The organism is Halomarina rubra, from assembly GCF_023699475.1.
GTDB classification, from domain to species: domain Archaea; phylum Halobacteriota; class Halobacteria; order Halobacteriales; family Haloarculaceae; genus Halomarina; species Halomarina rubra.
Genome location: NZ_JALXFV010000008.1, coordinates 753498 through 807135 on the forward strand (window position 1 = coordinate 753498; position 53638 = coordinate 807135).

A 53638-nucleotide genomic window follows, 5' to 3' on the forward strand; every position below is an offset into this window, starting at 1 on the left:
TCGACGCCGAGGACATCGTCGACGAACTCGACGAGGAGTAACCACCGACCCCCGACGTTTTCTTCGCGACCCACACCGTCGAGCAGTGACGTCACCGGCGAACGCGAGCGGAGACCGACGGTCTCGAGGGGGTGTCGACGACCGCGACGCGTCGTCACTGCCAGCCGTCGCGTGCGAGAGAGAAGAGCGGGAACCGGACGCAGACGGTTCGGCCAGACGCCCCACGACGGTGTGGCCGGTCGATTCGGTTCGGTCGTGTCTCAGGCCGACGTCCGCTCGAAGCCGACGGCGTCCTCACGAGGGTCGCTCACACGTTCGACGCGCGTCGGGACCACCGACGCCTCCGCCTCGTCGAACTCGATGAGGCCCGCCGCATCGAGCTTCGGGAGGTGGACGTGCCGCAGCGTCGCCTCGACGCTCTCGGGGTCGACCGGCCCGCCGTCGATGAGTTCACGCGCGATGACCTGACTGGCGAGGTCGTCGACGCTCACCGTCCCCGTCCGCTCTCGCAGGTACGAGAGCACGTGACGGCGACGCCGGTTCGCCATCAGTTCGAACGCCGCCCCCTCCGCGTCCGCACCCGTTGACACCTGTTGTCTCGTAACCATCTGGCTCATCAGAATCGCTGCGAGGACAAAACCCCTCCAGAGCGTTGTAACCGATTTCGGTCCGTTGCAGACCGTTTCACCACCGCGCTGTCGGGTGGTTTCCTGCAACTAGCCTGGAACGGTGACCCTCCCGTAATGGAGACTTTAGCAGCGGCGCGATACCGACCGAGCGGCGAAGGTGACAGCTCGCCGTCGAGACGGTTAGTCGTCGAGACGCGTCCAGACCCCGGAGAACGACTGAATTCCTCTCGAAAACGGTGACCGTCGGTGGACGTTGACTGTTGCACTACGTCTGACCCTACACCGTGTCAACAGCTACCTAACGGACGGCGGTTCAGGCGATGTCGCGACTGGTGTCGATGGCGACCCGTTCGGAGAGTTCGAGTTTGATGACCTCGTTGAGCGCGCGGCCGCCACGGAACTTCGGTACGGCTAGGCGGTTCTCGACGCTGTCGGCACCCACCGTCGTCGAGAGGTCGAACACCACGTCGGCCATGAACCGGGTCGTATCGCGGCCCTGTGGGACGTTCTGGCCGTCCAAGCAGTGGAGGATGGCCAGCCCGTTCGTGTTCGCCATGTGGTTCTGCATCTCGTTGAGGAAGTTGCGGTAGCGGTCGTGGCTCGCGCGTTCGAGGACGTCAACGGGGTCGACGATGAGGTTCGAAGCGTCGGGCAACGCGCTGACGAGTTTGGCGGCGTTGTCGATGGGCGCGTCGCCGGTGATGTGCCGGATGGTCGGGTCGCCCGTTCGGGCGGGGGAGGCGGCGATGCTCTCGCGAACCGCCTCTTCGGTTCTGCCGAGCGAGATGTACAGCGTCCCCCGCATCGCAGTGAGTTCGTTGAGGAACAGTTCGACCTGACTTCCGGGCTGGGCACAGAGGGCGATGGTACTACCGGCCGGGACGCCACCACCGAGTTTCCGGTCCAGTACCTCGATACCAGTCTGTAGCCGCTTCGCCATGGGAAACAACTCTTTGCGTGACGGTTAACAGTTTCGGAGGGTCGCACGTTCTGATAGGTTCCGGTACGCCGTGCGAGCGGCCGGCGAAGCGAGCGGGTCTCCGACCCGTGGAACGTCGATTACGGGTGAGGAAACGACTCTGTGCAGTTCTGTCCCGAGCGTGTCACGACCGAGGAGTGCCGTCCCCACGGGCGGGGCGGCGAGCGTCCGCGCCATCGCCGCGGCCTTCACCCCGTCGCGGAGACTGGCCGGTCGCGCGGACGTGACGAGTAACGACCGGTCGGCGGCCCGGAGCGCACCGGCGACGGTCCGCCCGGCCCCCGCCGGACAGTCGACGACCACGCGCTCTGGACGGGTGGCCAGCGCGTCGAGGAGTCGCCGCGTCCGGGTCCGGTCCCGTGGGAGCGTGAGCAGTCTGACGCCGGGCCAGTCGGGATGGTCGACACCGGGTGACACTCCCAGACCGTCGGTGACGGACCCGCTTCGTTCGACGCGGTGGCCCGTGTCGACCCCGGCGGTCCGGGCGAGGTCCGGCAGGTCCCGGTCTGCGTCGACGGCGAGCACATCGACCCCCCGCTCGCCGAGGGCACGAGCGACGCCGAGCGCCGTCGTCGTCTTCCCGACACCACCCTTGCCACCGGTCACCGCGAGCATACCGGTCGTGGTCGCTCGCTCGTACTTCAACCCTCGCGCGGACGCCGGCGGCGTAGCCGGAAGCACGGAGGCACGTGGGCGGACCGGGGTGAGCGCTTCGGGAGATTCAAGGCGGTTCCGGGTCCTCCCACGAACGATGCGGCACGACCACCTCATCACCGCCACACAGCTCTCGCGGGACGACATCGAGACCGTCCTCGACCGTGCCGCCGAGATTGCCGACGACCCGCCCGAGCGTGACGCGGTACTCGGCCTGCTGTTCTTCGAACCGAGCACGCGGACGAAGATGAGCTTCGACGCCGCGATGAAACGCCTCGGCGGGACGACCGTCGACATGGGCAGCGTCGACTCCTCCTCGGTGAAGAAAGGCGAGACGCTCGCCGACACCGTCCGCGTCGTCGAGGGGTACGCCGACGCGCTCGTCCTCCGTCACCCCAGCGAGGGCGCGGCGAAGATGGCGAGTCGCTTCGTCGACGTTCCACTGGTGAACGCGGGCGACGGTGCGGGCCAACACCCCTCCCAGACGCTGCTCGACCTCTACACCATCCGGGAGAACGCCGGTCTCGACGACCTGACGGTGGGTATCATGGGCGACCTGAAGTACGGCCGGACGGTCCACTCGCTGGCGAGTGCGCTGACGAACTTCGACGCTCGTCAGCACTTCATCAGTCCGGAGTCCCTCCAGTTACCCCGGAGCGTCCGCTTCGACCTCCACCAGGAGGGGGCACAGGTCCGGGAACACACCGACCTGGAGGCCATCCTGCCGGAACTCGACGTGCTGTACGTCACACGCATCCAGCGCGAGCGGTTCCCCGACGAGAACGAGTACCGGCAGGTGGCCGGTCAGTACCGCATCACCCCCGAGACCCTGGAGGACGCGAAGGACGACCTCGTGTTGATGCACCCGCTCCCGCGGGTCGACGAGATATCACCCGAGGTCGACGACCTGCCACAGGCGACGTACTTCGAACAGGCACACAACGGCGTCCCCGTTCGGATGGCGCTGCTCGACATGCTGCTGGAGAACGCCGGCGTCGAGACGGGGGGTGACTCGCGATGAGCGACCACCAACTGCGCGTCAGCAAGATCCGCAGCGGGACCGTCATCGACCACGTCCCCGGCGGCCAGGCGCTCCGGGTGCTCGCCATCCTCGGCATCGACGGGACCGGCGGCGAGACGGTCTCGGTCGCCATGAACGTACCCAGCGACGACATGGGGGCGAAGGACATCGTGAAGGTCGAGGACCGCGAGTTGAGTCAGGCCGAGGTGGACGTCATCTCGCTCATCGCCCCCGAGGCGACTATCAACATCGTCCGCGACTTCGACGTCGTCGAGAAGAACCGTGTCGTCCGCCCCGAACAGGTGACGGGCGTGCTCCAGTGTCCGAACGCGAACTGCATCACGACCGCCGACGAACCCGTCCGGAGCGAGTTCACCGTCCTCTCGGAGGGGGTTCGGTGTGTCTACTGCGACACCCTCCTCAGAGACGACATCGCCGCACACATCGACTAGTTTCAAGCGCCCCCGGTCCCGAGTGACGGTGTGCGCTCGCCCTCCCCCTCCGACCTGTTCGTCGTCTCTGGACTGACAGCGTTCGCCGCGGTGACCGGACACCTCCTGTTGGCGGTGGCCGCTGCGTTCGCGCTCCGAAGCGACACCCGACAGTGGGTCGAACGACGACTCCGTCGAGGAGAACAGCTATAACGTCGGACAGTAACGTATCCGGTGATGTCCCGCAAGGTACTCATGCTCGTTGCACTGGTCGCAGTCGCCGTCGCCTTCATGGCGCGCCGATAGACCGACAGCACCGACGACGACCACCGACCCACACGGGTCCGGTCCCCGTTTTTCGAACGACTTACCCCCGAGCCACTGCGAGGGCGGGTATGTACGGCGTCGTCACCCGCAACGCCCCCGAACTGGAGTGGTCGGAGTTCGACCGCGCGTTCTTCGAGGCGAAAGACGTCTCGGGTCGTGCCGCCGACCCCGAACCGAACGCCGTCAACATGGTGTCGTGTTTCGCGGACAACGCTGCCGCGCGAGGCAACCCCAGCCTCGTCCCGGTCGACGACGAGGGCAACCGCGCGACCCGCGAACAGCCGTACTTCGACTGGTCGTTCGTCTGTCCGACCCACCCCGACTACCGCGAGGGCCTGCTGGAGACCATCGCGGACTGTGCGGCCGTCTCGCCGGACGTGCGTCTCGACGACGTGGGGTTCCCGCGTCCAGAGTACTGTCGGTGTGACCGGTGTGAGCGGCTGTTCGCCGAGAGTAGCTCCGACGACCGCTTCGACTGGCGGGCGTCGGTCATCGAGTCGTTCGTCGCCGAGGCACGCGACCGGGTCCCCGGCCGCCTCTACCTCACGCTGTACCCCAACCCGTACCCCGGGCACCTGCGCGAGCGCACGGGTGTCGACCCCGAAGCGCTCGACGAGTACGTCGACGAGTACGTCGTCCCGATCTACGACATGGCGTACTCGACGACGTACTGGCTGGAGATACTCGCTCAGGGGTTCGTCGACGAACTGGTGACGCCCTTCTCCATCGAGTTGTACGCCGTCGACGTCGACCCAGACGCACTCGGGAAGGCGACGGAGGTGGCCGGCGCGTACGCCAAGGACGTGCTGTTCGGCTACGATGCCTCGAACGCCCGGGCGACACTTCGGCGATTCGAGGCGGACGCCCGTGAGGGCAAGCGGTTCGAACCCGAATAGCGGCTCACGCCGGCCCGTGGACGAACGGGAACGTCGCGCCACAGCTGTCGCAGGTCGTCTCCTCCTCGACCAGTCCCTCGCGTTCCGAAGCTCCGCGCTCGGTGCCGACGAAGCGACGGCCCTCGGGGACGCTGAGGTACGTCGAGGCCCTGCAGTTCGGACAGGTCGCGCCGACCAGCCCCATCAGTGCGCCTCCGCGTGCCAGGCGAGCAGGTCCTCGCGGTCACGAGTGTCCGCGGGGAGTTCGTCGAAGCCGAACCAGCGCGCCGCGCTTATCTCGCAGTCGGGGTCGGTCACCTCGGGGGCGAACGACTCCGCGCGGGCGGCGAACACCGGCAACACGCCCGTCGTCTCGTACTCCCCGGAGCGGATGGTGAGGCGGGTCACCATCGCCAGCCCGTCGTAGGTGGCGTCGACGCCCGCTTCTTCCCCGAGTTCGCGGCGAGCGGTCTGGCGGTAGCTCTCTTCGCGTTCGACACAGCCGCCGGGGAGCACCCACAGGTCGACGCCCTCGTGGCGAACGAGCAGGAGTTCGTCCGGGGCTCCGTCCGCCTCGCGGTGGACGACGGTGTGTGCGCCGTACGGTGCGCCACAGTCCCGGACGCGACGAGCGAGTCGCTCGAAGCGGCCTCGCGAGACACGTTCGGTCCGCTCGAACGCGATGTAGTCGTCGTACCGGTCGGTCAGGTCGTGGTACGCGCGCTGTGCGCGCTGGTCGGCCTCCCGGGAGAGGAACCAGCACTCGTCGACGGTCATGTCATCGTGGCACCTCGGGGCGGGGTCGCGCGGACGGGTCGGTCATTCTCGGGGGCTACACCGACCGGCCGGAAAGAGGCTTCGGCGAGCGCGGCCATCGACGGCACGCTCGGTGAATCACGGTCTTTTTGCCCGCCGGCGGGGTACCGACGGCTATGGCATTCGACGAAGACGACACGGTCGTCCTCAACGACAAGCACAGCGACTACGACGGCGAGACGGGCGTCGTCACCCAGAAGGTCGAGAACATGTTCGGCGAGGCCACCTACACCGTGAGCTTCGACGACGGGCAGGAACAGGGCGTCCCCGCCGACGCACTCGAGGCCGCCTCGGACGACGAGGACGCCGACGAGGACGCCGACGCGGACACCGACGCGGACACCGACGAGGAGTAATCGCCGTGTCGAGCGTCCCGTTCCACTACGTCGACGTCCAGGCGTTCTGCTACGCCACGGAGGACGAGGTGCGCGTCGAGCGGGCGCTCCGGACGATGCTCCCCGACGACTACCCCGTCGAACGCGCCGAGAACACCGGGTTCCACGGCGACCCCATCGTCGTCCTCTCGGCGCGTGTCGAGAACGCCGACGACGTGCGTCACGTCCTCTCGCGACTCGCCGACTCCGAGGACCTCGACGCCATCGTCGACGAACTCGACCGCCGCGTGACCGAGGACTGCGAACTGTACATGTACCTCGACAAGCAGGCCGCGCTCGCCGGCGACGTCGAACTCGGCGAGGGACTCTCGGTCCGCGGGAAGGTCGAGGCGTACCCCGCGAAGAAAGACGCCGCCGTCGAGAACGTGCGTGCGGCGCTGGGCGAACTGTAACCGTTCGCGAGCAGACTCCTCTCGGGGACTCTCCCCGTATGCTTCACTTACGGCCGCCGACGGCGGTGAACTGTGCTACTAACTAACTCTCCTCACCCGTACTGGCAGGTGGTCACAGTCGACGTACACACTGCGTAGACGCGCTGTGACCCCGACGGACGGCCGTCGGCGGTGACGGGGGTACGCCGGCTGGTCGCACACGGTCGCCCCCGATTCACCGTGGGTCGCACACCTGTCATGGGGGACGCGACGTCCCGCGAGGGACACACTCCTTCGACGAACCCGAACGGTCAACAGTGACGACGCCGAACCGCGAGGCGTGTACGAAGCCGTCACCCCTCGCCCGGACGGGTCGAGCACCGTTGCTCGGTTCGCGCTGACCGCCGCCGACCAGGGGTACGACGGCATCGTCGTCCGTGCGGACGCAGACACCGACTGTGACTACGACGCCGGAGCCATCGCCGACCGCTACGGCGTCGACGTGGTCGAGGGCTGTGAGGTCCGCGCCGACGACCGGACGGCCGCGGCGAGCGCCGTCGACCGCCTCCGGGAGCGCCACACCGTCGTCTGCGTCCGCGGTGGGACGCTCAACCGCTTCGCAGTCGAGGACCCGCGCGTCGACGTGGTGACCCGGCCGATGGTCGACGGCGACGTCAACCACGTGCTGGCGAAGGCGGCGGCGCGAAACGGCGTCCGCCTGGAGTTCGCGTTCGACCGTGTCCTGCGGGCCGACGGCGGCCGACGAGTGCAGGCGCTCCGTGGCCTCCGGAAACTCCGGGAGATGGTCGAACAGTACGACGCCCCTTTCGTCGTCAGCGCGGGTGCTGAGTCCCACCTCCACCTGCGCGCGCCCCGCGAACTGCTCGCGCTCGGCGACCTGCTGGGGTTCACGCACGACCAGGTCGAGACCGGTCTCCGCGAGTGGGGACGAATCACCGAGCGAAATCGCGAGGTCGTCTCCGATTCCTTCATTGAACCCGGCGTCAGACGTGGCAGGTATGAAGAAGACCATCGATGAACACGCCGCCCGGTTCGACTCCATCGCCGGGGAGTACGACGACAGCCAGAACGACACCGAGGAGTACCGCGCCTGCGTCTCGCTGGTGATCGAGCACGCAGACCCCAATCCGGACGACGTGGTCCTCGACCTCGGGTGTGGGACGGGGGCCATCGGCCTCTCGCTCGCCGACTCGGCGGAGCGAGTCCTCGGTCGCGACGTGAGCGAGGGGATGATGGAACGAGCCCGCGAGAAGGCCGCCGACGCCGGCATCGAGAACTTCGAGGTCGAGTACGGAACGTTCCGCGACCCGAACGTCGAATCGGCCGATATTGGGTCGTCGGAGACACCCCAGGCCGACGGTCGCGATGCTCGCGTCGACATCGTCGTGTCGAACTTCGCGATGCACCACCTCGCCAATGACGAGAAACGCGAGGCCATCCACGCCATCGCCGCGCTGAACCCCCGCCGGTTCGTGCTGGGCGACGTGATGTTCTTCGGCGAACCGAACCCGGAGAACCCGCTGTACAGCCCCGAAGTGGACGACCCCGCCACGGTCGGGATGCTCGCCGACGCGCTGACCGACGCCGGGTTCGCGCTCACCGCCGTCGAGATGGTCCACGAACAGTTCGGCGTGCTCGTCGCCGAGCGCTCGCCGAACGGCGGGCGCACCGTCGAGGAGTGAGGGCGGTCGACCGGAGTTCCCCATGAAACACCTCCCGAAACACGTCCGTCCGCGCTGGCGGTATCTCGGCGTCGGCATCGAGAGTTGGCCCGACGCTCGTATCGACCGGCGCGCGTTCCAGCGCGACCTCTGGTACGCCGCTCAGAACCTCCTGGGCGACGTCGGTAGCGCCGCCATCGACGGCACCGTCTACGGGTTCACCTTCGAAGCGGGGGTCGGCGACGCCGTCGTCCGTGTCCGGCGTGGTGAGGTCGAGCGCGCCCGAGCGGCGCTCGCCTGTCTCGACCGCGTCGACGGCCACCCGGTGCGCGTGACGGTCCGCGGTGTCAGCGGGACGGTCCGCGCCTGCGAAGAAAGCTATATACACCGCCCGCTGGAATCGACGGACGAGAAACGCGTCGAGTTCGAGGACTCGGACCGCACCGCACTCGCCCGTGGCGGACGGGTCGACGTGCGGGTCGGCGACGGGTTCGCGGGCGCGACGGATTACGACTGCTAAGCTCATCCATCTCCACCAATGCAAGGTCAAAATCAACAGCAGGCGTACGACCGCGGGATCACCATCTTCTCGCCGGACGGCCGCCTCTACCAGGTCGAGTACGCCCGTGAAGCCGTCAAGCGGGGCACCGCGAGCATCGGCGTTCGAACGAACGACGGCGTCGTCCTCGTCGTCGACAAGCGCATCCGCTCGCCCCTCCTCGAAGGGACGAGCGTCGAGAAACTCCACAAGGTCGACGACCACGTCGGCATCGCCAGCGCCGGCCACGTCGCCGACGCCCGACAGCTCATCGACTACGCGCGCCGACAGGCGCAGGTCGAGCAGCTCCGGTACGGCGAACCCATCGGCGTCGAACCGCTGACGAAGATGGTCGTCGACAACATCCAGCAGTACACGCAGGTCGGCGGCGCACGCCCGTTCGGCGTCGCGCTCATCATCGGCGGCGTCGAGGACGGCGAACCGCGCCTCTACGAGACCGACCCCTCGGGGACGCCCTACGAATGGAAGGCGCTCGCCGTCGGCGGCAACCGCAACGACATCGAGGACTACCTCAAGGAGAACTACACCGAGGAGATGGACCTCGACGCGGGCGTCGGCCTCGCGCTCGAAGCGCTCGACTCGGTCAACGAGGAGGGTCTGCAGGCGGAGGGCCTCGGCGTCGCCACCGTGGACGTCGAGACCGAGCAGTACCGCGAACTGCCCGTCGACGAGGTCGACGAGTACCTCACCGAACACGACCTGCTGGCCGACGACGAGCCAGAGGAGTAACGGGTCGGCCGTCACTGCTCACGATTTTCACGGCACCGGAGCGACTGCACTGGCCGGCGTACACCAGCAACGAGACGACACGCGCGGCCGTCACGGGCAGTACGCGGCGGTCGTCGAGGGAAGCGGGAAACACACTTGAACCGTGGTGCGGTACGTATCGGCATGATTTCGCTGGACGAAGCGGTGACGGCCCGACTCGAATCCCACGGGGCGCGCTTCGAGGTGCTCATCGACCCGGACGCCGCTCTCGCGATGAAACGTGGCGAGTTCGACGGCGATTTGGAGGAGGTCATCGCCGCAGAGGACGTCTTCGAGGACGCCTCGCGGGGGGACCGACCCGCCGAATCGGACCTCGAGGACGTGTTCGACACAACCGACCCGATGGCAATCATCCCCGAAGTGGTCCGTCGCGGTGAGATACAGATCACGGCCGAGCAGCGCCGCGAGATGCAAGAACAGAAACGCCGACAGCTCGTCAACACCATCGCGCGAAACGCGGTCAACCCGCAGATGGACGACGCCCCCCACCCGCCCGAGCGCATCGAACGGGCGCTGGAGGAGGCGCGGTTCAAGGTCGACCCGATGGAACCCGTCGAGAACCAGGTCGACGACGCCCTCGACGTGCTCCGACCGGTCATCCCCATCCGGTTCGACGAGATGACCGTCGCCGTCCGCCTGCCCCCCGACTACGCCGGGAGCGGGCAGGCCCGGGTCCGCCAGTTCGGCGAACTCGAACGCGAGGAGTGGCAGAACGACGGCGGCTGGGTCGGCGTCGTCACCTTCCCGGCGGGCATCCAGAACGACCTCTACGACCTGGTCAACGAGGTGTCCTCCGGCGAGGCCGAGACGCGCGTCATCAAGGACGAGGACGAACTGTCGACGCGGTAGCGGCTCTCGCGGCTTTTGCGGCGTCGGTGTCGTCGGTAGCGTCGGTGGCGCAGATTCGAAGGGCCGGTGTCCGGCGAGACGGAGCGGACGCTCCAGCGTTGGTCCGATCGAGAAAGTGAGTCGAGCGCTATCCGAGTTTGAAGCCGGCCATGAACCCTGCGGCGAAGCCGCCGGAGATGGAGACCGTCGAGAGGACGCTCATCAGGAAGTCCGGGGGCTGACTCGACGTCGCCGCACTGCCGGCGTCGAGCATGCCGCCGGAGATGCGCTCCCAGTCGACGGTGAGGATGCCCTCCGATTCGAGGAACTTGAACGCGGCCAACTGGAGGCCGACGAGGACGGCGATCACCTTCGCGATCTTCTTCGCGGCGAACCCCATGACGCCGCCGATGACCCCGCCGGTGCCGAGGTCGAGACCGAGTTGTGTCGGGTCGATTCCTGCCATGTGAGTGTCAGGGAAACCGACTGGTAAACCTCTTGCGACTAGCTGTGTAGCCCGAGGAACGTGACGCCCGAGTGGGGACTGCCCGGAAGTTAAATAGTCGCACGTCCTAACGCCGCGTGAGTGACCGCCACACACCGCGACCCCGAGACGGCCGTCATCGCCGCACGCGCCGACGCCGGGGAACCCGACACGGAGGAGATTCGTGACCTCGCTGCGGCGGCCGGCCTCACGGTCGCCGGCGAGGTGACCCAGACGCGCAAGGAGGACCCTGCGCTCTGTCTCGGGGAGGGGAAAGTCGAGGAACTCGCCGCGACCGTCGACGAGACGGGCGCGGGCGTGGTCGTCTTCGACAACCGCCTCGGCCCGTACCAGACGTACAACCTCGGGACCAAACTCCCCGAGGGCGTCGAGGTGAAAGACCGCTTCCGGCTCATCCTCGACATCTTCGGCCAGCGCGCCCAGACCCGCAAAGCCCAACTCCAGGTCGAACTCGCCGAGTTGCGCTACGAACTCCCGCGCGTCGAGGCGAAGGTGTCGCTGGCCCGACGCGACGAGCGCCCCGGTTTCATGGGGCTCGGTGAGTACGACGACTCGCGCGAACGGGACATCAAATCGCGCATCTCGCGCATCCGGGACGAACTCCAGCGTATCGAGGACGACGAGGAACACCGCCGCGAACAGCGCCGCGAGTCCGGGTTCGACCTCGTCGCGCTCGCCGGCTACACGAACGCCGGGAAGTCGACGCTCCTCCGACGCCTCGCCGCCGACCTCGACGTCGACGAGAACGAGGACCTCCACCCGGACCTCGACAAGACCGCCGAGTCCCAGGACAAACTGTTCACGACGCTCGGGACGACGACCCGACGAGTCGACACCGACCGGCGGAACGTGCTCGTCACCGACACCGTCGGGTTCGTCTCGGACCTCCCCCACTGGCTCGTCGAGTCGTTCAAGTCCACGCTCGACGCCGTCTACCGCGCGGACCTCGTCTTGCTGGTCGTCGATGTCTCCGAACCCGTCGAGGACATCCGCCAGAAGCTCGTGACGAGTCACGACACCCTCTACGAGCGCAACGAGGCACCCATCGTCACCGTGCTCAACAAGGTCGACAAGGTGTCCGCCGACGAGGTCGAGCGCAAACGCGAGGCGCTGGCCGCCCTCGCCCCCGACCCCGTCGCCGTCAGCGGGAAGGAGGGTCTCGACATCGACACGCTGCTTGGGCGCATCGACACGGACCTCCCCCCCTACGACCGCGAGCGTCTCGTCCTCCCGATGAGCGACGAGGCGATGAGCCTCGTCTCGTGGATCCACGACCACGCCCACGTCCGGGAAGTCGACTACGCCGACGAGGTGGTCGTCGACTTCGAGGCGCGGCCCTCCATCGTCGAGCGCGCCCGAGCGCGTGCGAACGACATCGCCGTCCCCGCCGAGTCGTAGTTCGCCCCCGTTCTCGACCGTCCCGAAGTCACCCCCGGCCCCGAGAGCTAACTGCTCGCGCGTCGACTCCGCGAGCGTGTCCTACGACCTGCGCCCGACCGAGGCAGAACTGAGCGAGGCACGCGCGCTCGTCGGCGTCGCCCTCGACACCTGCGAACGGAGCGACCTGCTCGGCGACCCGCTGGAGACACCGCTGCACGTCGCGCTGGGGTGGACCGACAGCGAGAGCGTCCGCGAGGAGCGACGGGGCGTCTCGGGGACGACGTTCGGGGCGGGCGAGGTCGAACTGGCGTTCAACGCCGACGTCTCGGGGTGGACCGACGCGCTCGGCCCGGTCGTCGCCCAGCAGTTCGGCCGTGCGTGGGCCGACGACCGAATCGAGGTGGCGTTCCGCTGGCAGCGCCTCCTGCGTGAGGCGCTCGCCCACGGGTTCGCGACGCGAACGCACCCGGACGCCCCGACCTCGTGGCGTGAGACCGACGAGGCAGCCCTGACCGACCGGTGGGCGGCGATTCGCGACGAACTGGGAGAGCGAGACGACCTGCCGGCCGACCGGGTCACGATGGGCGTGGCGGCCGCTGTGAGCGACCGGCTGGCGGCGGAGACCGAGGACGCGACGCTCGGGTCGTGGGTCGACCTCGACCGCGGGGCCGTCCAGCGGGCGGGTGACGCCGCGTTCGGGTGAGTCGGCCCGCCGGCGAGCAGCGCGTTACAGCGAGCGTTTCTCCTTCGAGACGACCCGGACGTTCTCGATGCGGGTGCCGGGGTACTGGCCGTCGGCGTCCTTCTCCGCGGCTTTCACCATGTCCCAGACGACGTTGAGTCCGGTCGTCACGCCCTCCAGCGCCTCCATCTCACAGCCGGTCTTCCCGGTCGTCTCGACGGCCACCTCCGCGGTGACGCGGTCGTCCTCGACGGCGAACGCCGTCTCGACGTTCGTGATGGGTATCTGGTGGCACATCGGGATGGTCTCCCAGGTGTGTTTCACCGCCTGGACCGCGCCGATGCGGGCCGTCGCCAGCACGTCGCCCTTCGAGAGCGCGTCGTCGCGGATGGCCGCGACGGTCCCCGGAGAGAGGTGAATCTCGCCGGCGGCGACCGCCCGTCGTGCGGTGTCGGGTTTCGCCCCTACGTCCACCATCTGGACCTCGCCGCGCTCGTCGGTGTGAGTCAGGTCGTCGCCGGGGCTACCGGCGTCGTTCGCGTCGGTGGCTCCTCCGGGTTCCTCGCTCTCGTCCTCGTTCATGACTCCGGTCGGTCCTCGCCCCAGATAGCTCGTGGGATACGGTCGAGGAGGTCCGAGGCGAGCAACCCGCCGCCGGGGGCGTGCTCCTCGGCGACGAGTTCGCCGGCCCGCCCGTTGACGTACGGAGCGACGCAGGCCGCCTCGAAGGGGTCGAGCGTCGCCACCATCGCCGCGGTGATGCCCGCGAGCGTGTCGCCGGTCCCGCCGACGGTCATCCCCGGGGTGCCTGCCCGACAGACCCGCGTCCGCTCGCCGTCGGAGACGACGTCCGTCTTCGCCTTCGCGAGGACGACGTGGCCTAACTCTGCCGCGAGCGACTCGACGGCGTCCTCGTCGCCTCGGAAGTCCTCGACGGCCTCGCCGCCCAACTCGACGAACTCGTGGCTGTTCGGCGTCAACACGAGGTCGGCGTCGGTGTCGACCTCGGGGACGACCGAGAGCGCGTCGGCGTCGACGACCGCTCGGCCCTCGAACGAGTCGAGGAACTCGCGGACCGCGTCGAGGGTGTCGTCGGCGCTCCCGAGACCCGGACCCAGTACGACGACGTCGTCGTGGTCGTGGGCCGTCTCGACGAGGTCCGGGACGTGCTCGGGGGTAAGCCGCTCGCCGTCGTACGGCTGGACGATGAGGTCCTCGGCGTAGCTCGCGATAGGTGTCTTCACCGACTCGGGGACGGCGACGAACGAGAGGTCCGCACCCGCTCGGAGCGCCCCCTGTGCGGCCATTGCGGGCGCACCGGTGTACGGACCGCCACCGATTACGAACACCCGGCCGTTGTCGCCCTTGGTCTCGCCGCCGCGACGGACCCGCTGGAGGTCCCCCCGCTCGACGAACCGTTCTGCGGCCGCGGGGATGCCGATGTCCGCGACGGTCACGACGCAGTCGAGGGCGTCGAGACCGGGTTTCGCGTCGTGGAACGTGACGACGTGGTCGGCGTCGACGGCGGGCGTGGCGCGGTCGCCGGTGTCGGCGTCGACCCCGGAGGGGACGTCGACGGCGACGACCGTCGCGTCGAGGGCGTCGACGGCCTCGATGGCACTGCGTTCGGGTTCGCGGGGGTCGCCGGTGACGCCGGTACCGAGCATCGCGTCGACGACCACGTCGGGGGCACCGAGGTCGAGGGTCGTCGAGTCCCGGACCTCGCGAGCGTCGAGGTCGGCGCGCTGGAGCGCCGCCCAGTTCTCGCGAGCGATGTCGGTCGAGATGGTCTCGGCGCGCCCGAGCAGGTGGACCGTCACGTCGTACTCGGACAGGAACCGGGCGGCGACGAGGCCGTCGCCGCCGTTGTTCCCGCGACCGGCGACGATGGCGACCCGTGCGCCGGGGTCGGCGACCTCCCTCACGACGCGGGCGACGGCGTTGCCACTCGACTCCATCAACTGCTTCCGTGGGACGCCGAGGGCCGCCGCGTTCTCGTCGACGACGGCCATCTCGTCGGCGGATATCATACCGACGCGGACTCGCGGCGAGGGGTTAAACGTGCGGGCGACCGGCGAGGAGCGGCCCCGACAGCGCGCCGCGAGCACTCACCGTCGAATCTCGAACCCCTCGACGCCCTCGGGAGGTTCGGTCTCGGCGGTCACGTCCTCGACGCGTGCTCGTCTCGGTCCGTCCTCGCACCACGCCAGCAGGCGTTCGACGGCGTTCTCGGGGCCTTCGAACACCGCCTCGACGCGGCCGTCGGTGCGGTTGCGGACCCAGCCGTCGACGCCGAGTTCGGTCGCGGCCTCGCGCGTCGACGCCCGGTAGGTCACCCCCTGGACGCGGCCGGTGACGAACACGTGACGGCGGACGCGCTGGTCGGTCGGAGCGCCGGACTCGTGGTCGGACATGGCTCGGGGTACACGCGTCAGGGTGATGAACGGTACGGCGAAGGACCACCACCGTTATACACCAGTGTCCGAAATCGAGAGTGGTTCGTGGGTCCCCGCTGGGATTCCGCTACTGCTCTCGCAGACCCACGACCGTCTCCGGGGGGTCTCCCCCGTCTCTACTCACGTCTCGCCGCCGGTCCTGAGGTGGAAGAACACGTACGTCTGGGCGTAGCCCGCGTAGTCGCCGCCGAAGCGCTCGCGGATGGCCCGCGAGGTCTCGGCGTAGTTCCCACCCTCGCAGTCGGGGTAGTGATCGGCGATGGCCGTCCGAATCCACGTGTCGAGGGGCACCGCTTCGAGGAAGTCCAGCGAGAACAGCGCCACGCAGTCGGCGACCTTCTCGCCGACGCCGACGAACTGTGTGAGGAACTCGCGGGCGTCCTCGTAGTCGAGGCTCCGGGCGGTGTCGGGGTGGGCCTCGCCCGTCGCGACCATCTCGGCGGTCCGGGCGACGTAGGGGGCGCGATACCCCAGACTCAGGTCCCGGAGGTCGACTTCGGTGGCCGTCGCCAACTGCTCGGGCGTGGGGAACGCGTGGTAGGTCGCGCCGTCGAACTCGACGGGCGTGCCGTACTCGCGGGCGAGGCGCTCTTGCATCCCGTGGATGCGCGAGACGCGCATCTGCGCAGAGCAGATGAACGAGACGAGACAGGGGAACGACGGGTCCCGAACGAGACGCATCCCGCGATATCGGTCGAACGCGGCGTCGAGCAGGGGGTCCTCGGGGGTGGCCGCCATGATGGCGTCGAGGTCGTCGTCCAGTCTGAGTAGTCGCACGAGGTGGTCGTGGGCGTCGACGGCGGCCTCCCACTCCAGACGACCGTCGTGCTGGCGGGCGCGGACGACCGCGGGGGCCCCGCCGGTCACGGCTTCGGGGACGACCGTCGAGTACCACGCGTCGCCACCGTGGGCGAGGGTGTCCTCGAACATCCGGTCGTCCTCGCGCGACCAGACGTAGGTCTGGCCGCTCTCGACGGTCGCCTGCAGGTCGAACCCCCCGGGAAGCGTCTCCAGCGGTATCTCGCCCGTCTCCATCGTCCGCCCTACGCGAGACTCCGTGTTGGCGGTTTCGAAGGCGGGCGAAGGTTCTTGCCAACGCGCGGACAAGGTGTGCTATGGATTGTCGTGTCGTCGTCGAGGCCGCGGTGCCGGTGTACGACGTGGGGACCGCGGAGGAGGCCGTCCGCATCGGTATCTCCAAGACGGGTGACATGCTCAACCCGGACCTCAACTACGTCGAGATCTCGATGGGCGAGCGCCACTGTCCGCACTGCCGGGAGGAACTCGAACCGGCGTTCGTCGCCGCCGACGAGGGGTTGGTCTCGCTCGAACTGGAGATGACGGTGTTCAACGTCCAGGACGAGCAACACGCCTCGCGTATCGCGCGCAAGGAGATCGGCCAGCGGATGCGCAACATCCCGCTCGACGTCCTCCACGTCGACGTGATCGAGGAGGAGGACGACGACGGCGACGACGGTAACGACGACACGGCGGTCGATTCGACGAACGAGAGCGTCACCGACGGTGGCGACATGATTCCGGACGTCGAGGAACTCATCGAGGAGTAGCGGCGACCGACACGACGCCCCACAGCGTTCGGCGAGATTCTACCGGTTCGGCGGGAGTCGAGCGGCGGCGCTCGGGTGGTGGCTCATGCGAGTCCCCTGCCGGCGCGAGCGTCGTCACTCGACGCCTGCTGTCGTGGGGGGACCGCGTCGAGAACTCAGTCGGCGGTAGCGGAGACCGGCTGCTCCTCTGCAGTCATCTCTCCGGTGATTCCGTCAGCCAGTGCGAAGACGGCACGTTTGTGCTCGGTCTTCGACTTGTGAATAGATGTCGGGCGAACGCCGAGTTCGTCGTAGCGCTCGTGGTCGACGTCCGTGGCGTTGGAGGCCTCGTAGTGGTTTCGTACCTGTGCAAGCAGGCCGTGAAGGTGGATGAGTTCCTGCTTTTTCATGCTCAGAAGCGGATAACGACTGGGAGCATATAGTATTACCCTGAGTACCGTTAGCACGTTCCGCGGATACAGGGCCTCAGAGGGCCGCAGAACACGTTTCTCGATTGAACACTCTCTCCTTCGATGATGGGGAAATTCACGTCAGAACGCCGGTCGAACGTCCTCGTCAGCCGAGCTGTTTCAGCGTCTCGAGGTCGTGTTCGGTCCGTGTGAACTCGGCCGTCCGGCGGGTGGCGTGACAGTTCGGACAGTTGAACGTCCGATTGTGCTCGGGCAGATCGCGGGGGGACGCCTCCCACTGTTTACCGCACTCGGGACAGAGCAGTCTCACGTACGTTTCCGTCGGCATACCTCTGTGTGCGTCGGCCTGTCACAAAAGCGTTGACCTCGCGGGGACGCCGGCCGGTGGCGTCACCGAGCCGTCGTGCGGTCGCGAGCGGTGAAGGAGAGGAGAGAGGGACCGCTCGTCGCGGCGTGCGCCAGTCCGTCAGTTCGTCACGGTGGTGACGTCGGCCGCTTCGAGCAGTTCCTTGTAGCGGTTGCGGATGGTGACCTCCGAGATGTTCGCCACGTCGCTGACCTGCGACTGCGTCACCTTCTCGTTGGTGAGCAGCGCGGCGGCGTAGATGGCCGCGGCGGCCAGACCGACGGGCGACTTCCCGCTGAGCAGCCCCGCATCGCGAGCGCCCCGGAGTAGGTCACGGGCGCGACGCTCGGACTCGTCGGAGAGTTCGAGGTCGCTGGCGAACCGCGGGACGTAGCTCTCGGGGTCCGCGGGCTTGATCTCCAGATTGAGCTGTCGGATGATGTAGCGGTACGTCCGGGTCAGCTCCATCTTGTCGATGCGCGAGACCATCGTCACCTCGTCGAGCGAGCGCGGGGTTCCGGCCTGTCGCGCCGACGCGTACAGGGCGGCCGTCGCGACGCCCTCGATGGAGCGTCCCGGCAGGAGGTCCTCGCTGAGTGCGCGGCGGTAGATGACGCTCGCGGTCTCCCGGACGTTCTCGGGGAGGCCGAGCGCACTCGCCATGCGGTCGATCTCGCCGAGCGCCTGCTTGAGGTTGCGCTCCTTCGAGTCGCGGGTGCGGAACCGCTCGTTCCACGTGCGCAATCGCTGCATCTTCGCACGCTGGCGCGAGGACAGCGCCCGTCCGTAGGCGTCCTTGTCCTGCCAGCCGATGTTCGTCGACAGTCCGTTGTCGTGCATCATGTTCGTCGTCGGCGCACCGACGCGGGACTTGCTGTCCTTCTCGCTGGCGTCGAACGCGCGCCACTCGGGGCCGCGGTCGACGGCGTCCTCCTCGACGACGAGACCGCAGTCCTGACAGACCGTCTCGCCGTGTTCGCTGTCGCTGACGAGGCGGCCGCTGCACTCGGGGCAGGTCCGTACCGCCTCCTGTTCTTCCTGTTCGGCCTCCGCCTCGGCCATCTCCTCGGTGTACGTTCGTATCGTTGTGTCACTCATGATAGGACTGGTGCACGCCGTCGGCCGAGTGCGGGAACCACCCCTCGGCAGCGGCGCGTCTTCACTCTTAGTTAGCCCGCAAACTATTTAAAGTTGTCGCAGCCATCGAAGGTGAAATCGGCGTATGTGACCGTCACGGCGCGGATATTGTGATACGTGCCACCACGCCGACCGACCCGGCAGAGAATATAACGTTTCCGCATCGTTCGTCACCGCGTCGAGTCGTGACCAACGTTTATCACCCTGACCGCTGTGACGACTAGTAATCAACCGTGCCCGGCCGCCGTGCGTGCCGTGTTCGACCAGGAAACCATGACAACAATCGCAGAACTCGGTCTGCCAGCGGAATCGTTCGCCCTCAGCGAGGCGTTCACGCAGTGTCCGGACCTCCGTATCGACGTGCTCCAGGGGGTCGCCCACAACACGACGGGGCTCTCGAACCTCGTCTGGGTGGAGACGGGCGACGTCGACGCCGCCGACGCGGCGTTGAAAGACGACAGCACCGTCTCGGACGTCGAGATGCTCGGCGACATCGACGGGAAGTGGCTCTACACGATGCAGTGGAAGACCCCCGTTTCGGTGGCGCTCGCCGTCCTCTTGGAGGACGCGACGATGCTCGGCGCGACCGGCGACGACGACGGCTGGTCGTTCCGGGTACTGTTCCCGAAACGCAACGCGCTGTCCATCGCGGCGAGCGTCTTCGAGCAGTACGACGTCAACCTCCGTATCGAGCGCATCTACGAACTGGGCACGGGCGGCGAACACGGCGAGTACGACCTCACCGACGAGCAACGCGAGGCGCTCGAAGCCGCGTTGGAGAAGGGCTACTTCAAGGTCCCGCGGGACACGACGCTCGGCTCTATCGCCGACGACCTCGGAATCTCCCACCAAGCGCTCTCCGAACGCCTCCGGCGGGCCAACGAGATTCTCGCCGAGGTGGCGATTCAGCCGCCACGGAGCAGCGAAGAACAGGAACTCCCACAGGACGACTGACCGTCGCCAGAGCCGAGACGGCCGAGACGGATAGAACGGCCGGGATGGCAAGGGCGGACGACGAGCGACTCAGACCGTGAACAGGTGACCTTCTTCGGGCACGGCGAACACGCCGAGCCGAGCCCCCGCGTCGAGCCACGCGTGCCCGTAGGAGAACGAGGCGAGCGCGTTCACCCAGTCGTCCTCCTCCCGGAAGTGCCGACCGTCCTCCAGGTACGACGACGCCATCTCCTCGAACTCCAGGGCCGCCTCGTGTAGCGGCGTCCCCTCCTGGGGGGCGATGCTCGCGGCGTCGAGCGCCTCGCTCAACAGGCGTTCGTAGCGGTCGGCCTTCTCGTGTAGGTCGGCGGCCATACGCCCCGCTCGACGGCCGGCGGCAAGACGACTGCGACTCGGTACGCACCGTCGGCTTCTGGGCCTCCTCAGAGCGCGGCGAGCAGCGCGTCGACCTCTTCGCGGGTGTTGTAGGCGTGGACCGACGCACGCACCGCGCCGGAGGGGAGCGCCCGGATGTAGAGGTCCTCGGCCGCCAGTCGTTCGACGAGCGCTTCGGAGTCCTCGTCGTCGGGCGAGAACGCCACCAGCCCCGTCTCCGGGTCGGCAGGGCCGAGGACGCGCTCGCCGAGACCGTCGGCGAGGCGGGCGGCGAGGTCGTGAATGCGGCGCTCGATGCGGTCGGTCCCGAGTTCGTCGTGGAGGTCCATCGCCGCGACCGCACCCGCGTACGGCCCCACGTTCGTCGTTCCGACCTCGAAGCGCGCCGCGCCGCGTTTCAACTCCGGGTCGGGACTCGACGGGTCCACGACGCTCCGGTACCCGACTTGGACGGGGTCGGTGGTCACGTCCTCGCGGACGACGAGGAATCCCGCCCCCCACGGACCGAGCAGCCACTTGTGACACGCGCCGACGACGTACTCCGCGTTCCACGCGGTGCAGTCGAGGTCGGTCTGGCCCACGGACTGCACGGCGTCGACCAGCACCTCGGCCCCGTGGTCGTGGGCCGTCTCGACGAGGTCGGCGACCGGCCACTTCGTCCCGTGGGTCCACGTGATGGAGTTGAAACAGACCAGTCGAGCGTCGGAGACCGCCCGCTCGTACGCCTGGCGGTCCACGCGGCCGGCTTCGGTCTCCAGGACGCGCACCTCGACGCCCTGCTCACGGAGGTTCCACCACGGGAGGATACCCGCCGAGTGTTCGAGGTCCGTCCGAACGACGACGTCGCCCGGTTCCCAGTCGATGCTGGCGGCGATTCGGGCGATGCCGTCCGCCGTCGAGTGGGTCAGCGCCAGTTCGTCGGTCGACGCGCCGAGGAACTCCGCGAACCGCTCGCGACAGTCCTCGAACGCTTCGAACGCGACCGGGTAGCAGCCGTCGCCGGTCGGGGCGTCGGTCTCGTGACCGCGGACCGCCGCACACGTCGCGTCCAGCACGGACCGTGGGGACGGTCCCGACGCCCCCGCGTTGAAGTACGCACCGTCGTCGAGCGCCGGAATCGACGCTCTGAGCTCCTCGGGAGTCACGGTCGCAGTGCGAGCGCGAGGAGCAAACGCGTTGTGCCGCCGGGGCGCGACACCTGTTGACACATCAACAGGCTGGCGCGGTGTCTACACTCGTGCGCAAGCTACAAAGCCGAAAAGTCAGTATCACCGGTAATGACGGAGACGACCCATCGGAGGCTCATCGTCGCGGGGTCGGGCATCGCCGGCCTCTCGGCGGCCATCTACGCGGCGCGCTCGAACAACGACCCGCTGGTGTTCGAGGGGACCGAACCGGGCGGCCAACTGACGCTGACGACGGACGTGGCGAACTACCCCGGCTTTCCCGAGGGCATCAGCGGCCCCGAACTCGTCCAGAACATGAAAGCGCAGGCGACGCAGTTCGGTGCGGAGGTCGAACACGGCGTCGTCGAGCGCGTCGTCCGTCGGGACGACGACACGTTCCACGTCACGATGAAGAACGGCGACGAGTACACCGCCGACGCGTTCGTCGCCGCCTCCGGCGCGAGCGCACGGACCCTCGGCGTCCCCGGCGAGGACCTGCTGATGGGGTACGGTGTCTCGACCTGTGCGACCTGTGACGGCGCGTTCTTCCGCGACGAGGACATGCTCGTCGTCGGCGGGGGCGACGCCGCGATGGAGGAGGCGACGTTCCTCACGAAGTTCGCGGACACCGTCTACATCGCCCACCGCCGCGAGGAGTTCCGTGCCGAGGACTACTGGATCGACCGCGTGCAAGAGAAGGTCGAGGCCGGCGACATCGAGATTCTGAAGAACACCGAACTGCTCGAGATTCACGGCTCGCAGGCCGAGGGCGTCGACCACGTCACGCTCGTCGAGAACGAGTCGGGCCACCCGAGCGACGAGCTAGACGACCCCGACACCCGACAGTACGAGTTCGACGTCGGTGCGGTGTTCCTCGCCATCGGCCACACGCCGAACACCGAGTTCCTCGCCGAGACGGGCGTCGAACTCGACGACCAGGGCTACATCCTCGCGAAGGGCGGGCGCGACGGCGGCCAGACCGCCACGGCCGTCCCCGGCCTGTTCGGGGCGGGCGACGTCGTCGACCACCACTACCAGCAGGCCGCCACCGCCGGCGGCATGGGCGTGAAGGCCGCTCTCGACGCCGACGACTACCTCGAACAACTCGGGCGGGCGGGCACCGAAGGCGCGGAGACCGTCGAAGCGCAGAGCGACGACTGAGCCCCTCACACGGCACCCTCGCGGTCTACGTAGCTCCTCTCGACGCCCAACACCATGACAGCCGCCGGGCCACCCGAACTCGACGACCTGCTCGACGACGTCGCCGCCGACCACGAGCTGACGGTCCTCGCGGCCAGAGACGTCGGTTCGCGGGCGTGGAACCTCGCTAGCGAATCGAGCGACTACGACGTGGGCTTCCTGTTCCGTCAGGAGCCGATGGACTACGTCACGCTCGACGGGACCGTCTCGACGGTCCACGACGAACGTGGCGAGGTCGAGGTCCGAGGCTGGAACGTCACCCGTTTCGCCGAGTTGCTCGTCGACTCGAACCCGACCACACTGGAGTTCCTCCACTCGCCGCTCCGGTACCGCGAGCACGACGCGCTGGCGGCGCTGGAAGCCGACGTCGCCGACCAGTTCCGACCGATCGGCGTCTACCACCACTACCGCTCGCTGGCGGCCCGACAGTACCACAAGTACCTCCAGCGCCGACTGCTCGTCCACGGCGACCCCGAGTACGAGATCGTCGACGAGACCGACGAGGAGTGGGTCGTCGAACCGCTCGGCGGTGAGCGCGGGGACGACGTCGAGGTGACTCGACTCCCGAAAGACGACGAGCGCTACGCGACCGGCGCGGTCGACAGGACCGTCAAGCGTAACCTGTACGTGATTCGTGGCGTGCTCTCCGCGGAGTACGTGCGCGACACCCACGAGTTCCCGACGCTCGACTTCCCCGCGTTCGTCAAGCAGGAGCAGACGCGACTGGGAGACGACTACGACGCGGTCCGTGACCTCGTCGCGCGGAAGCGAGCAGGCGAGGGCGACGCCGTCGTCGGCGACGTGTTCGGTCGCGAGCGAGTGGTGCTCTCGGCCGACATCGACCCCGAGGTCCACGGCGTCCGGGGCATCACGAAGGAGCGAGCCAACGCGTTCGTCCGTGAGACGTTCGACGCGTAATCACAGGTACTCGAAGTCGCTCGTACTCCCGGAGAACCCGGCGCGTTCGTGCGCCCACTCGAACGGTTCGTGGCGCTTCTCGGCGAGGAACTCGACGATGCGCTCGCCGACGTTCTCGCCGTACAGTTCGGGACCGGAGCCGAGTCGGTCGCGGACCGCGTCGGTCTCGTAGACGTACTCGACGGTCTCGAACATCGACTCGCCGTCGGCGGGCGGGACGAGCAGGTTGGAGTTGGCCTCGAACACCGTCTCCGGGCGGTCGGTGTTGAACCGTGCGGTGAGACAGTGGGCCTCCTCGATGTGGTTCAACTCCTCTTGCATGCTCCCGGAGTCGGTGAGTTCGGCGAAACACTGCCCCGAGCGCAGGAACTCGTAGACGTGGGCGTGGCGCTTCCAGAGACCGGTGAACAGGAAGTTGTCGTGCTCGTCGTCCAGACGGAGGAGCCTCTCGCGGAGGCCGTAGTTCTCCAGCGCCCGTCTTGTCGCGGTGAGTTCGAGGAAGTTGACGTTGTAGTCGGCTTCGACCAGTCGAATCACGCAGTCGACGATGGCGCGGAAGCGGTCGGGCAGCAGGTTCGCCCGGCGGTGGACGTCGACGCGAATCCAGTCGTCGCGCTCCTCCAGCACGGGGTAGACGTCGAAGACGGACTCGCCGTCGACGTTCGACTTCATCTCGATGGCGTCGACGACGCTGTTGCCGACGACGGGGATGCGCTCGACACCGCCGACGGACTCGGGGTAGCCCTCGTTCACGAGGTGCTCGCGGTTGAGGTCCGTGGGTGCGAAGTGGTACATCGCGGCGGCACTGCCGACGAACGTGTCGTACTGCTCGGGGAACGGTTCGGAGCGCTCGATGTGCCAGTCACCGTCCCACTGCTCGCGGACGAACGCCGCAGGGTCGCCGTGAGCGGCGTAGTCGGGAGCCATCGACCGCAGGCCAGCCTCGTTGTGCGCGACCAGTTGGTTGGTGGCGAACAGCCACGCCTGGGGGACGATGCCCGCCGCGAGCGTGTCGCCGTGGACGAGCGGGAGGACGGTCTTCTCGGGGTACTCGCTCGCGAGGTGGTCGGTGAACGCCTCGATTTCGGTCATCAGCGAGGCGGTCTTCTCGCTGAGACCGCCGCGGACGCCGAGGTCGACCGCGATGTGGTCTTCGAGGTCGTACTCGACGAGGCCGTGGCCGAGCACGTCGTCGTAGTGCTGACCGGTGTGGAGGACGAAACACGGGACGTCCTGCTCGCGGGCGGCGGCGACGACCGGGGCCTGCTTGTAGAAGTCCGGTTTGGTCGCCGTCACCACCGCGAGGACGAACTCCCCCGACTCGCCGGCCTCCATCTGCCGGGCGAGTCGGTCCTCGTAGACCTGCTGACGCGTATCCATGTCACGACCACCACGAGTCGTTTCTAAGTACCTTTCCCTTCGGTCTGCGGGTCGAACGCACACTGCTTTACGTCTCGCTCACCGACGGCGGGTATGCCGACGAAATCGGACACTATGCTCGTGAAGATCGAGACGCCCGACGGTGACGACGAAGTGACGCTCCCCACCGGCCTGCTCGACATGCTCGCCGAGGACGGCGAGTCCGCCGCCGACGTGGTCGGCGACCTCGCGCTCATGTCCTGCGCCCAGCGCGTCCACGCCGCCGTCCACCACGGCCACGGCGAGGCCGACGAGGAACTGGAGGCTATCGAGTCGACGACCCTCGACCTGTTCGAGGAGCGCTTCGGCATGACGTTCGGCGAGGCGACCGGCCACGACCACTGAACGGCACTCTCTCTTCGACCTCTTCGGCCACAGCATAGCGTCAGCTACGAGTCGACGGTCCACTGCAGGACGACACCGTCGTCCACCCGTTCGACACCGTCGAGTGACAGCTCGGGGAACGACGCGCGCTCGACGAACCCCTCCCCGTCGGCGATGGTCGGGGCCTCCCGTCCCCCGAGGACGAGACTGCCGACGTACAGCGTGAGTGCGTCGACCAGACCGTCGGCGAACAGCGAGAAGACGAGTTCGCCGCCACCCTCCACCATCAGGTCCGCGACGCCCCGGGATTCGAGTTCGGCGAGTGCACACGGGAGGTCGACGCGCTCCGTGCCCGCGACGACGACGCTCACGCTGGCCTCCCGGAGTGCCGACAGCCTGTCTATGGGTGCGGCCTCGCTCACGAGCAGCGTCGTCGGCGCGTCGCCTGCGAGGATAGCGGCGTCGGGGGGCGTCCGCGCTCGCGAGTCCGCGACGACCCGGGTGGGGACGCCCGACTTGCCGACCGACTCGCGGTGGTCGCGGTCGAACCGGACGAGCGAGGGGTCGTCTGCGAGCACCGTCCCGACACCGACGAGCACGGCGTCGTTCTCGGCACGAATCCGGTCGACCCGCGCGAAGTCCTCGTCGCCTGAGATGCGGACCTGCTCGCGGCGGCGCGTCGAGAGCTTCCCGTCCGCGCTGACGGCGGCGTTGACGTGGACGTGCATGGCTCGAACTCGGGGTGCCACGACTAACGGATTTCGTGTCGGGACCGTTCGACCGAGCGGGCAGCGCCCGATTCGGTCGAGGACCGGCGTCCGTGCTTCTGGTAGCCGAACCGCTATGTCATGGCGCGGTGAATTCGAGCTGTGTCTACTCCGTTACGCGACGCCCTGGAGTTCTGGTTCGAGTCCGTCTGGCGTCCACGGATACGGATTCGCTTCCTCCAGCAGCTTTGGTTCGTGCTGTGGCTCGTGGCCGTCGCGGTGATTCCGTACAATTTCGTCGTTGGCGGTCCCGAAGCCGTTTCCGCAGGACTCGTCGGAATCGCTGTCGTCAGTGGTCTCATCATCAACGGGTTCTGTGTGCTTCTGGAGCTGTTCGCCCGCTGGCGTGGTGTCGAGTCCGACCCGTACGACCTCAACTGACGTTCGTCGACGACCCGAACGAGCAGCCACTCGGCGCGAACCCTTTTTTACGGGGCTGCGCAAAGCCACAGACGATGGACATCGACCAGACTGCCGAGGATCTCGCCTCCGACCTCGGTGTGGACAAACAGGAGGTCCGCGACGACCTGCAGAAACTCGTCGAGTACGACGTTCCACTCGACGAAGCGACCCAGAGCCTCCGCCGGAAGTACGGCGGCGGGAGCGGTGGCGGCGGCAGCGCCCCCTCGACGAAGGACATCGGCGGGGTGTCGACCGACGACGCCAGCGTCACCGTCACCGGGCGGGTGCTGACCGTCGGGAAGCGCACCATCCGGTACCAGGGTGACGACTTCACCATCTTCGAGGGTGAACTCGCCGACGACACCGGGCGCATCTCCTACACCGCCTGGAACGACTTCGGCCTCGCCGAGGGCGACACCATCCGCGCGGGCAACGCCGGCGTCCGCGAGTGGGAGGGCCGCCCCGAACTGAACCTCGGCGACTCGACGGACGTCGAGAGCCTCGACGAAGACCTGGACGTCTCCTACGACGTCGGCGGCGACCGCTCGCTGGCCGACCTCTCGCCGGGCGACCGCGGCCGGAACGTCGAGGTCCGCGTCGTCGAGGTCGAAGAACGCACCATCGACGGTCGCGACGGCAAGACCGACATCCTCTCCGGAGTCATCGCCGACGAGTCCGCCCGCCTCCCCTTCACCGACTGGAACCCGCGACCCGAGATTACGGAGGGCGCGTCGCTGCGCTTCGAGGACGTCTACGTCCGGGAGTTCCGCGGCGTCCCCTCCGTGAACCTCTCGGAGTTCACCACCGTCGCCACGCTCGACCGCGAGGTCGAAGAGAGCGCGACGGCCCGCCGACTCGGCGTCGGCGAGGCGGTCCGCGGCGGCGGCGCGTTCGACGTCGAACTCGTCGGCAGTCTGCTCGACGTGCGCGACGGCTCGGGGCTCATCCAGCGCTGTCCCGAGTGCAACCGCGTCATCCAGAACGGCCAGTGTCGCTCCCACGGCGAGGTCGACGGTGAGGACGACCTGCGGACGAAGGCCATCCTCGACGACGGGACGGGCACCGTCACCGTCGTCCTCGACCGCGAACTGACCGAGCGCGTCTACGACGGCACGCTCGAGGACGCCCTCGACCACGCCCGCGACGCGATGGACAAGGAGGTCGTCGCCGACACCATCGCCGAGGACATCGTGGGCTACGAGTACCGCGTCCGCGGGTCGCTCTCGGTCGACGACTACGGGGCGAACCTCGACGCCGAGGAGTTCGACCGCGTGGAGGCGGCGGCGGCCGACCGTGCGGCCGCGCTGCTCGCGGAGGTGGACCAGTGAGTTCGACCCCCGGGAACCGCGAGGTTGCCCACCGTCTGTTCGCCGCCGAGTTCGAGGACGCGAGCTACAGCTACTCCGAGTCCGACGAGGAACGGGCACCCAACTACGTCGTCACGCCGACGGGCGCGCGAGTCAACCGCCTGTTCGTGACGGGCGTGCTCACCGAGGTCGCACAGGCCGGCGAGAGCATCCTCCGCGCTCGGGTCGTCGACCCGACGGGTGCGTTCGTCGTCTACGCCGGGCAGTACCAGCCCGAGGCGATGGGCTTCCTCGACGGCGCGAACACGCCGTCGTTCGTCGCCGTGACGGGGAAGGCCCGGACGTTCCAACCCGACGACTCCGACCTCGTCTACACGAGCGTCCGCCCCGAGTCGGTGAGCGAAGTAGACGCGCCGACGCGTGACCGCTGGACGGTCATCGCCGCCGAGCGCACGCTCGAACGCATCGGCACCTTCGCGGCGGCGCTCGACACCGGCCTCACGGGCGACGCGCTGACCCAGGCGCTCGAAGCCGCCGGTGTCGACCGCAGTCTCGCCGCCGGCATCCCCATCGCCATCGAGCAGTACGGCACGACCGAAGCGTACCTCGCCGCGTTGCAGGAGGTCGCGCTGGACGCCGTCCGCCTCGTCGCCGACGAGACCGACGAGGTCGGTGACCTCTCACACGCTCCCGACGAGGGTGGTGAGACCACCTTCACGCCGGTCCGCCCCGTCGAACTCGACGCGAGCGTCGGGGCTGCCGGGGTGGCAGACACTGCGACCGACGTGACCGAGGAGACGGGCGCACCCGACGCCGAGACACCCGAACCCGCCGCGGCGACCGACGAACCGGACGCGACGGCCGACCCCGTCGAAGAACCGGCCGACGACCCCGTCGAAGAGGGCGTCGAGGTCGGCTCGGAACCGGCTGGCGAACCGGTCGCCGACGAGAGCGAGGCGACCGCCACGACCGAGACCGAACCGTCGACCGAGGTAGACACCGACGAGAGTGATTCCGGCGAGACGGACAGCGTCGAAGAACCCGTCGAGTCGCCGGGGAGCGCGACCGACGACGAGCCGTCGTTCGAGGAGTCGACCGCCAACGGCGTCTCCGACGAACCGGCGTTCGAACCCGAGACCGACGAGGACGAGGCCGACGAGGAGTCCGGAGCCTACGAGATGGACGAGGAGACCCGCCAGGAGGTCGAGGCGGAGTTCGGCACCGAGTTCTCGACGGGCAACGAGGTCGACCCCGCCGGCGAGGCGGACATCGAGGCTCCGGAGTCGGAGGGAGAGACCGAACGGACCGAACAGGAACCGTCGCCGACGCCCGACGACGAACCGTCGTTCGAACCGGACGACGCGGCCGCGAGCGACGACACCGCCGAACCGGACGAACCGTCGTTCGAACCGACCGACGACGCCGAGGTCGAGGAGGCTGAGGCCACCACCGAGACCGACGGCGAGGCGGAGGCCGACGCGGACGTCGACCTCGACACCGTCCTCATGGAGGAGATGAAGGCGCTCGACGACGGCGACGGCGCGCCCCGCGACGACCTCGTCGGGCGGGTCACCGACCGTACCGGCGCGGACGCCGACGCGGTGGACGACGCCATCCAGGGCGCACTGATGGGTGGGCAGTGCTACGAACCCGAGGACGGGCGGCTCAAACCCATCTGAGCGTGTTCGAACCGGTCCCGGGGGAGCCGGTCGCCGTGGCCGACTGCGGCGACGAGCGTGCGCTGGTGGTCGCCGACTACCACGCCGGGCTGGAGGTCGCGTTGCGCTACGACGGCGTCGAGTTGCGTTCGCACGCCCCCGAGCGCCGCCAGAAGCTCCTCGAACTGTTCGAGTCGACGGACGTCGGCCGCGTCGTCTTCCTCGGCGACCTCGCGAACGCCATCGGGAACCCCACGACGGAGGAGCGCGAGGAGTTGACGACGCTGCTCGGGACGCTCTCCGAGCGGGTGCCGGTCACCGTCGTCAAAGGGAACCACGACGGCGACGTCAAGGACGTCGCGGCCGAGAGCGAGCGCGAGCACCCCGTGACGGTGACGCCGACCGACGGCGTCCGTCTCGGTGACGTCGGGTTCGTCCACGGCCACACCTGGCCCGCTCGCGAGGTGGTGACGGCGGACCTCGTCTGCATGGGCCACGAGCACCCGAAGATTCGCCTCGAAGACGAGGTGGGCGGGGCACGCGCCGAGCGGGTCTGGCTACGTGGGCCGCTCGCCCCCGACCCGTTCGTCGAACACCACGCCGAGAGCGACGACGCGGACGACGACATCTCCCCCGCCATCACCGGCGAACTCGTCGTCTGCCCGGCGTTCAACGACCTGCTCGGCGGGACGTGGACGAACGCCGGGCAGGGATTCCTCGCACCATTCCTCCCGGCGGGGATGCCCGACGCGCAGGCGTACCTGCTCGACGGGACGCGACTCGGTCCGTACCAGCGCGTCTGAGTGCCGGAGCCGACCGCCGGAACGACTTTGTCCTGCCTGGTGCATGTCATCACGGACCATCATGAACGTCTACCGCTACGTCCAGCACACCGCGAACCGCGTTCCGGACGACGTCGCCGTCCTCCGGCCCGACAGCGAGGACGTCACCTACGGGGAGATCGACCGTCGAGCGCGGCGGGTCGCGGCGTGGGTCGATTCACAGGGGATGGCCGAGGACGCCCGCATCGCGGTCATGCTCCCCGACTGTGCGGCGTACGCGTCGGTCGTCCTCGGCATCTGGCGCGCCGGACGGGTCGCGTCGCCGCTCAACACCCGGTTCGGCACCGACGAACTGGTGTACACGCTGAGCGACCTCGACCCGTCGGCGCTCGTGACGGCCGACGCCTTCGCCGACCAGACTGCCGCCATCCACGAGGGCGTCGACGCGCTCGACGAGGCCTCGACCGTTACGGCCGTCACGGGCGGCGAGTTCGAGGAGACGGCGCTCCCCGACCGGGAGACACGGCCCGCGCCGGCCCCCGTCAAGCGACTCGACGAGGAACCGGCCGTCGTGATGTACACCTCGGGGACGACCGGACGACCGAAGGGCGTCGTCCAGACCCACCGTAACATCACGGCGAACGTCCAGTGTGGCATCACCACCTTCGGCTACACCGACGAGGACGTGGCCGTCGCCGCGGTGCCGATGTTCCACGTTGGCGGTCTCTACGGCGTGCTGCTCCCCATCCTCTCGGTCGGCGCGTCGTTCGCCATCCTCGAAGCGTGGGACGCCGCCGCGTGGGCGGCGCTCGTCGAGGAGACGGGCGCGACGCTCACGGGCCTCATCCCGACGATGATGGTCGACGCGGTGAACACCCCCGAGGCCGTCGAGCGGGACACGTCGTCGCTCGAACGGGTGTTCTACGGTGGCGCACCCGCGACGGTGGCGACCCTCGACGCCTTCGAGGAGGCGTTCGACTGCGCGGCACTGCTCGACTACTACGGCCAGACCGAGAACACGGGCGTCAGCGTCACCTTCGACGAGGACACCGAACGCCGCCCTGCGCTGCTCGGGTGGCCGATGGACAGCGTCCGCGCCCGCGTCGTCGACTTCGAAACGGGCGAAGACGTCCCGCCGGGCGACCAGGGCGAACTGCTGTTGAAGGGTGACGTCATCACGCCAGGGTACTGGAACGCCCCCGAGAAGACAGAACGGGCGTTTACCGAAGGGTGGTTGCACACCGGCGACGTGGTCCGGCGGGACGACGACGGACTGCTGTACTACGTCGACCGGGTCGACGACATCATCCTCACCGGCGGCGAGAAGGTCGCCCCCACGACCGTCGAGGAGGCACTCCAGGCGATGCCAGGGGTCGCGGCGGTCGCGGTGTTCGGGACCGACCACGAGCGGTGGGGCGAGGCCGTCACCGCGGCCATCGTCCCCGCCGACGGGTCGTTGACAGAGGACGACGTCCTCGACTACTGGGAGCGGGAGGTCGAGTTGGCGGGGTACGAGAAGCCCCGGCGTATCGTCTTCCGCGAGGCGTTCCCGCGGACGGCGACCCAGAAGGTGAACAAGGTGGCGCTGGCGAGGGAAGTGGGCGGCGAGTGACGGAGATGACGGGTGACGAGGCCGACCAGTGACGAGGCCGACCAGCGACGAGGCCGACCAGCGACGAAAACGACGAGTGACCGAGAAGGCGGGTGAAGCGAAGGACAGGGAGAGCGGGGGGAGGCGAGGGAACCACTCTCGGGCGGTCGCCGGTCAGGCCGTCGGGGCCGTGCTGGTCTGCTCGATGACGCCGAGTGCGTCGAACAGCACCCAGCGTTCGGCGACCTTCCCGCCCGCGAGGCGGTGGAGCGCGAACCCGCTCGCGGTCAGCGGCTTACCGGTCGGTTCGATTCCCATGAACGGCCCATCGTGGGTGCCGCTGATGGTCACTCGCAGGACGACCCGGTCGCCCTCGGCGACGACGTCCTCGACGGCGACACGGAGGTCCGAGAAGCCCCGCCGGAACGGTTCGAAGACGTACTCGCGGAACCCTTCGGGTCCGTGTATCTCGCCGATAGCCGGGTTGTGCTCGACGAAGTCCGGGGCGAACACCTCGTCGATGTAGTCGGCGTCGCCGTCGGTCATGATTCGCTCGGGAATCGCCCGGGCGAGCGTCTCGTTCTCGCGCTGTGGTTCGGTTGCTGCCATCGCTCGCTCACCACCACGGAGTACGCCCCGTGAGGACAAAGCCGTGTGTCACGGTGGTACGGTAAGTCCGCGGAGTCGGACTGGGCCGCGTTCGGGAGGGACTCGCAGTTCTCACAGCGTGGTGAGACACTCGGACAGTCCGACTCCGAGCATCCCCAGACCAACGACCCACGTGCCGTACAGTAACAGTCCCTTCTCGGACGGTTCGCCCTGTGGGTCGTCGCTCCGGTCGCCGACGACGCTGATGACGACGAACACGACGCCGACGGCGGCCAGCGCCATCGCGATTCCGTTCCATCCCTCGGTTCGGGCTTCTGCGAGGCCACGCAGGGCGTATCCCAGACCGAACACGGCCCACCCCAGCCAGTAGCTACGCGCGACGTCCACACCACGTCTTTCACGACCGGAGACAAACCGATTCCGACAGCGCTGAAGCCGGCAAACCCCTCGACAGTGGCGCAGGCGACGGCCTCTTACCGATTCGTCCCCAACGCGAGACCAGTGAGTGAGCCACGGGCAGGGATGGACGCGTTCGCCCATCTCGGCGAGCGCGTCCGGTCGGCGCTGTCGACACGCGGGTTCGAGACGCCCACCGAGCCACAGCGCCGCGCGATTCCGACGCTGGCGAGCGGCGACCACGGCCTCGTCATCGCGCCGACGGGGACGGGGAAGACGGAGACGGCGATGCTCCCCGTCTTCGACGCCATCGCCCGCAAACGCGATAGGGAGGGCGTCCCGTTCGGTATCTCGGCGCTGTACATCACGCCGCTGCGGGCGCTGAACCGCGACATGCGCCAGCGTCTCGACTGGTGGGCCGAGGAGTTGGACCTGGACGTCGACGTTCGTCACGGCGACACCACGCAGTACCAACGGGGGAAGCAGGCCGACGACCCGCCGGACGTGCTCGTGACGACCCCGGAGACGCTCCAGGCGATGCTGACCGGGAAGAAGCTCAGGCGGGCGCTGTCGGACGTGAGCCACGTCGTCGTCGACGAAGTCCACGAACTCGCCGCCTCGAAACGGGGCGCACAGATGGCCATCGGTCTCGAACGGCTGCGCGAGTTGGCCGACGAGTTCCAGTGCATCGGCCTCTCGGCGACGGTCGGCGACCCCGAGGAGGTCGGGAAGTTCCTCACCGGCGACCGGGGCTGTGAGATAATCGAAGTCGAGGCCGGGAGCAACCTCGACCTGCGCGTGTCGACGCCCGAAGTGACCGAGGAAGACGAACGACTCGCCGGGCAGTTGATGACGAAACCGGACGTTGCGAGTCACGTCCGTGCGATTCGCGACATCGTCGAGACCAACGACTCGACGCTCGTGTTCGTCAACACCCGCCAGACCGCAGAAGCGCTCGGTTCACGGTTCAAGAAACTCGAGACGAACATCGGCATCCACCACGGGTCGCTGTCGAAGGAGGCCCGTATCGACGTCGAAGACCGGTTCAAAGCCGGCAGTCTCGACGCGCTGTTGTGTACCTCCTCGATGGAACTGGGTATCGACGTGGGCCGTATCGACCACGTCGTCCAGTACCAGTCGCCCCGCGAGGTGTCGCGTCTGCTCCAGCGCGTGGGCCGGGCCGGCCACCGCCGTGACGTGGTCTCACGGGGAACCGTCATCGCGACGATGCCCGACGACACCTTCGAGTCGCTGGCCATCTGTCGACGCGCCGAACGCGGACAGGTCGAACCCGCGAACATCCACCACGGCAGCCTCGACACCGTCGCGAACCAGATCGTCGGCCTCGTGATGGACTTCGGCGAGATCGGTGCGATGCGCGCTTACGACATCGTGACGCGGGCGTACCCGTTCCGCGAGGTCACTCGCGAGCAGTTCCGCGACGTCTGTCGAGAGCTCTCCTCCAATCGCATCCTCTGGATAGAGGAGGAGGCCGACCGTCTGGAGAAGTCCGGTGGGACGTGGCAGTACTTCTACGCCAACCTCTCGATGATTCCCGACGAGGCCACCTACGCCGTCGAGGACATGGCCTCGGGGCGGCAGGTCGGCACCCTCGACGAACGGTTCGTCGTCAACTTCGCCCAACCCGGCGAGGTGTTCATCCAGCGCGGGGAGATGTGGCGCATCACCGAGGTCGACGACGAGGAGGAGGCGGTGAAGGTGACGCCCGTCGAGGACCCCGGCGGCGAGGTGCCCTCCTGGATCGGCCAGGAGATTCCCGTGCCCTACGACGTCGCCCAGCACGTCGGCGACCTCCGATACGACGCCCGCGAGCGCTTCGACCGGGGCGAGGACCGCCCGACCGTCTCGCGGTGGGTCTGCGAGGGCTACCCGACCGACGACCACACCGCGAGCGAGGCGCTCGAACAGCTCGAACGCCACACGCAGGCGATGCCCGCAAGCGACCGGCTCGTCGTCGAGTCGTACGGTCGGGAAATCGTCCTCAACGCCTGTTTCGGCCACAAAGTCAACGAGACGCTCGGTCGCCTCCTGTCGGCACTGCTCGGCCAGCAGACCGGCTCCTCGGTCGGGATGGAGATAGACCCGTACCGCATCGAGTTGGAGGTGCCCGGCGGCACCACGCCGGGCGACGTCCTCGCGCTGCTACGCGAGACCGAACCCGACCACGTGGCGAGTCTCATCGAACTCTCCTTGAAGAACGCCGACGCGCTGAAGTTCAAACTCGCGCAGGTCGCCGCGAAGTTCGGGTCGCTCAAACGCTGGCAGGGGAGAGGGTCGCGGCAGTTCGGCCGTTCGCGCCTGCTCGAAGCGCTCCGGGGCACGCCGATGTACGACGAGGCGGTGCGGGAGATACTCCACGAGGACCTCGACGTGGACGGGGCAGCGGACGTGCTCCGGCAGGTGCAGGCGGGGACGCTGACCGTCGAGACCGTGACCGAGCGCACGCCCGTCGGGATGGGCGGCCGGTCGTCGAGTCAGGAGCTGCTCAGTCCCGAGAACGCCGACGCGAGCGTCATCGAGACGGTCAGAGAACGCATCCAGGAGGACCGCGTCCTGCTGTTCTGTCTGCACTGCCAGGAGTGGGAGCGCCGCCAGCAGGTCCAGCGGGTGCCCGACCAGCCGGAGTGTCCGAACTGCGGGTCGACGCGCGTCGCCGCGCTCAACCCGTGGGCCGACGAGGTCGTCGACGCCGTCAAGCGCGGCGACAAGGACGACGAGCAGCAGAAACAGACCGAACGCGCCTACCGGTCTGCGAACCTCGTCCAGAGCCACGGGAAGCGAGCGGTCGTCGCGCTCGCCGCCCGCGGCGTCGGCCCGCACAACGCCGCTCGCATCATCGCCAAACTCCGCGAGAACGAGGACGACTTCTACCGCGACATCCTCCAGCAAGAGCGCCGCTACGCCCGCACGAAGTCGTTCTGGGACTGATCTCGTCGGACGTACCCCGGATCGTGAGTTAATTCTAATCTGAAAAGACACGCATCTTTATCAGTCATGCGCTTGAGAACAGAGTATGGACTTCACCAGGGACGGCCGAGCGCGAGCGGTACTCGCCGTCGTACTCATCGTCGCACTCGCCAGCACGGCCGTCGTCGCACAGAACTCGCTGTTGACGCAGGTCGGGCAGTACGTCTCGGTCGGCGACATCGGCGGGTTGCTGTTCGTCGCGTGGCTGACGGTCCTGCTCGTGATGGTCGTCGACCGGACGGCCGAGACCGGGTACGACCGCGAGTAGTCCGTCAGTAGTCCGTCAGCAGACCGCCAACCGGACGTGCGGTTCGCCGTCGACGACATCTGTAGACGAGAGTGACACCCGTCGGTCAGCGACTACCGCCCGCTTCCCGGCGGTTCGACCTTCGAGCGGGCGTCCTCGAAGTGTTCGCGAGTGATGCGAATCTCGTCGGCGCGTTCGTTCGCCTCCTCGGGACCGATGTCGGTCGCCAGCGCGCGAATGGCGAACAGCGACGCCTGCCGGACGAGCGCTTCGAGGTCCGCGCCGGAGTAGCCCTCGGTCTCGGCGGCGAGTTCGTCGGTGTCGATGTCCTCGCCCAGCGGTTTGCCCTCGGTGTGGACCTTCAGAATCATGCGTCGGGCCTCCTCGTCGGGGAGGGGGACCTCGACGTGGGACTCGAAGCGACCCGGCCGGAGCAGTGCGGGGTCGATGGCCTCGTAGCGGTTCGTCGCCGCGAGGACGACGAGGTTCGGGTTCGACGCGAGCCCGTCGAGTTCCGTGAGGAGTTGGGAGACGACGCGCTCGGTCACGTCCTGTTCACCGCCGCGGGCGGCGGCGATGGCGTCGACCTCGTCGAAGAAGACGATGGTCGGGGCGGTCTGTCGGGCACGGTCGAACACCTCCCGGACGGCCTTCTCGCTCTCGCCGACGTACTTGTCGATGAGTTCGGGGCCGGCGACGTGGATGAAGTTGACGCCGCTCTCGCCGGCGATGGCGCGCGCGAGCAGCGTCTTCCCGGTTCCGGGCGGGCCGTACAGCAGGATGCCCGTCGGCGGGTTGGTGTTCGTCGCCTCGAACAGGTTCTCGTAGGAGAGCGGCCAGATGACCGACTCCCGGAGGGTCGCCTTCGCCTCGGCGAGACCGCCGACGTTCTCGAACGTCGTGTTGGTCGTCTCGACGACGTACTCGCGCATCGCGCTCGGGTCGACGGCGGCCATCGCGGACTCGAAGTCCGCGCGAGTGACGGTGAGGGGGGTCTCGGGGTCCTCCTCGCGTTCGTGGCGGTACCGGCGGAGGGCGGACATCGCCGCCTCCGTCGAGAGCGTCCGGATGTCCGCGCCGACGAACCCGTGGGTCCGTTCGGCGAGGCGGTCGAGACTCACGTCGTCGTCGATGGGCATGCCGAGCGTGTGGACGTCGAGTATCTCGCGGCGGCCCTCCTCGTTCGGGACGCCGATCTCGATCTCGCGGTCGAACCGACCGCCACGGCGGAGCGCGGGGTCGATGGAGTCGACGCGGTTGGTCGCGCCGATGACGATGACCTCCTCGCGGCCAGTCAGGCCGTCGAGTTCGGTCAGCAGTTGGGCGACGACGCGGTTCTCCATGTCGGCGTCGTCGTCGCGCGCACCCGCGATGGAGTCGATTTCGTCGATGAACAGGATGGCCGGGGAGTTCTGACGGGCCTCGGCGAACTTCTCTCGGATACGCTCCTCGGAGTCGCCCTTGTACTTCGAGACGATTTCGGGGCCGGAGATGTCGAAGAACGACGCCGACACCTCGTTGGCGACGGCCTTCGCGATGAGCGTCTTCCCGGTGCCGGGTGGCCCGTGGAGCAGGACGCCCCGTGGCGGGTCCACGCCGAGTCTGCGGAACAGGTCCGGTTCGGAGAGCGGGAGTTCGACCATCTCGCGGATGAGTTCGAGTTCCTCGTCGAGGCCGCCGATGTCCTCGTAGGTGACGTCGGTCTTCGGGCCGTCGCTGGTGGCCCCCGCCGTGGTTCCCGCGAGCGCGTCCTCGACGCTCGCCGACGAGCCATCCGAGTGGCCGCCGGTGGGGAGACTGGCCCCACGACTCCCACCGGTTCCGCTCGCCGAACTCTTCACCTCTCGACTCCCGGTGCGGACGGTCACTTGCGTGTCGTCGACGACCCGGACGGTCGTCTGGGGGTCGGTCGTCTCGATGGTCGCCTCGACACCCGAGTCGGTGAGCGTCACCGTATCGCCCATCTGGATGGGGCGCTGGAGCAGTTTGCGCTTGACGTAGTCGGCGAGTTCGCTGTTGCTCACCTCGGGGGTGTTCGGGAGCGACACCGACACCGCGTCCGCGTCGTCGACGTCCAACTCCCGGACGGTGACCGTCTCGCCGATCTTCAGCGTCGCGTTCTGACGGGTTCCGGCGTCGATCTTCAGTTCGCCGTCGTCGCCGCCCGGCCACACCTTCGCGACCGTCTCTCGCTCACCTTCGATGACGATGGTGTCGCCGCTCAGCACGCCGAGCGTCTGCATCGTCGCGTTGGAGAGCCGTGCGATGCCGCGACCCGCGTCGCGCTTCTCCGCACCCTGGACCACGAGGTCCACGCCACGTGTCATACCGACCCTTTCGGTGCTGCTGACTTTATCCCTCCGCTGGAGTAACGCATTTGCTCTCCGACGGTGGACGGTCAGACATGGTAACACAGGTCCAACGGGACGAGATGACGTGGTACACCTGTGAGGACTGCGGGCTGATGTTCGACAACGAGGACGACGCCGACCGCCACGAAGAACGGTGTGACGCCACGGAACCGACCTACCTGCAGTAGGGCAGCTCGTCGGGGGACCGACGGTCCAGGCTCTCGTGACGACGTCGTCGGGTCGCCCGACCGGGAGGGTCAGTCGCCGGGGTCCGGTGGGGTGGCGACGACCGACGCACCACAGTGAGGACAGCGTCGAGGGTGGACGGAGTCGGACCCGTCTCCGTCGGGGGTCTCGTCCGCCCCGTCCGTCGAGTCGTCCGCCGCTCGCTCGCTGGACGCCTCGATGAGACCCTCGCCGACGATGCCCGCCGGCAGCGCGACGAGACCGACGCCGAGGACGGCGACCAGGCCGCCGAACACCCGACCGAGCGTCGTCACCGGGTAGACGTCGCCGTAGCCGACTGTCGTGAGCGTGACGACGCCCCACCACAGCGTCGCCGGAATCGAGGAGAACGTCTCGGGTTGTGCGCCGCGTTCGAGGAAGTACATCACCGTCGAGGAACAGACGAGCGTCACCCACGCCGCCGACAGCGAGACGAGCAGGTCCCGTTTCTTCCGCCCGACGACGACCCACAGCAGACGTATCGACTCGGCGTACCGCGCCATCGTCAGCAGGCGAGCCATCCGGAGCAGTCGCGCCGCCCGGACGAGCGCTACGTCGGTCACCACCGCGAGGAGGTACGACGGCGCGATAGCGAGCAGGTCGACGAGCAGGAACGGCCGGGTCGCGAACCGGAGGCGGTCGACGACCGGCCGGTCGTACCCCGGCGCGGCCAGACACGACCAGACCCGCGCCAGATACTCGACGGTGAAGACGACGACGGTGACCCGGTCGACGAGACCGAACACCCACGCGTGGGTGACGGCCATCGAATCGACCGTCGAGAGACCGAGTGCGAGGACGTTGCAGACGATGAGTGCGGAGATACCACGGTCGACCCACCGACTCGCCGGTCCGTAGTCGGGCCGGAGCAACTCGTACGTGCGACGACGGAGGCGACGATACGCGTCCACGTTCCGTCCAACGCCCGTCGTAGAGAAAAGATAGGGCGAGCGTGCACGTACTCTGACTGTCGCCCCGAAGGGTCCTCCGAGTCCGCCGGTCGGTCTACTCTTCGGCGACGAGTTCCCAGGACTGCTCGCCGAGTTCGTCCTCCGCGAAGACGAACACCCGGCCGCGGGCGGCCTCCGGGTCTGCCTCGACGGTGACGCGGTAGGAGTCGACGCTCACGTCGACGCCGGGGAACACCGTGGTCTCCTCGCCGGCGTCGAGGATGACACGGCCGACGCCCGAGTCCTCCAGAATCTCGTCGGCGGTCTTGCGGTCGTTGACGTAGACGACGACGCCCTCGGTCTCGGTCGGGTCGGTGACGAGCACGTGGACGTCCTTTCCCGGTGGCGTCGACACCGGACCGGTCGCCTTCTCGGGGACGCCGTGGTAGAACACCGAGCGTCCGTCGGTGTACTCGACCTCGACGCCCTCCGGTTGGAGCGAGATGGGGAGGCTGTCGGGGGCGATGTCGTTTCGGAGACTCATGTCCGACCGTTGCTCGCGCGGGGGGAAAAACGCCGCGCTCGGTCCCCACCGGTCCCTGACGGTCGCTGCGTTCGCTTCCCTCTACTCGCCCAACCACGGTCACTCGCGCTCTCTGGTTGTGCTCGCTAATGCTCGCCCCAACCACTACCGGTAAGTCGTCCCGCGAGAAGGGTGGCGTAATGCGGACCGGACGAGCGCGAGCGCCCGCCGCGGGCACCGTCCTGAACGCCCTCGCGACGGGCGTCGGGTCGGCGTTCGCCATCGACGCCTACACGACCGCCACCGTCGACCTCGACCCGACGGCGACCAGCGAGGCCACCGTCACCGGCGAGGTCGCGGGCGCGCCGGACGCCGACACACGACTCGTCGAGCGATGCGTGGAACTCGCCGCCGACCGCGCCGGCACGTCGCTCGACGGGTCGGCGCACGTCCGGACCGAGAGCGAGATTCCGATGGCCGCCGGTCTCAAGAGTTCCAGCGCGGCGGCGAACGCGACGGTGCTCGCGACGTTCGACGCCCTCGGCGTCCCCGTCGAGGGGGCGAGAGACGAGGACGCCGAGAGAGAGGGCGGAAGTGGAGACGACGACGGAGGTGGCGACGACGCCCTCGTCACGCGCGTCGAAGCCTGCCGAATCGGCGTCCGAGCGGCCCGAGACGCGGGTGTCACCGTCACCGGCGCGTTCGACGACGCCAGCGCGTCGATGCTCGGGGCGTTGACCGTCACCGACAACGACGAGGACGCCATCCTCCACCGCGACTACCCGGTGTGGGACGTGCTCGTCTGGACGCCGCCAGAGCGAGCGTACTCCGCCGACGCCGACGTCGAGGGCTGCCGGGCGGTCGCGCCGATGGCCGACCTCGCCGCGGACCTCGCACTCGGCGGGCAGTACGGCCGAGCGATGACCGTCAACGGCCTCGCGTTCTGTGCGGCCCTCGACTTCCCGACCGACCCGCTCGTCGCGGCGATGTCCGAGGTGACGGGCGTCTCACTGTCGGGGACCGGCCCCAGTTTCGTCGCCATCGGCGACGCGGCGGGCATCGAACGGGTCCACGAGACGTGGGCCGCCTACGACGGCGAGACCTGGCGGACGACGACCGAGACCGACGGAGGAACACAGGGATGACGAACGACACCGACCAGAACACGACCGAGGACGGACAGACGGACCGACAGGCGACCGACGAGATGGACCTCGACGAACTCCGCGAGGAGATACGGAACATCGACCGCGAGATCGTCGAACTCATCGCCCAGCGCACCTACGTCGCCGACTCCATCGCACAGGTAAAACGCGACCGCGGGTTGGCGACGACCGACGAGGGCCAAGAGGAGGCGGTGATGGCCCGCGCCGGCGAGAACGCCGAACGCTTCGAGGTGGACGCCAACATGGTGAAGGCCATCTTCCGGTTGCTCATCGAGTTGAACAAGATAGAGCAACGGAGCGAGCGGTAGCCGGACTCGGTCGCTTCAGGATGGCTATCGGTGACTGTCGTGTGTGGGTAGAGAGCCCCGTCAGTCGGCCGACTCGCCCGTCGGTTCGAACCCGGTCCGAATCGTCGACCGTTCCTCGTCGGACACGTTCTCGCGCCACTGCTCTTGCGAGATAGTGTACGTGCGTAGGTCACGCGGGCCGCCGACCGCTCCCGCGGGGAGCGCGTTGCGAACGATACCGTCGTACTGGCCGCCGTAGGTCTCGACGTACCGTTCGATGGACCGCTTCGACCGCTCGTTGTCGGGTTCGTGTCCGACGCTGACCAGTTCGAGGTCGAGCGGTTCGAAGGCGACGTACGCCATCGCGCCCGCACGTTCGGCAGAGTACCCCCGGCCCCAGAACGGCTCTCGGAGCCAGATGCCGAACGACGTCTTTCGCTGCTCCCACTCGACCCACAGTTCGGCGACGCCCACGAACTCCTCGGTGGCCCGGAGCGTGATGGCGTACGTCGCGCGCTCTCCCGCCGTCCACGCCTCGCGACTCTCCGTGATGTCGTCGAGCGTCGCTCTCGGTGTCGCGTGTGGTGTCTCTCCCAGCGAGCGCATCACGGCGTCCATCTCACCGGAGCGGTGGTACTCGTACAGGTCGAGCGGGGCGACGGCGTCGTGCAGTGGGTCGAAGCGGAGTCGGTCGCTGTCGACCGTCGTCGGAAACAGGGTCGTCATCGGCGTCGGTGTCCGAGAATCCCCGACGGCGACGAAAAGCGACACGGTCCGCGGTGGCACCGTGGAGTCACCACGGGAGCGTGACCCGGATGGACGGTCGCGCTCCGGGGAGGCGTCGGAGAGACGGTACCCTCGCCGCTGTAAAACCGGCAACCGACGCTACGGTTCGAGTTGTTCCAGTCGGTCGTCTCGGAGCAACACCTTGAGGACGATGTCGGGCGACTCGAGCAGTCGGTGTTTGCCGGTGACGCCCTCGCCGCGGCCGCGACTCTCCTTCGTCGAGTCGATGACGTTGAGGAAGTCCTGTTCCTGGAGGAGTTCGCGGGTGCGGCGCTCGGAGAGCGCGTCGAGGTCGATGGCGTTCGTCGTCTGGGTGTAGGCGTGGTAGATCTCTCGGGAGGTGAACTCGACGCGGTCGTTGTTCGTCGTCAGCTTCGTCAGGGCGTAGAGCAGCACCTTCGCCTGAAGCGGCGACCCGTCGATGAGTTCGGCGAGACGGTCGACCTCCGTCTTCTGTTTGGCCTGTCGGATGTGGTCCTCGGTGACGGTGTCGTGACCGACGCGCTTGGCGATGCGACCGGCGTTCCGGAGGATGTCGATGGCCTTCCGCGCGTCGCCGTGTTCCTGAGCGGCGAGAGCGGCCGCCAGCGGGATAGCGTCCTCGGTGAGCACGCCGTCGTGGAACGCGTCGCGCCGGTTCTCCAGGATTTCGCCGAGCTGGTTGGCGTCGTACGGCGGGAAGACGAGTTCGTCTCGCGAGAACGAGGACTTGACGCGCTCGGACATCTGGTCGGGGTAGTCGATCTTGTTCGAGATACCGATGACGCCGATGCGCGCGCTGTTGATGCGTCGGTTCTCGCTGGCCCGCGAGAGCTTCCGGAGCACCTCGTCGTCTTCGAGCATGTCGATCTCGTCGAGGATGACGATGGCGACGTCGGTACAGGTGTCGAGGACGGTCCACAGCCGTTCGTAGTAGTCACCCGTCGCCAGACCGCGCTCGGGGACGGTGAACTCGGTTCGCTCGGGGTCGTTGAGCGACTGGGCGACGCGCTTGACGACGGACGCTTCGGTGTTCTTCTCCCCGCAGTCGATGAACGCGTACTGGACCGTGACGCCTTCGCGGTCCGCCTCGGTCTGGAGCATCTCCGTCACCGACCGTGAGATGAGCGTCTTTCCGGTGCCGGTCTTCCCGAAGATGAAGAGGTGAGAGGGGGCGGAGCCGAAGATGGCGGGGTTGAGCGCGTCGGCGACCTTCTGCATGTGTTCGTCGCGGCCGACGATTCGCTCGGGGTCGGGAAGGTGGCCGATTTCGAGGAGGTCCTCGTCGTCGAAGACGGTGTCCGTGTAGTCGAACAGCGTGTTACGCTCCTCGGGCGGAGCGGGGTCGAGATGAGCGTCGTTGGTGGGCATCGAGACGTCTGGAACTGTTCGTACCGGTATATAGTGTACTAGGGTATGGCCGCCGCTGTAAATCACCGAGTCGAACGCGTGTCTTGCCGGAAAACACCGTTCACCTCGCGAACGAGCCCCACGAGTGGTCTCGCCACTGTAACGCGCTCGTCGACCCGCCCGAACGAGTCGATTCGAGGGCTCGAAGGGGGTTCAGTCGCCGCTGTAAATCCGATGGTTTCGGCACGTTAGTCGCGTCTCTCTCGTCTCGGTGCGTCGGTGTCGTGTCCGAGGGGGACACCACCGTCGCCGCTGTAAAGCCGTCCGAGGGGAGGGGCGGGGGGTGGGCCGCCGCTGAACGGCCGTACTGACACTGTCTAGACGACCCACTCACCTCACTCGCCACTGTAACGAGAAGAAAGTAACTAGAACGACGACACACACCACCGTCGCCGCTGTAAATATGAGGAATTCAGGACACACACAAGTCCTGAATGCAGTTCGCCACAGCCGAACCGACGGTGTCGTCGGCCGTCACGCAGCTTCGCGGGCCACCGACTGCCGAGTGACGCGTCGGCAAGTTCAGACCACCTTCGCCGCTGTAAGACGAGGGGTACGTGGCCTCATCGGGTGTCAGAGGCAGGACGGCCGGTCGCGACCGGACACGGTACACCACCGTCGCCGCTGTAAGTTGCCGACCGTCGACACGTGCGACTCGGTCCACGGCGTCGCGAACGAGGTCCGTCCCGAGAGTTCCGTCACGACCCCACCCCACCTGCTCGCGCGCTTACAGCGGCGACGGTGGTGTCTCCCCCACCTCCGAGTAGTCCGGTTCGATGGTCCCCCCACCGACCCCTTCGACCACTACAGCGGCGACGGGGGTGGGACCGCCCGACGGTCACTCACCGGCGACGGCGACGCCGAGCAACTCGGTCGCCGACCGCGTCGGTCAGTACGCCCAGAGACGCTGGACGCGCGGTCCGAGGTCGGGGTGGGCCGCCGCGAGCGCGTCGACGCTCGTCTCGCCGTCGACGTTGACGACGTGGACCTCGCCGCGTTCGCCGCCGTAGACGTCCTGGAAGTCGTAGACGACGCCGACGACCGTCACCGAGTCGGGGACGTCGTCGCTCTCCAGCAGGAACTCGACCTGTCGGTCGACGTTGTACTCGACGAGGTGGTTGACCGCCTCGTCACGGCTCAGTCCGTCGGGGAGCGCCTCGACGCCGGCCTCCAGTCGTGTCTTCAGCACGTCGATGCAGTGGGTGATGCCCGCCGGTTCGTCCAGTCCGTCGGTCACCTCGTCGTACGTCGCCGTGACGGCCCCACAGCCCGTGTGGCCGACGACGACGACGGTCTCCGTTCCGGTGTGACGAATCGGGTAGAGGACGTCTCCCGAGACCACTTCGCCCGCTTCGGTCCGCTGGACGACGCGGTTGCCGATGTTCGAGCAGGTGAACACGTGACCGGGGTCGTCGTTCCCCCAGAGGTGGTCCTGCAACACCCGCGAGTCCGAACAGCAGACGGTGACCGCTTCGGGGTGCTGGCCGTCCTGGACGTCGTCGAACCGGGTCCGGAACGTCTCGGCGTGCGCCGCGTTTCGCTGCAACAACTCCAGTACCGTCTCGTGCATACGCGGGTGAACCACGCCGTCCCACAAGGTGTTTGCTCCCTCGACCGACCACGAACGGCGACAGAGATCGGGTCGCCCTCGGAGGGGGACGGTAGGTGTCGAGAGCCAGTAGGTGTCGAGAGCAGGTAAGAGCAGTCGAGGACTGATAGGAGGAGTCGAGAGCGGGTAGGAGGAGTCGAGGGCTGTCGAGGCCCGTCGGCAGCCGTCGCTCAGTACTCGACGGCTAACCCGGACAGCGTCTCGTGGTACGTAACCGTGTGAGGGGCAGTCAGCGGCGAGACGCTCACCTTCCCGTGGAGGACGGCGTAGCGGTCGGTCCCCTCGGGGTCGGGGACGTCCTGTTCGTTCATCCGCTCCCAGATGCGGTCGTGGAGGTGGACGACGTCGCCGTCGCGTTCGGCGTCCATGTCGTAGAACGTCGAGGGCTCGGTGACGACCATCTCGCAGGACTCCTCGCCCGCGGTCGGCGCGTTGACGTTGAGGTAGTCGGCGATGCCGAACACGCCGTCGGCGGCCGTCTCCTCGACGAGGTAGGCGGTTGCGCGGGCGGCTTCCCCGTACACTGCCGGGTCGGGGTCGTAGGTGCGGAACGACACCTCGTCGGTCGGCACGTACATCGAGACGGCGATGGCGGGAATCTCGAAGAAGGCGGCCTCGACGGCCGCACTGACGGTCCCCGACCGACCGAGCGTGTACTGACCGAGGTTCGCGCCGCGGTTACAGCCCGAGACGACGAGGTCCACCTCCTCCAGCAACGACTGGACGCCGACGACGACGCAGTCGGCGGGCGTCCCCTCGACGGCGAACCCCAACTCGTGTTCCCGGACGTCGACGCGCGTCGAGAGCTTTCGGCCGACGGCGCTCTGGTCGTCCGCCGGCGCGACGGCGGTCACGTCGACGCCGTCGAGCGCGTCGAGCGCGTCGTACAGCGCCCGAAGCCCCGACTCGTCGATGCCGTCGTCGTTCGTGAGCAGGACGTGCATAGCGGCCGGACGGTCGGCGGTGCGAAAACTCCACCGCACCCGACGGCCAGTACACCTAATCGCGCTCGACCCGTCTGTCAGGGAGATGCAACGAGCAGCCGCCACCGCCCTCGGCGTCGCTGCGGTCCTCCTCGCGGCGCTCGCGGCGAGCGTGGTCGTCGGCGTCGTTGACGTCCCCTCACCGTTCGACGACGCGGACTCCCGGAGCGAGCAGACGGACGCGGCGGCCGGTCCCGCCGCGTCCCAGCGCAACTACTCGCTGTCCATCGACGGCATCGAGCCCTGTGGCACGACCTGTCGGGACGTGACCGTGACGCTCACGAACCGCGCGGCCGAGGACCGCGAGAACGTCACCGTCCGTACGCGACTGTTCGCCGACGGGGACCTGCTCTGGACGGGGCGCGAACGCGTCGGAACGCTCCCGGCGAACGGCAGCCACACCCTCACCGCCCGGGTCGAACTGGGCGTCGGCGAGGCGCTCGCCGTCGAGCGCAACGACGGCTACGTCACCGTCGAGCGGACCGTCCAGTCGGACGCCGGCACGGCGGTGCTGACGAGACGCCGGCAGGTCGACTGACACAGCTCACGAGAACACGCGCTCCAACGCCGCGTCGGGGAGCCCCCTGAGCACCCACCCGACGAGTCGCCACCGTCGGGTGACGTAGACGTGACGCCGGCCGGCGTCGGCCACCCGGAGGATCTGTCGGGCGGCCGTCTCGGGTGAACACTTCCAGAAGTCGCCGAACGCCATCTCGGTGTCGACGTAGCCGGGTTTTACGTCGAGGACGGTCGCGTCGAGGTCACGGCCCGCGGCCCACGCGCGGAGGCCGTCGCAGTAGTTCGAGACGAACGCCTTCGAGGCGCTGTAGGCGGGCGACGCTCCGCCGCCGAACAGCGCCGCGACCGAGGAGATGCCGACGAGCGTTCCGGCACCCTGCTCGTCGAACCGTTCCATCGCCGCCGTCGCGAGCGCTGCGAACCCCTGTGCGTTGACCGCGACGGTATCGCGCTCGACGTCCCAGTCGAGCTCCGTGTTCGGCTGGCCCGTCCCCGCCGACAGCACGACGAGGTCCACCCCACCCATCGCCTCGACCAGCGCGTCGAAGCGCTCGCGTGCCTCCTCGGTCTCGGTGACGTCCATGCGCGCGACGTACGCCTTCGTCGGGAGTGACTCGCCGAGTTCCTCCAAGCGCTCTACGCGCCGGGCGGCCAGTCCGACCTCGTACCCACGCTCGGCCAACTGCTCGGCGAGCGCCCGACCGATTCCCGACGACGCACCGACGACGATTGCTCGCTCCATAGTGGGAGCGCGAGCGCCGGCCTCTTAGCAGTCGGCTCCGGGCAGGGTGGCGATGAGGGAGACCTTCGGCGAGCCGCCGGGACGGCTCGTCGTGACCGCGGAATCAGGCGGTGCTAGCGTTGCGCGCGGTCGAGACCCAGTCGGGCCGCTCGACGTCGGTCGCGCCGACGTCGGCCACCTGTACGACCGCGACACCGTCGACGGTGGTACCCGACCCGACGAGTCGCCCCGAGAACTCGACGCGATACTCGTCGAGACGACCGCTCTCGGTCAGCGTCACGGTGACCGTCTGGCTGGTGACGTCGACTGCACCAGCTCCCGAGTAGCCGACGGACTGGTTACGCGGGGCCGAGAACCGAAGTTCGATGTCGCCGCCGGAGGACGTGACCGACGACGACTCCGCGCGCTGGTAGAGTGCGAGCAGTCGTTGGAAGTTCGGAGACCCAACGAACCCACACTGTTGTGACGGGGAGCACTCGTAGACGCTGTACTCCTGGCCGTCCGGGCCCACGACGCGCTGTGTAACGTGTGTCGTGTTCTGCCACCTATCGAGGGCCGAAAACGGTGCCTCGTTGGCCTCGAACCGCACCGTCTGGAAACCGAGACTGTGGTTCGTCGTGGTACGCGAGGTCGACCGATACTCTGTCAACACCGTCCCGTTCGCGGCCGTGACGGTCTGGTTCGAGCGAAGCGTGTAGCTCCGGTTCGCCAGCCCCCGTGTGTTCGCCGCGTACAGGTCGTGTTCGTCGGTGATACCGGCCTCGGAGAGACCGTCCGGCGGGTCCGCCATCGGGTCGTCCGTCGGGACGGCACCCGGGTTCGGAGCGTCCGCTGTCCGCGTGTCACTCCCGAGCATCCCGCCACATCCGGCCAGGAACACGAGTGCGGCGAGCGCGACGACGGTGGAGGGCTGTCGCATACCACACACGTCGGTTCGAAGATATTTAACTCTTCCCGTTATTTATCGTATTACAAAACTGATTCAAATTTTAGTGAGCGAAACCGAATGCCTGGTCAGAAAATCCTCGCACTTCAGGCGATACGGTCGACGACGGTCTCGCCGTCCACGACGAGGTTGTACGCCTCCTCGTCGTCGTTCCAGAGCAACAGGGCGTTCTCGAAACTCAACAGCGCGCCGTACGGTGCGCGTTCGAGGTCGCGGTTCAGCGCGGACTCGCGAGTGCAGACGGCGTAGTGGTCGACCGACTGGCTCCCGTCGCCGATACGATAGAGGGGGTTGCCCTCCGAGAGGTCGCCCGACAGTTTGAACGCGACGCAGTCGAGGCGGTCGGTGACGTGGTGTTCGCTCTCGGCCAGCGGCGCGAACCGCGACGAGTCGGGCGAGAAGCTCACTCGCGTCCGGCCGTCCCGGCGGAGCAGCGAGGACGCGAACTGGACGTCGACGTTGACGAACTCGCCGGGGGCGTGGTCCGCGTCGGCGTCGGGGGTCGCCTCGTCGAGTCGTCGCTGGAAGTCGGGGACGGTGAGGTCCGGACGGGCGTCGAACGACCAGCCCTGGTCCTCGGGGGTGCGCCACGACCAGAGACGGACCTCGGGGCCGTACACCGTGAGGTCCGCACCGTCGGCGCTCCCCTCGCGTTCGAGGTCGCGTTCGACCTCGCGCAGTCCGATGGCGGTGTTCTTGTCGGCGGGTGCGATGCAGACGAGCGTCCCGTCGTCGGCCACCGCGTCGGCGTACCGGCGGGCGACCGCCGTCGGGTCGTCGAGTTCCGAGAGGACGTTCGCGAACACGACGAGGTCGAACCCGCGGGTACCGGTCGCGCCGCCCCCGCCGTCTCCCCCCGCGCCACCCTCCGCCTCCGCACCCGGCAGGACCGAGTGGGGGTCGAACGCCTCGGCGGTCTCGCGGTGGACCTCGACGTGGCGGTTCCGGCCGGTGTCGACCACCTCCTCGAACACGTCGGCGGCGGCGCTCGGTTCGACGGCGTGGTACTCGACGACCGCGTCGTCGGGGAGGAGGTCGAGCAGGCCAAGCGCCGGCCCGCCGACGCCCGCGCCGACGTCGAGGACGCGGAGCGTCTTGGGAACCTGCCCACCGGCTACGAGGTCGCCGACGACGTACCGCCCGACCGCGTAGTTGTCGGGGAGGTGGTACAGCGCGTACGCCAGCGCCGTCTCCTCGTCGTACTCGACGGGGTGTTGACGGTAGTACTCCTCCTTGATGCGGCGGGTGATGGCCCGCAGTCGGTCGCCCGACTCGCCCGCGTGCCAGTCGAGGCCGTAGCGCTCGACGAGGAGGTCTTCGAGGCGTTCGGCGTACTCGTCGGGGAACGCCTCGACGCGTCCGGGCCGGGCCTCGACGGGGTCGTCGCTGGCGGGGACGAACGTCCCGTCGTCGCGTTCGCGGAGGCCGAGGTCGAACGCCGCCTCGCGGAGCGTCTGGCGGACGACCGCCGGGTGTGGCGTCCCCGCGACGTACTCGTAGATCTCCTCGGGGTCGACGGGCCGAACCTGTCGGAGGTAGCGGGCGTTGTCGAGCACCGACCGACGCTGCTCGTCGTTCATCGGTCGCCCTCCGTCGGCGCGTCGCTCGCGCCCGCCCCCTCGACCAGTCGTCTGGCCTCCGCGTAGCGCTCGGCGAACGCCTCGGGGTCGCCCCGCGTCTCGGCGATGCGCTCGGCGGCGGCGGCGACCTCGGTCGCGCCGTCGAACGTCGTCTGGATGTCGCCGAACACGTGGGCGGTGCCGCCGGTGACGTTCTCGACGAGGTCGAACAGCGCCGTCGAGACGTCGGTGTGATAGCGCGGGTCGACCGGGGCACCCGCGAGTCCGAACGCCAGTACGGCGGCGTGAGCCTTCGCCTGGACCGTCCGCATGGACTCGTCGTGGTCCGTGGCTGTCGTGTCGAACACCTCGTTGCCGGCCGCGTCGAGCGCTTGGCGGACGGCCGCCGTGACGGGACCGCTCGCGTCGGCGACCGCCGCGATGCGACCCGGTGCGTTCGCCTCGGAGAACATCGGGTGCAACGAGAGGCGCTCGCGGTCGGGGGCGTGCTCGCGCATGGCGTCGAGGGCCGGGGCCATCACGCCGGACACGTCGAGCAGCGCGCGCTCGGCCCGCGGGGCCTGCGTCGCCACGGCGTCGGCGACGACGGGCATCGGGACCGCCAGCACGACGGCGTCGAATCGGTCGGTCGAGTCGGCAGGGTCGAGCGCGACGGTGTCGGCCCCGACGGCCGTCGCCGCCCGCTCGGCCGCCTCGGGGTCGGTGTCGGCGAACGCGAGGTCGAAGTCGTCGGTCGCGGCGAGCGTGGCACCCAGCCACGTCCCCATCTCACCCGCACCGACGATACAACAGTGCATGTGAGAGCGACTCCGCCGCGGGCAAAAAGGCTGTCCGAGTCGGCCGCCACGGCCCCGGCGCTCGCACGCGACCGTCTATACAACTAGCCGAGCAACGTTTGTACGGAAGTCTCTGCTCTACTGGTACCTTCAGCTGAGAGCCATGCCCCACTGTGACAACTGCAACGGCCACGTCTCGCGTCGCTTCCAGACCGTCTTCTCGGACGAGCAGGGTCGCCTGCTCGCCTGTCCGAGCTGTTCGCCGAACGCCGGCATCGCGGAGTCATCGCGCGACCGAACCGGTGGGGGCAGCGGAGACTGACACGACGGCCGACCGGCGTGGACGTCGCCGGTCAGTCGAGTCTATCGAGTCTGTCGTCGACGACGGCCACGACCGCCTCGGCGTCGGCCACGTCGTCGAGTGCACAGTGGAACGACGTCCCCGGGAGCCGACGACGGAGGACGAGCGCGTCGTCGGTCCGTTCGTACCCCACGAACTGCGTCCAGGGGTAGTACCGTTCTCGCACGCCGTCCGATGGGCCGGCGACGAGTCCGCCGTCGAGTGCTGTGTACTCCGTCGGACGGTCGAGTCCGACGAACGCCGTGATGCCCATGGCGACAGCACCGCTGAGCAGTCCGGTTCCGAGAGACGAGCCACCTCCGAGCGCGACGAGCCCCCCGACCCCGGCCGGGACGGCCACGACGAGGTACGCGCGTCTGGACCGCCGCTCGTGGGCTTCGTCGATTCTCGCGGTCCAGGACAGACGTTCGTGTTCTCTCGCCCGTCGACGGGCGGCAGACTGGTTGTCGGCCGAGACGAGCGCGACACCACCGACGACGGTCGACGCGATACCGACGAGCAAGGCGAGGCCGGCGCGCGCTCCGGCACTAGCGCCCGTCTCGGGGACGCCGAGGTCGAGCACCGCGGTCAGGTCGAGGACGACCGCGACCGTCCCGACGAACACGGGGAGGAGGGCCAGGAGGTAGTGCGCTCGCGAGCGAGCGAACACGCTGGCGAGGTCGAGTCCTCTGGAGAGCACGAGCGTTCCGAGGGCGACGAGGACGCCGGCCCCGACCGCGACCGGGACGGAGACGGGAACGACCGCGAGTGTCCCGCCGACGGCGAGCGCGAGCCAGAGTGCGAGCAGTGGACCGAACGCGTTCAGTGGAGGGCGGTTCACGTCCGAGCGTCGACGTGATCGATGAAAAACGTGCGGGGAGTGCCGCCGACGCCGGCAGGACGGCGTTCGCGCGGAGCGGCTGGCTACTCGACGACGAGTTCCTCGGGGTAGTCGGTGAAGTTCTCGTAGCCGTCCTCGGTGACGACGGCGATGTCCTCGATGCGGACGCCGCCGAACTCGGGGTCGTAGAGACCGGGTTCGATGGTGACGACGTGGCCCGGCTTCAGTTCGTCACCGCGGGGACTCAGGCTCGGCCCCTCGTGGATGTCGAGGCCGACGCCGTGGCCCGTCGAGTGGATGAACCCCGTCTCGGTGGTCTCGTCGCTCCGGAGCGTCGGCCAGCCGGCGGCCTCGTAGACGTCACAGACGGCGTCGTGGACGTCCTTGCCCGTCGCGCCGGGTTCGAGCGCGTCGAAGGCGGCTTCCTTCGCCTCCTGGGTCAGGTCGTACCACTCGGCGACGGTGTCGTTCGGTTCGCCCTTCACGAACGTCCGGGTCATGTCCGCGAAGTACTTCGTCTCCTTGTCGCGCGGGAAGATGTCGACGATGATGGACTCGTCGGCGCGCAGCGGGCCGCTCCCGCGGTCGTGCGGGTCGGCGGCGTCGGCCCCGCACGCGACGATGGTCTCGTCGAGCGCACAGCCGTGGCGAAGCAGTTCCATCTCTATCTCGCGGGTGACGCGCTCGCTGGTCAGCACCTCGCCCTCGTGGACGAGCACGCCGCTCCCGGCGTCGGTGCCGGTCTCGACCGTCGCCTCGCCGATGAGTTCCTCGGCGCGGGCCATCGCGCGCTCGTTGGCCTTCTGGGCTTCCTTGACGTGGTCGACCTCCTCGTCGGTCTTCACCGCGCGGATGTCGTCGACGACGCCCTCGCGTTCGGCCTCGACGGACACGCCGAGGTCGCGTAGACCGTCGGCGGTCGCCAGCGGGAAGTCCTCGGGCGTGACGACCGACTCGACGCCGTGGTCGGCGAGGAAGTCGGTGAAGACGCGGTCGGTCCCCTCCTCGAAGCCGTGTTCCTCGACCTTCGCCATGTGGTCGTAGTCGGCGTGGCGTGCGACGGTCGCGGGCCGCTCGGCCTTCTTCGCGCGGCCGTACTCCAGACTGGAGACCAGCAGGTGGACGTCGCCGTCGTACAGCGTCAGGAACGGGTCGGGGGCGTCGAACCCGGAGAGGTAGCGCTGGGTGGAGTCCTCGGCGTCGGCGTAGACGAGGTAGCCGTCCGCGCCGTGGTCGTCGAGGAACGTGTCGAGCGTCGAGAGGTCCGGTTGCATACTTCAGCCTCCTCCGCCAGTTCGGAAAACGATACCGACCTCAGTCGTCTTCCAGCGCGCTTGTGTACGCCGGATTTCGTCGGAGGCGGTCGGCGGAGACGTACCGCTGACTGTAGGTGAACGCAACTCGCGTGTCAGACTCGCGTGCGGTCTTGTCGTTTTCGACCGGACCGTCCAGTCGAATTCCGGTGTCCTCGTCGAGGAAAAAGACCCCGTGTTCGTCGCCGAGTCGTTCCGAGTCGTGTTCTTCCATCTCGTCGAGGACGCCAAGCAGGTGGCGTCGCTGACGCTCCGTGAGACCGTTGGCGTTCTCGACTCCCAGCCGGGTGAACCGGATGCGGTTCACTCGCTCCGTGACCTCCGGAACGGTCGACTTCACCTCGCCGTCGACGTAGAACGCGAGATACCTCGACGGCCGGAACGACCGGTCCGGTTGGTGGATGTAACAGCCGTACCGTTGGAACTCGTCCCATCCGTGGCGACCCGCCG

General features: G+C 68.3%; 64 protein-coding genes (2 of these 64 only partly in view). 31 read left to right on the plus strand and 33 right to left on the minus strand.

The annotated features are described in order from the left end of the window. Nucleotides 1–41 carry the 3' end of an FKBP-type peptidyl-prolyl cis-trans isomerase gene (locus M1L36_RS18910; RefSeq protein WP_250875296.1) on the plus strand. The gene continues 943 nt to the left of window position 1, outside the view, so 41 of the gene's 984 nt are visible here — the last part of the coding sequence; its start codon lies beyond the left edge, outside the window; the stop codon is at nt 39–41. Nucleotides 42–260: 219 nt separating this feature from the next. Here the strand turns inward: M1L36_RS18910 and M1L36_RS18915 are convergent, their stop codons facing one another. The 3 genes from M1L36_RS18915 to M1L36_RS18925 all read right to left on the minus strand — a co-directional run bounded on the left by M1L36_RS18915 (nt 261) and on the right by M1L36_RS18925 (nt 2223). Beyond that, a complete protein-coding gene (locus tag M1L36_RS18915; RefSeq protein ID WP_250875297.1) occupies nt 261–608 on the minus strand; it encodes a DUF7344 domain-containing protein in 348 nt (115 codons plus the stop codon). A 334-nt stretch (nt 609–942) separates the two neighbouring features. Next, nucleotides 943–1569 carry an RAD55 family ATPase gene (locus M1L36_RS18920; RefSeq protein ID WP_250875298.1) on the minus strand — a complete coding sequence of 209 codons (627 nt, stop codon included), beginning with the start codon at nt 1567–1569 and terminating at the stop codon, nt 943–945. Nucleotides 1570–1593: 24 nt separating this feature from the next. Further along, nucleotides 1594–2223, minus strand: coding sequence for a MinD/ParA family ATP-binding protein (locus M1L36_RS18925; RefSeq protein WP_250875299.1), 630 nt, complete (start codon nt 2221–2223; stop codon nt 1594–1596). A 136-nt stretch (nt 2224–2359) separates the two neighbouring features. Here M1L36_RS18925 and pyrB point away from each other — a divergent pair, with 136 nt between their 5' ends. From pyrB to M1L36_RS18945, 4 genes are all read left to right on the plus strand, one after another. Next, on the plus strand, nt 2360–3283 hold the full coding sequence (pyrB, locus tag M1L36_RS18930) for an aspartate carbamoyltransferase (protein WP_250875300.1): 924 nt from the start codon (nt 2360–2362) through the stop codon (nt 3281–3283). Beyond that, nucleotides 3280–3735 (plus strand): aspartate carbamoyltransferase regulatory subunit, encoded by a 456-nt coding sequence (pyrI, locus tag M1L36_RS18935; RefSeq protein WP_250875301.1) that lies wholly within the window; start codon nt 3280–3282, stop codon nt 3733–3735. The genes pyrB and pyrI overlap by 4 nt, the downstream gene beginning before the upstream one ends. A gap of 30 nt (nt 3736–3765) precedes the next feature. After that, entirely contained in the window at nt 3766–3927 is a 162-nt protein-coding gene (locus M1L36_RS18940; RefSeq protein WP_250875302.1) for a hypothetical protein, read from the plus strand. A gap of 182 nt (nt 3928–4109) precedes the next feature. Then, nucleotides 4110–4937 carry a hypothetical protein gene (locus tag M1L36_RS18945; RefSeq protein WP_250875303.1) on the plus strand — a complete coding sequence of 276 codons (828 nt, stop codon included), beginning with the start codon at nt 4110–4112 and terminating at the stop codon, nt 4935–4937. Between the two features lie 4 nt (nt 4938–4941). Here the strand turns inward: M1L36_RS18945 and M1L36_RS18950 are convergent, their stop codons facing one another. Continuing rightward, nucleotides 4942–5121: a hypothetical protein gene (locus tag M1L36_RS18950; RefSeq protein ID WP_250875304.1), complete on the minus strand. Its 180-nt coding sequence runs from the start codon at nt 5119–5121 to the stop codon at nt 4942–4944. Continuing rightward, entirely contained in the window at nt 5121–5693 is a 573-nt protein-coding gene (locus tag M1L36_RS18955; RefSeq protein WP_250875305.1) for an NUDIX hydrolase, read from the minus strand. The genes M1L36_RS18950 and M1L36_RS18955 overlap by 1 nt, the downstream gene beginning before the upstream one ends. A gap of 155 nt (nt 5694–5848) precedes the next feature. Between M1L36_RS18955 and M1L36_RS18960 the strand changes: the two genes are divergently transcribed. The 7 genes from M1L36_RS18960 (at nt 5849) to M1L36_RS18990 (ending at nt 10356) form a co-directional block, all read left to right on the plus strand. Beyond that, entirely contained in the window at nt 5849–6088 is a 240-nt protein-coding gene (locus M1L36_RS18960) for a DUF1918 domain-containing protein (protein ID WP_250875306.1), read from the plus strand. 5 nt (nt 6089–6093) lie between these two features. Next, a complete protein-coding gene (locus tag M1L36_RS18965) occupies nt 6094–6519 on the plus strand; it encodes an RNA-binding protein (RefSeq protein WP_250875307.1) in 426 nt (141 codons plus the stop codon). A 319-nt stretch (nt 6520–6838) separates the two neighbouring features. Next, complete coding sequence (locus M1L36_RS18970) at nt 6839–7537, plus strand: RNase P subunit p30 family protein (protein WP_250875308.1); 699 nt, start codon at nt 6839–6841, stop codon at nt 7535–7537. Continuing rightward, nucleotides 7518–8201, plus strand: coding sequence for a class I SAM-dependent methyltransferase (locus M1L36_RS18975; protein ID WP_250875309.1), 684 nt, complete (start codon nt 7518–7520; stop codon nt 8199–8201). The genes M1L36_RS18970 and M1L36_RS18975 overlap by 20 nt, the downstream gene beginning before the upstream one ends. A gap of 22 nt (nt 8202–8223) precedes the next feature. Beyond that, nucleotides 8224–8700, plus strand: a complete 477-nt coding sequence (locus tag M1L36_RS18980; RefSeq protein WP_250875310.1) for an Rpp14/Pop5 family protein — start codon at nt 8224–8226, stop codon at nt 8698–8700. An 18-nt stretch (nt 8701–8718) separates the two neighbouring features. Next, nucleotides 8719–9468, plus strand: a complete 750-nt coding sequence (gene psmA, locus M1L36_RS18985; protein ID WP_250875311.1) for an archaeal proteasome endopeptidase complex subunit alpha — start codon at nt 8719–8721, stop codon at nt 9466–9468. Nucleotides 9469–9630: 162 nt separating this feature from the next. Beyond that, a complete protein-coding gene (locus M1L36_RS18990) occupies nt 9631–10356 on the plus strand; it encodes a ribosome assembly factor SBDS (protein WP_250875312.1) in 726 nt (241 codons plus the stop codon). A gap of 127 nt (nt 10357–10483) precedes the next feature. Here M1L36_RS18990 and M1L36_RS18995 read toward each other — a convergent pair whose 3' ends face one another. After that, a complete protein-coding gene (locus tag M1L36_RS18995) occupies nt 10484–10801 on the minus strand; it encodes an FUN14 domain-containing protein (protein WP_250875313.1) in 318 nt (105 codons plus the stop codon). Between the two features lie 120 nt (nt 10802–10921). Between M1L36_RS18995 and hflX the strand changes: the two genes are divergently transcribed. Continuing rightward, the gene (hflX, locus tag M1L36_RS19000; RefSeq protein WP_250875314.1) at nt 10922–12238 is read left to right on the plus strand and encodes a GTPase HflX; all 1317 of its coding nucleotides are present in this window, start codon (nt 10922–10924) and stop codon (nt 12236–12238) included. A gap of 76 nt (nt 12239–12314) precedes the next feature. Then, the gene (locus M1L36_RS19005; RefSeq protein ID WP_250875315.1) at nt 12315–12923 is read left to right on the plus strand and encodes a hypothetical protein; all 609 of its coding nucleotides are present in this window, start codon (nt 12315–12317) and stop codon (nt 12921–12923) included. 24 nt (nt 12924–12947) lie between these two features. Here M1L36_RS19005 and moaC read toward each other — a convergent pair whose 3' ends face one another. The 4 genes from moaC to M1L36_RS19025 form a co-directional block, all read right to left on the minus strand. Then, the gene (gene moaC / locus M1L36_RS19010; protein ID WP_305794566.1) at nt 12948–13484 is read right to left on the minus strand and encodes a cyclic pyranopterin monophosphate synthase MoaC; all 537 of its coding nucleotides are present in this window, start codon (nt 13482–13484) and stop codon (nt 12948–12950) included. Continuing rightward, on the minus strand, nt 13481–14932 hold the full coding sequence (locus tag M1L36_RS19015) for an NAD(P)H-hydrate dehydratase (RefSeq protein ID WP_250875316.1): 1452 nt from the start codon (nt 14930–14932) through the stop codon (nt 13481–13483). Before M1L36_RS19015 ends, moaC begins: the two co-directional genes overlap by 4 nt. A 78-nt stretch (nt 14933–15010) precedes the next feature. Then, complete coding sequence (locus M1L36_RS19020; RefSeq protein WP_250875317.1) at nt 15011–15316, minus strand: acylphosphatase; 306 nt, start codon at nt 15314–15316, stop codon at nt 15011–15013. 162 nt (nt 15317–15478) lie between these two features. Beyond that, nucleotides 15479–16393 carry a DNA-3-methyladenine glycosylase family protein gene (locus tag M1L36_RS19025; protein WP_250875318.1) on the minus strand — a complete coding sequence of 305 codons (915 nt, stop codon included), beginning with the start codon at nt 16391–16393 and terminating at the stop codon, nt 15479–15481. A gap of 80 nt (nt 16394–16473) precedes the next feature. Here M1L36_RS19025 and M1L36_RS19030 point away from each other — a divergent pair, with 80 nt between their 5' ends. Continuing rightward, nucleotides 16474–16926 carry a DUF555 domain-containing protein gene (locus M1L36_RS19030; protein WP_250875319.1) on the plus strand — a complete coding sequence of 151 codons (453 nt, stop codon included), beginning with the start codon at nt 16474–16476 and terminating at the stop codon, nt 16924–16926. 155 nt (nt 16927–17081) lie between these two features. Here M1L36_RS19030 and M1L36_RS19035 read toward each other — a convergent pair whose 3' ends face one another. The 3 genes from M1L36_RS19035 to M1L36_RS19045 form a co-directional block, all read right to left on the minus strand. Next, nucleotides 17082–17315 (minus strand): UPF0058 family protein, encoded by a 234-nt coding sequence (locus M1L36_RS19035; protein WP_250875320.1) that lies wholly within the window; start codon nt 17313–17315, stop codon nt 17082–17084. Nucleotides 17316–17481: 166 nt separating this feature from the next. Then, nucleotides 17482–17664, minus strand: a complete 183-nt coding sequence (locus tag M1L36_RS19040; protein WP_250875321.1) for a DUF7836 family putative zinc-binding protein — start codon at nt 17662–17664, stop codon at nt 17482–17484. 138 nt (nt 17665–17802) lie between these two features. After that, entirely contained in the window at nt 17803–18780 is a 978-nt protein-coding gene (locus M1L36_RS19045) for a transcription initiation factor IIB (protein ID WP_250875322.1), read from the minus strand. Between the two features lie 312 nt (nt 18781–19092). Here M1L36_RS19045 and M1L36_RS19050 point away from each other — a divergent pair, with 312 nt between their 5' ends. After that, on the plus strand, nt 19093–19773 hold the full coding sequence (locus tag M1L36_RS19050; protein WP_250875323.1) for a helix-turn-helix domain-containing protein: 681 nt from the start codon (nt 19093–19095) through the stop codon (nt 19771–19773). 69 nt (nt 19774–19842) lie between these two features. Here M1L36_RS19050 and M1L36_RS19055 read toward each other — a convergent pair whose 3' ends face one another. Continuing rightward, the gene (locus M1L36_RS19055; protein ID WP_250875324.1) at nt 19843–20127 is read right to left on the minus strand and encodes a DUF357 domain-containing protein; all 285 of its coding nucleotides are present in this window, start codon (nt 20125–20127) and stop codon (nt 19843–19845) included. Nucleotides 20128–20195: 68 nt separating this feature from the next. Further along, nucleotides 20196–21293: an aminotransferase class V-fold PLP-dependent enzyme gene (locus M1L36_RS19060; RefSeq protein ID WP_250875325.1), complete on the minus strand. Its 1098-nt coding sequence runs from the start codon at nt 21291–21293 to the stop codon at nt 20196–20198. Between the two features lie 132 nt (nt 21294–21425). Between M1L36_RS19060 and M1L36_RS19065 the strand changes: the two genes are divergently transcribed. Next, complete coding sequence (locus tag M1L36_RS19065; protein ID WP_250875326.1) at nt 21426–22475, plus strand: NAD(P)/FAD-dependent oxidoreductase; 1050 nt, start codon at nt 21426–21428, stop codon at nt 22473–22475. Between the two features lie 54 nt (nt 22476–22529). After that, entirely contained in the window at nt 22530–23432 is a 903-nt protein-coding gene (locus M1L36_RS19070) for a nucleotidyltransferase domain-containing protein (RefSeq protein WP_250875327.1), read from the plus strand. Here M1L36_RS19070 and M1L36_RS19075 read toward each other — a convergent pair whose 3' ends face one another. Then, a complete protein-coding gene (locus tag M1L36_RS19075) occupies nt 23433–24812 on the minus strand; it encodes a UDP-N-acetyl glucosamine 2-epimerase (RefSeq protein WP_250875328.1) in 1380 nt (459 codons plus the stop codon). A 93-nt stretch (nt 24813–24905) separates the two neighbouring features. On the opposite strand from M1L36_RS19075, the gene M1L36_RS19080 reads away from it, so the two are divergent. Then, nucleotides 24906–25196: a DUF7545 family protein gene (locus M1L36_RS19080; protein WP_250875329.1), complete on the plus strand. Its 291-nt coding sequence runs from the start codon at nt 24906–24908 to the stop codon at nt 25194–25196. A gap of 44 nt (nt 25197–25240) precedes the next feature. On the opposite strand, the gene M1L36_RS19085 is transcribed toward M1L36_RS19080, so the two are convergent. Further along, complete coding sequence (locus M1L36_RS19085; protein WP_250875330.1) at nt 25241–25903, minus strand: 2,5-diamino-6-(ribosylamino)-4(3H)-pyrimidinone 5'-phosphate reductase; 663 nt, start codon at nt 25901–25903, stop codon at nt 25241–25243. Nucleotides 25904–26044: 141 nt separating this feature from the next. On the opposite strand from M1L36_RS19085, the gene M1L36_RS19090 reads away from it, so the two are divergent. The 5 genes from M1L36_RS19090 (at nt 26045) to M1L36_RS19110 (ending at nt 31703) form a co-directional block, all read left to right on the plus strand. Next, the gene (locus M1L36_RS19090) at nt 26045–26323 is read left to right on the plus strand and encodes a hypothetical protein (RefSeq protein WP_250875331.1); all 279 of its coding nucleotides are present in this window, start codon (nt 26045–26047) and stop codon (nt 26321–26323) included. 74 nt (nt 26324–26397) lie between these two features. Next, nucleotides 26398–27672 carry a Single-stranded DNA binding protein gene (locus M1L36_RS19095; protein WP_250875332.1) on the plus strand — a complete coding sequence of 425 codons (1275 nt, stop codon included), beginning with the start codon at nt 26398–26400 and terminating at the stop codon, nt 27670–27672. Next, entirely contained in the window at nt 27669–29330 is a 1662-nt protein-coding gene (locus tag M1L36_RS19100) for a hypothetical protein (protein ID WP_250875333.1), read from the plus strand. The genes M1L36_RS19095 and M1L36_RS19100 overlap by 4 nt, the downstream gene beginning before the upstream one ends. A gap of 35 nt (nt 29331–29365) precedes the next feature. Beyond that, nucleotides 29366–30112, plus strand: a complete 747-nt coding sequence (locus M1L36_RS19105) for a metallophosphoesterase (RefSeq protein WP_250875334.1) — start codon at nt 29366–29368, stop codon at nt 30110–30112. A gap of 43 nt (nt 30113–30155) precedes the next feature. Continuing rightward, nucleotides 30156–31703: a class I adenylate-forming enzyme family protein gene (locus M1L36_RS19110; protein WP_250875335.1), complete on the plus strand. Its 1548-nt coding sequence runs from the start codon at nt 30156–30158 to the stop codon at nt 31701–31703. Nucleotides 31704–31856: 153 nt separating this feature from the next. On the opposite strand, the gene M1L36_RS19115 is transcribed toward M1L36_RS19110, so the two are convergent. Together M1L36_RS19115 and M1L36_RS19120 are read right to left on the minus strand one after the other, a co-directional pair. After that, a complete protein-coding gene (locus tag M1L36_RS19115) occupies nt 31857–32291 on the minus strand; it encodes an ester cyclase (protein WP_250875336.1) in 435 nt (144 codons plus the stop codon). Nucleotides 32292–32402: 111 nt separating this feature from the next. Beyond that, entirely contained in the window at nt 32403–32678 is a 276-nt protein-coding gene (locus M1L36_RS19120) for a hypothetical protein (protein WP_250875337.1), read from the minus strand. A 135-nt stretch (nt 32679–32813) separates the two neighbouring features. On the opposite strand from M1L36_RS19120, the gene M1L36_RS19125 reads away from it, so the two are divergent. Further along, nucleotides 32814–35636 (plus strand): DEAD/DEAH box helicase, encoded by a 2823-nt coding sequence (locus M1L36_RS19125; protein ID WP_250875592.1) that lies wholly within the window; start codon nt 32814–32816, stop codon nt 35634–35636. A gap of 85 nt (nt 35637–35721) precedes the next feature. Then, complete coding sequence (locus tag M1L36_RS19130) at nt 35722–35943, plus strand: hypothetical protein (RefSeq protein WP_250875338.1); 222 nt, start codon at nt 35722–35724, stop codon at nt 35941–35943. Nucleotides 35944–36035: 92 nt separating this feature from the next. On the opposite strand, the gene M1L36_RS19135 is transcribed toward M1L36_RS19130, so the two are convergent. Further along, on the minus strand, nt 36036–38249 hold the full coding sequence (locus M1L36_RS19135) for an AAA family ATPase (protein WP_250875339.1): 2214 nt from the start codon (nt 38247–38249) through the stop codon (nt 36036–36038). Nucleotides 38250–38326: 77 nt separating this feature from the next. On the opposite strand from M1L36_RS19135, the gene M1L36_RS21485 reads away from it, so the two are divergent. Then, nucleotides 38327–38461, plus strand: a complete 135-nt coding sequence (locus M1L36_RS21485; RefSeq protein WP_305794567.1) for a DUF7128 family protein — start codon at nt 38327–38329, stop codon at nt 38459–38461. 69 nt (nt 38462–38530) lie between these two features. Here the strand turns inward: M1L36_RS21485 and M1L36_RS19140 are convergent, their stop codons facing one another. Further along, the gene (locus tag M1L36_RS19140; protein ID WP_369694265.1) at nt 38531–39409 is read right to left on the minus strand and encodes an ion transporter; all 879 of its coding nucleotides are present in this window, start codon (nt 39407–39409) and stop codon (nt 38531–38533) included. Between the two features lie 94 nt (nt 39410–39503). Continuing rightward, complete coding sequence (locus M1L36_RS19145) at nt 39504–39932, minus strand: DUF5796 family protein (protein WP_250875340.1); 429 nt, start codon at nt 39930–39932, stop codon at nt 39504–39506. Nucleotides 39933–40111: 179 nt separating this feature from the next. Here M1L36_RS19145 and M1L36_RS19150 point away from each other — a divergent pair, with 179 nt between their 5' ends. After that, nucleotides 40112–41056 (plus strand): shikimate kinase, encoded by a 945-nt coding sequence (locus M1L36_RS19150; protein WP_250875341.1) that lies wholly within the window; start codon nt 40112–40114, stop codon nt 41054–41056. Further along, on the plus strand, nt 41053–41385 hold the full coding sequence (locus M1L36_RS19155; RefSeq protein ID WP_369694266.1) for a chorismate mutase: 333 nt from the start codon (nt 41053–41055) through the stop codon (nt 41383–41385). Before M1L36_RS19150 ends, M1L36_RS19155 begins: the two co-directional genes overlap by 4 nt. Before the next feature lie 60 nt (nt 41386–41445). Here the strand turns inward: M1L36_RS19155 and M1L36_RS19160 are convergent, their stop codons facing one another. The 4 genes from M1L36_RS19160 to surE form a co-directional block, all read right to left on the minus strand. Continuing rightward, nucleotides 41446–42090, minus strand: coding sequence for a GNAT family N-acetyltransferase (locus M1L36_RS19160; protein WP_250875342.1), 645 nt, complete (start codon nt 42088–42090; stop codon nt 41446–41448). Nucleotides 42091–42249: 159 nt separating this feature from the next. Next, a complete protein-coding gene (locus tag M1L36_RS19165; protein ID WP_250875343.1) occupies nt 42250–43500 on the minus strand; it encodes a Cdc6/Cdc18 family protein in 1251 nt (416 codons plus the stop codon). Nucleotides 43501–44428: 928 nt separating this feature from the next. Then, the gene (locus tag M1L36_RS19170; protein WP_250875344.1) at nt 44429–45109 is read right to left on the minus strand and encodes a carbonic anhydrase; all 681 of its coding nucleotides are present in this window, start codon (nt 45107–45109) and stop codon (nt 44429–44431) included. 209 nt (nt 45110–45318) lie between these two features. Then, on the minus strand, nt 45319–46092 hold the full coding sequence (surE, locus tag M1L36_RS19175) for a 5'/3'-nucleotidase SurE (RefSeq protein WP_250875345.1): 774 nt from the start codon (nt 46090–46092) through the stop codon (nt 45319–45321). Nucleotides 46093–46177: 85 nt separating this feature from the next. On the opposite strand from surE, the gene M1L36_RS19180 reads away from it, so the two are divergent. Further along, nucleotides 46178–46669, plus strand: coding sequence for a hypothetical protein (locus M1L36_RS19180; protein WP_250875346.1), 492 nt, complete (start codon nt 46178–46180; stop codon nt 46667–46669). A 6-nt stretch (nt 46670–46675) separates the two neighbouring features. Here M1L36_RS19180 and M1L36_RS19185 read toward each other — a convergent pair whose 3' ends face one another. From M1L36_RS19185 to M1L36_RS19200, 4 genes are all read right to left on the minus strand, one after another. Beyond that, nucleotides 46676–47392 (minus strand): SDR family NAD(P)-dependent oxidoreductase, encoded by a 717-nt coding sequence (locus M1L36_RS19185; RefSeq protein ID WP_250875347.1) that lies wholly within the window; start codon nt 47390–47392, stop codon nt 46676–46678. A gap of 103 nt (nt 47393–47495) precedes the next feature. After that, complete coding sequence (locus M1L36_RS19190; protein ID WP_250875348.1) at nt 47496–48311, minus strand: DUF7537 family lipoprotein; 816 nt, start codon at nt 48309–48311, stop codon at nt 47496–47498. Nucleotides 48312–48424: 113 nt separating this feature from the next. Continuing rightward, complete coding sequence (locus M1L36_RS19195; RefSeq protein WP_250875349.1) at nt 48425–49918, minus strand: DUF8157 domain-containing protein; 1494 nt, start codon at nt 49916–49918, stop codon at nt 48425–48427. Then, the gene (locus tag M1L36_RS19200; protein WP_250875350.1) at nt 49915–50715 is read right to left on the minus strand and encodes a prephenate dehydrogenase/arogenate dehydrogenase family protein; all 801 of its coding nucleotides are present in this window, start codon (nt 50713–50715) and stop codon (nt 49915–49917) included. The genes M1L36_RS19195 and M1L36_RS19200 overlap by 4 nt, the downstream gene beginning before the upstream one ends. Before the next feature lie 142 nt (nt 50716–50857). Between M1L36_RS19200 and M1L36_RS19205 the strand changes: the two genes are divergently transcribed. Beyond that, nucleotides 50858–51016 carry a DUF7563 family protein gene (locus M1L36_RS19205; protein ID WP_250875351.1) on the plus strand — a complete coding sequence of 53 codons (159 nt, stop codon included), beginning with the start codon at nt 50858–50860 and terminating at the stop codon, nt 51014–51016. 31 nt (nt 51017–51047) lie between these two features. On the opposite strand, the gene M1L36_RS19210 is transcribed toward M1L36_RS19205, so the two are convergent. The 3 genes from M1L36_RS19210 to M1L36_RS19220 form a co-directional block, all read right to left on the minus strand. After that, complete coding sequence (locus M1L36_RS19210; RefSeq protein WP_250875352.1) at nt 51048–51875, minus strand: hypothetical protein; 828 nt, start codon at nt 51873–51875, stop codon at nt 51048–51050. Nucleotides 51876–51958: 83 nt separating this feature from the next. Continuing rightward, nucleotides 51959–53149, minus strand: coding sequence for a M24 family metallopeptidase (locus M1L36_RS19215; RefSeq protein ID WP_250875353.1), 1191 nt, complete (start codon nt 53147–53149; stop codon nt 51959–51961). Nucleotides 53150–53189: 40 nt separating this feature from the next. Then, nucleotides 53190–53638 carry the 3' portion of a hypothetical protein gene (locus M1L36_RS19220; RefSeq protein ID WP_250875354.1) on the minus strand. Its footprint extends 550 nt past the window's final position, so 449 of the gene's 999 nt are visible here — the last part of the coding sequence; its start codon lies beyond the right edge, outside the window — the gene reads right to left on this strand; its stop codon occupies nt 53190–53192.

Excerpts from the sequence above, each read along its gene's own strand:
- M1L36_RS18995 (WP_250875313.1), bottom strand. The coding sequence starts at position 10,801 with ATGGCAGGAATCGACCCGACACAACTCGGTCTCGACCTCGGCACCGGC.
- M1L36_RS19190 (WP_250875348.1), bottom strand. The coding sequence starts at position 48,311 with ATGCGACAGCCCTCCACCGTCGTCGCGCTCGCCGCACTCGTGTTCCTG.
- M1L36_RS19195 (WP_250875349.1), bottom strand. The coding sequence starts at position 49,918 with ATGAACGACGAGCAGCGTCGGTCGGTGCTCGACAACGCCCGCTACCTC.
- M1L36_RS18990 (WP_250875312.1), top strand. The coding sequence starts at position 9,631 with ATGATTTCGCTGGACGAAGCGGTGACGGCCCGACTCGAATCCCACGGG.
- M1L36_RS19180 (WP_250875346.1), top strand. The coding sequence starts at position 46,178 with ATGCAACGAGCAGCCGCCACCGCCCTCGGCGTCGCTGCGGTCCTCCTC.
- M1L36_RS18975 (WP_250875309.1), top strand. The coding sequence starts at position 7,518 with ATGAAGAAGACCATCGATGAACACGCCGCCCGGTTCGACTCCATCGCC.
- M1L36_RS19030 (WP_250875319.1), top strand. The coding sequence starts at position 16,474 with ATGGATTGTCGTGTCGTCGTCGAGGCCGCGGTGCCGGTGTACGACGTG.
- M1L36_RS19075 (WP_250875328.1), bottom strand. The coding sequence starts at position 24,812 with ATGGATACGCGTCAGCAGGTCTACGAGGACCGACTCGCCCGGCAGATG.
- M1L36_RS19035 (WP_250875320.1), bottom strand. The coding sequence starts at position 17,315 with ATGAAAAAGCAGGAACTCATCCACCTTCACGGCCTGCTTGCACAGGTA.
- M1L36_RS19145 (WP_250875340.1), bottom strand. The coding sequence starts at position 39,932 with ATGAGTCTCCGAAACGACATCGCCCCCGACAGCCTCCCCATCTCGCTC.
- M1L36_RS19155 (WP_369694266.1), top strand. The coding sequence starts at position 41,053 with ATGACGAACGACACCGACCAGAACACGACCGAGGACGGACAGACGGAC.
- M1L36_RS19040 (WP_250875321.1), bottom strand. The coding sequence starts at position 17,664 with ATGCCGACGGAAACGTACGTGAGACTGCTCTGTCCCGAGTGCGGTAAA.
- M1L36_RS19125 (WP_250875592.1), top strand. The coding sequence starts at position 32,814 with ATGGACGCGTTCGCCCATCTCGGCGAGCGCGTCCGGTCGGCGCTGTCG.
- psmA (WP_250875311.1), top strand. The coding sequence starts at position 8,719 with ATGCAAGGTCAAAATCAACAGCAGGCGTACGACCGCGGGATCACCATC.
- M1L36_RS19045 (WP_250875322.1), bottom strand. The coding sequence starts at position 18,780 with ATGAGTGACACAACGATACGAACGTACACCGAGGAGATGGCCGAGGCG.
- M1L36_RS19215 (WP_250875353.1), bottom strand. The coding sequence starts at position 53,149 with ATGCAACCGGACCTCTCGACGCTCGACACGTTCCTCGACGACCACGGC.
- M1L36_RS19200 (WP_250875350.1), bottom strand. The coding sequence starts at position 50,715 with ATGCACTGTTGTATCGTCGGTGCGGGTGAGATGGGGACGTGGCTGGGT.
- M1L36_RS19095 (WP_250875332.1), top strand. The coding sequence starts at position 26,398 with ATGGACATCGACCAGACTGCCGAGGATCTCGCCTCCGACCTCGGTGTG.
- M1L36_RS19110 (WP_250875335.1), top strand. The coding sequence starts at position 30,156 with ATGTCATCACGGACCATCATGAACGTCTACCGCTACGTCCAGCACACC.
- M1L36_RS19205 (WP_250875351.1), top strand. The coding sequence starts at position 50,858 with ATGCCCCACTGTGACAACTGCAACGGCCACGTCTCGCGTCGCTTCCAG.
- M1L36_RS18950 (WP_250875304.1), bottom strand. The coding sequence starts at position 5,121 with ATGGGGCTGGTCGGCGCGACCTGTCCGAACTGCAGGGCCTCGACGTAC.
- M1L36_RS19065 (WP_250875326.1), top strand. The coding sequence starts at position 21,426 with ATGACGGAGACGACCCATCGGAGGCTCATCGTCGCGGGGTCGGGCATC.
- M1L36_RS18980 (WP_250875310.1), top strand. The coding sequence starts at position 8,224 with ATGAAACACCTCCCGAAACACGTCCGTCCGCGCTGGCGGTATCTCGGC.
- M1L36_RS19185 (WP_250875347.1), bottom strand. The coding sequence starts at position 47,392 with ATGGAGCGAGCAATCGTCGTCGGTGCGTCGTCGGGAATCGGTCGGGCG.
- M1L36_RS19165 (WP_250875343.1), bottom strand. The coding sequence starts at position 43,500 with ATGCCCACCAACGACGCTCATCTCGACCCCGCTCCGCCCGAGGAGCGT.
- M1L36_RS19160 (WP_250875342.1), bottom strand. The coding sequence starts at position 42,090 with ATGACGACCCTGTTTCCGACGACGGTCGACAGCGACCGACTCCGCTTC.
- surE (WP_250875345.1), bottom strand. The coding sequence starts at position 46,092 with ATGCACGTCCTGCTCACGAACGACGACGGCATCGACGAGTCGGGGCTT.
- M1L36_RS19135 (WP_250875339.1), bottom strand. The coding sequence starts at position 38,249 with ATGACACGTGGCGTGGACCTCGTGGTCCAGGGTGCGGAGAAGCGCGAC.
- M1L36_RS21485 (WP_305794567.1), top strand. The coding sequence starts at position 38,327 with ATGGTAACACAGGTCCAACGGGACGAGATGACGTGGTACACCTGTGAG.
- pyrI (WP_250875301.1), top strand. The coding sequence starts at position 3,280 with ATGAGCGACCACCAACTGCGCGTCAGCAAGATCCGCAGCGGGACCGTC.
- M1L36_RS18955 (WP_250875305.1), bottom strand. The coding sequence starts at position 5,693 with ATGACCGTCGACGAGTGCTGGTTCCTCTCCCGGGAGGCCGACCAGCGC.
- M1L36_RS19150 (WP_250875341.1), top strand. The coding sequence starts at position 40,112 with ATGCGGACCGGACGAGCGCGAGCGCCCGCCGCGGGCACCGTCCTGAAC.
- M1L36_RS19115 (WP_250875336.1), bottom strand. The coding sequence starts at position 32,291 with ATGGCAGCAACCGAACCACAGCGCGAGAACGAGACGCTCGCCCGGGCG.
- M1L36_RS19170 (WP_250875344.1), bottom strand. The coding sequence starts at position 45,109 with ATGCACGAGACGGTACTGGAGTTGTTGCAGCGAAACGCGGCGCACGCC.
- M1L36_RS18920 (WP_250875298.1), bottom strand. The coding sequence starts at position 1,569 with ATGGCGAAGCGGCTACAGACTGGTATCGAGGTACTGGACCGGAAACTC.
- M1L36_RS19020 (WP_250875317.1), bottom strand. The coding sequence starts at position 15,316 with ATGTCCGACCACGAGTCCGGCGCTCCGACCGACCAGCGCGTCCGCCGT.
- M1L36_RS18925 (WP_250875299.1), bottom strand. The coding sequence starts at position 2,223 with ATGCTCGCGGTGACCGGTGGCAAGGGTGGTGTCGGGAAGACGACGACG.
- M1L36_RS19055 (WP_250875324.1), bottom strand. The coding sequence starts at position 20,127 with ATGGCCGCCGACCTACACGAGAAGGCCGACCGCTACGAACGCCTGTTG.
- pyrB (WP_250875300.1), top strand. The coding sequence starts at position 2,360 with ATGCGGCACGACCACCTCATCACCGCCACACAGCTCTCGCGGGACGAC.
- moaC (WP_305794566.1), bottom strand. The coding sequence starts at position 13,484 with ATGAACGAGGACGAGAGCGAGGAACCCGGAGGAGCCACCGACGCGAAC.
- M1L36_RS19130 (WP_250875338.1), top strand. The coding sequence starts at position 35,722 with ATGGACTTCACCAGGGACGGCCGAGCGCGAGCGGTACTCGCCGTCGTA.
- M1L36_RS18915 (WP_250875297.1), bottom strand. The coding sequence starts at position 608 with ATGGTTACGAGACAACAGGTGTCAACGGGTGCGGACGCGGAGGGGGCG.
- M1L36_RS18945 (WP_250875303.1), top strand. The coding sequence starts at position 4,110 with ATGTACGGCGTCGTCACCCGCAACGCCCCCGAACTGGAGTGGTCGGAG.
- M1L36_RS19085 (WP_250875330.1), bottom strand. The coding sequence starts at position 25,903 with ATGCACGTCCACGTCAACGCCGCCGTCAGCGCGGACGGGAAGCTCTCG.
- M1L36_RS19025 (WP_250875318.1), bottom strand. The coding sequence starts at position 16,393 with ATGGAGACGGGCGAGATACCGCTGGAGACGCTTCCCGGGGGGTTCGAC.
- M1L36_RS18960 (WP_250875306.1), top strand. The coding sequence starts at position 5,849 with ATGGCATTCGACGAAGACGACACGGTCGTCCTCAACGACAAGCACAGC.
- M1L36_RS19070 (WP_250875327.1), top strand. The coding sequence starts at position 22,530 with ATGACAGCCGCCGGGCCACCCGAACTCGACGACCTGCTCGACGACGTC.
- M1L36_RS19050 (WP_250875323.1), top strand. The coding sequence starts at position 19,093 with ATGACAACAATCGCAGAACTCGGTCTGCCAGCGGAATCGTTCGCCCTC.
- M1L36_RS19015 (WP_250875316.1), bottom strand. The coding sequence starts at position 14,932 with ATGATATCCGCCGACGAGATGGCCGTCGTCGACGAGAACGCGGCGGCC.
- M1L36_RS19080 (WP_250875329.1), top strand. The coding sequence starts at position 24,906 with ATGCCGACGAAATCGGACACTATGCTCGTGAAGATCGAGACGCCCGAC.